Genomic DNA, 53,539 nt, shown 5'->3' on the forward strand with positions numbered 1-53,539 from the left:
TGATACAACGGAATTCTTCCGTCGTATTCGTTAACTATTGTAAATGTCGGGCTTGTTACATAATCACAAACACCAAGACCTTTTGCAAGGCTCTGTGTGAATGTAGTTTTTCCTGCACCTAAATCACCCAACAAACATATTATACTCCCTTTTTTAACTATCTCACCAAGTTTGTATCCAAAACTTTTCGTTTCTTCCTCATCTTTAAGGTACACTTTATACATTTGTCCATCTCCATTATTTATATCAACTTTTAATTATTGTACTCATTTATCGCTATATTAATTATTATATAATAATATCCATGTATTATAAAGTTCTTATACTGTTATTATAATGTTGTTATAAATTCAAATCTTTTTAAGGTACATATTATTGTTAAATATTAAACTATCTTTTTTATAAAATTCGTTATATAAAATTATTAGTTATTTTTTTAACCTTCTTGTTAATCATTTTCATTATTTAATTATTGCTTTATTCTACACTTCAGTCTGCCCTTATAATAATTTTTAATCTTTTAAAAATACTATACAAATAAAATAATAATAACCTACTGCCCCTAAACGTATACATATATTAGGAAAGGTGGAGATAATAATATGTTTGACCCTAGTGTAGTTGATCCAAGGATTTCATTGCTATTAAATGTCTCAACAAATCATGCAGTTGTAGGACATATAATACAGTACAATCTAACAGTATACAATAAAAGCAAAACAACCATAGATAACGCAGTTGTAATTGATGAACTCAATCCATGTTTTAGGTTTGTAGATGGAAGTGTAAAAATTGATTCTATTGAATATAAAGATGCAAATATAGTTTCAGGTATTAAAACTGGACCTATAGATCCTAAAGCTAAAAAACTAATAACTTTTAATGTCGAGGTTGTAAGTTCTGATGAGAATTGCAATGCCATGACTACAAATATTACAGTTTTCTATAATTATAACTCCAACGATCAGAAAAATGCTTTTAATGGAAAGGTAATAGCTAGCCCACTAACTATAATGATCCATGATAATAATATCCAAGTAAGTAAAAGTTCTAGTTCAAACAGCGCTTCATTAAACGATATTATAAAATATACTATACTTTTAGAAAATAATAGTCATTTAGAAGCATATGATGTTCTACTTGAAGATAACAACCCCAATTCTACTAGTTTAATAAACGGTACATTTACTGTAAATGGAACAGTTATAGAAAATGTAAATTTAAATTATGGTGTGAACTTGGGTAATATAGCCGTTGGTCAGAGCATACTAGTCGAATATCAAGTACGAATTTTAACCTCTGATTGCAATGGTATTATCCAAAGTAGCTCAAGTACAACATACAATTACTTTTTACCGAACGGATATGTAGGAGCGCATATATGTTATTCAAATATAATAGAAATAAGTTTAAATCTAAGCTACACAAAAAAATTTATCTTAGATAATTCTATTTGTCTACCAAAACATTTTCCAAATATTGATCATGTAAATTGGATGACTGGAGATTTGATTATATCAGATTGGAAACCGATAAACTCTACAAGATGTAATTCAATATCTCCAAATATTATAAATGGAGTTAGACTACTAGTAACTGGTAAAATACTATATGACTTTGGCTATTCTACAACAAATTCAAATGAGGAAATAAAAGTTGTAGGAATAGAGACACCCTTTGAAGGAACAATTGTATTACTTTGTGAATACACGAGTGAAAATGCAATACAAGTAAATGGATGTATAACAGATATTAAATACCAGTCCTCTGATGACAGATGTGTAGTATCTAAAACTTACATCGAGCTAACCGCTGATATATCACACTAAGCAAAGTTATAAAAAGCAATATTAATAATTATTATTAGGACTCTAATCGGTCTCTGCTTCACTATCCAAAGCCACTTATCAACTTGCAGAAATATATTGATATATCTCTATTATTAATACTTTTAATTATACAATAAATTTTATTATTCATCTGCAAGTTGACTTTTTATGGTTTTGTTAGATCCATCTATAGGCTTTAAGCCTCCATACTCTGTAATCAATTTATTACAAATTAATCCATTCGATAGACTAGTAGCCTTATTGTTGTTATAATAACAACAAAGATAAATATAATATAACAAAGGGGATGTTTATAATGAAAAGCAATAACTTAGATCCAACAAGTTCTAAAGTTAATTGGAAAGGTGTTTTTGGTGTTGCTTCAGTTTGGTTTGGTGCTCATGTCGGTGGGGGGTTTGCTACTGGTAATCAGACAATGAATTTCTTTGTTAAATCAGGCTGGTATACGCTTTGGATGCCAATCTTAATTATTGGAATCATAGCTTTAGTTTATAGAGAAACAATGTTGATGGCTAGAAATTATAAGGCATACGACTATAGAACACTATCTAAAAAACTATATGAGCCTCACGATAAAGTTCTCTCTATTGTTTTCGAAGTCTGCTATATAATTATCGTACTACTTGCAACAGGTGGATCGATTGCAGGTGCTGCTGCTCTATTTAGCGACTTTGGCTTAAGTTATAATTTAGGTGTTGTAATAACTGGAACTATACTATTCATACTAACAATCTTTGGAGCTAATCTTATAAGAAAAGCTTCCACTCTTATGACAGTTATAATTGTTATCTGTCTAACTCTAATCTGCTATATAGGAATAACTGTAAACTCTGGTAATTTCATAAATTTAACTACAACAGGATACGCAACTGAATCAATTTGGAACGCACTTTGGCTAGGTCTAAAATACGCTGGATTCCAAGCTATCGTTTGGTCTATCATTATAAGCGTATGCCAACCTCTTAAAACAGATAAAGATATTAACAATACAACTATTGTAGGTTTTATTCTAAACAGTGTAATGATCATTTTAAGCTGTATGATGCTATTTGCATGGCTTCCAGGAACTTCTGGAGAAACTCTTCCAATTCTTTATATCTGTAAACAGTTAGGTCAAGATTGGCTAGTTCTAGTATATACATTTGTACTTTTACTGGCGTTTATTTCTACAGGTATAAGTTGTGTATTTGGCGCTATTACAAGATTTGAAAACCTTATAAAGGTTCCAGAAAACATAACTGTAAAAAGAGGTCTACTATCTTTATGTTGTATGGTATTATCAATGGCTATATCACTTTTTGGACTTACAGCTATAGTTCAAATAGGTTATGGATATACTGGAGTACTAGGAATATTTGTAGTAATCATACCAGTACTGACTGTTGGGCATATGAAAAATAAAAAGTTTAAAAAGGAACATCAAAACGTTGTAGAAGAGGAAATATAATAAAATTAAATAGAAATGAGTTTTTCAACAAATCACACAATATATTTATCTTTGAAAATATTAAATATAAATAAATAGATACATTTTTTAATTAAATTAATTTTGCTAAATGAGCTTATCTTACAATCGAATTAAGATAAGCTCATTTATTTTATCTAGTAATATTTAATTCATCGAGATATTTACAAATTTAACTATCCTCTAATTTTTACAACAATATATAAATAAAGGGGATATGTAAATATATATCGCTTTTTCAGCATATATTTCTAGCATATTAATACAAAACTGTATTATATACATTCTTTCTTTCCTTTTCCTAAACTATATAACTTTTGGTAAACATTTTTTTAGATATTTTTAAATTATAATTTTACACATATAAAAAAGCCTCTCTCAAAAGCAAGTTTTCAATACTTTTGAGATAAGCTCTTTATATTCTTTATATTATATTTACATACTCTTATATACTAATATTTGTTGTTGATTATATGTCCCATTTTCTTAAATAAAACCACACTGCATATTGACAACAATGTCCCTTTTAATATGTTGAATGGAACTATCATCCACATTACAAAGCTAAATAAGTCTGTTATTCTGTGGTTTATAACTGATCCTAAATTTATTATAGCATCAAGTCCCATAAGTTGACCGTAAAATGGAAGAGTTATAAAATAGTTAACTACAGCCCCAACAACAGTCATTGCCAATGTTCCTAAAATGATTCCTGCTATTACGCCCTTGATGTCTGTACTTTTCTTGTAAATATAGCAAATCACAAACACGTAAACCCCGCCAATTAAAGCATTTGCTATCTCTCCTACTCCACCAGTTGTAGTCGCTGTTATTGCGTGTACTATATTTTTGACAACTACTATCCCTACACCCACTATAGGGCTAAAACTCATGCCCCCCAATATTGCGGGTATATCAGATATATCTATTTTTAGAAAATCTGGAAAAATACCTGGTATTGGCATCTCTATATACATAAGAATAAATGATATAGTAGATAAAATTGCCATCATAACTAGTGTTCTAGTTTTTAATGAAGTTTGTCTATTGACTGTGTTTTGATTATGCATCGTAATTCCCCCTAATTTAAATTTATTAGGAAAAATAAAAAACTCGAAGGTCTTTATCTTCGAGTATATGAATCCGCTTAAAACAAAATAACTTGTTTTTAAGCTTTTCCAATCTCTTCTCTCATCCAGACTTTACTGTCGGCTTTGGAATTTCACCAAATCAACTACTCCATGGTAGGTCGCGGGCTATCACCGCCGGTAGGGAATTTCACCCTGCCCCGAAGATCTTCTATATTTAATATTTTCCTTACATATACTATGATAGTTACTTTTTTATTTAAAGTCAAGTAGTTTTAGCTTTATATTCGTATATATAGAATATAACAAAATAACAAAATATTGGTAAATATAAAAGACACATTAAAATGTATCTTCCGTAATTATTTATTTTAATCTTTTTTCCTCTGTTGTTTTATATTTCTGTAAATATCTGGTATGTATAGCATTACATATAATATAGCAAATAAAGTTGTAAGTATAGGACCAAAACCTAAAAATACTCTTTATATTCTTAGATATCTATTTTAAATTGACAATAGATATTAGAATTCATATAATGTGTAGTATAGGAGGTGTCAAAATGAAAGAATGTTTATATGCTAGTTATTTAAAATTCAATAAATATTCCATTTCTGTTTTTGATAAATAGATTTCTATCAATGGATAACAATATATTATTAAGAATATATTGAGGTAGAAATTATTATATCCCAATACAGAAAGGAATTAATAGTATGAATAATAATGTAGTTAACAGATTAAATTCTTCAAAGGTAAGTAAAGCAGTAGGCAACTATACACATATTACAAAGATAGAACCTAATGCAACGTTCTATACGTTCTCTGGACAAGTTGGAGCTGACTTAGATGGCAATTTTCCTGAAGAATTTAATCAACAAGTGAATAATACATTTTTAAATATATCAAATTTATTAAAGAGTATCGATTTGACACCGGATAATATAATAAAAGTAAATATATGGGCTATAGAAGAAATTGACTGGGATTACTTTTATCAAGTGTATGAAAGATTTTTTAAAGAACCTTATCCCTCGATGACAGTTGCGTATGTTAGTGCTTTAGGGTTAAAAGAGATAAAATTAGAAATTGAAATCTGGGCAGCGAAATAATTTTATCTTGTATACCCAATTTAAATATTCTATTTAATAAAATGTCCTCATAGATAAAAACGTTCCTTTAACTTATACTATTATCTATATAACATTTTTCGAATCAACATTATTAAGTCAACATAAGGCAGATACTTTAGATAAAGTATCTGCTTTTTTATATTTAAAATTAATAGTTATATATATTTTTTAAAGTATACTATTTAATATTTAGATATTTTTTAAAGACATACCTTTTTTACTTTTGGAACACCTTTTTAGGTTTTTTCAAGTCCTTTAACTGAGATTGCGAGGTTACTTATTTTATTTCCCTCCCAATTTTTTCATGATGCTTTCATTAAGATTTTTACGCAAATTAGCAGTGTAAGTTTTGGCATTTTCCAACAGTCCATCACAGAAGGAGGCCACATCTTCACCGGTGATTTCCAAAACTTTTTTGCCATCTGATGCACCCGCTTCGAATAAATCAATTAATTCATATTGAACTTGCAACATATCATATCCATCACCTGCAGTAAATTTCCACATATAATCTTGGATTTTTCCATATACAAATTGGTAATCTTTCGGAAATTTTTCCACCCTTGCCATCATTGCTTTATACTCTCTTTTATCTCCGATCATTTTTTTCAATAAATCTAACATTTTATTTCTCCTCCTTTAAAGAGTTAATTTTTGATGATACAAAATCCCATTTTTTCCAAAATTGCTCTAGTTCTTTTTGTCCTGCATCGTTAAGAGAATAAAATTTACGAGGCGGACCCATTTCTGAAGGTTTTTTCTCAATATTTACCATCTTTTTCTTTTCCAGCCGTATCATAATGGTGTAGACTGTACCTTCAACAACTTCTGTAAACCCTAAGTCATATAGGCGGCGAGTAATTTCATAGCCGTAAGTGTCACCTCGGCTAATAATCTCCAAAACACAACCTTCCAACGAACCTTTTAACATTTCTGTTAAGTTTTCCATTTAACCACCTCCCAAAAATATACCGTTATTAAGTTAGTATAAATATATATTAACAAAATAGCCTTGCTCAAAATTATTTGAATGAAATGTTATTAAGCTACTAAGTGATACATATATTCTGTATCACTTAGTACTGGTATATTGTAACACTAGGTAGTGGATATATCAACTATTTTATAAATATTTTTGACTAATTTGTATTACTGATATATAGCGCTACTTAGTATACATTGTAAAACTTAGTATTGAAGGAATAATTGTTATGATTTCGTGTTATGAATATGTTTTCATTATTAATATTAATTTCTATATGTTTTTGACCTAATTGTTATCTGTTATTTATCTTTGTTTCCTTACCTAAACAACCACAACTTTTTATATTTTTACCATAGATAGCAGTTAACATTATGTCACTAAATAAGTAGTATCTAGTCAAGAGATTTATTGTAACGTGTTCTACTTTCGCCTTCTGGTTTATTTCTTAACTCTTAGATCCAATTTAAAATATATCTCTAACTTTTAAGAAATCTTCTCCTAGCTCTTTCTGCATCGCCTCTTTAAAAATACCAGCATTTTTATAAAAGTACATATCATGTCTAACACACTCTGTAGCTAATACTATCATAGGTCTGCTCTGTGTCCATATGACTTCTACTGTTAAGTCGCTTATAATTTGCCCAAATACTACTTCTTTCATATCTGATACAAGTGTAATCCATCTTCCACCCATCTCTTTTAATTTTTCTTCTACTAACCCATGTCTACAGTATTTTTTTAATGGAACCTCTGATTTTTCATCATTGCTAAAATATACGATACCCATTCTTATCCCTTTGTCTTCTAGTCTTTTGATCTCTGGTAAAAGTTTTGGTAGATCTTCTTCCCATATCTGTAGTAAGAGTTCACTCTCAGTTCTTTGAAGAATTTCTTTACATTTTGCAAATACATTTGAGTTCTGGCGAATATGCCATAGGTAATCTAAATCAGTATTTGATGGAAAATCTTTTAAAGTTGTTGTAAGTTCATCTAGTATATCGTTAGTTTCATTTTTCACTTTCTTCTCTATTTCATCTATAGGTACCGCAGCATATCTATTGTTGTTTTCTTCTTCTGCAAATAATATATAGCCTTTCATAGTCAAAGACTCAAGTATATTATATATTTTTGAACGCGGAACTGCAGAAATTTTGCTTGCTTCATATCCAGATGCACTACCATTTCTGAGCAGAGCTAAGTAAACTTTGGCCTCTGAATCTGTCAAACCAAGCTTATTTAATAAGGAAATCTCTTTATCAAACATATAATTTTAACCATCCTTTACTTTATTACTTCTATTTTAACATATTTAAATTTTTTCTAAAATAAAAGGCCTGACTACAAATACATTTATGTCAGACCTCAATATAATCTCTAATTATATATTTCTCAAATTATGACTACAATTATACTTTACCAAGGCTGCATAGCCCCGCCTTCTTCTGCCGGTCTACAATTCTTAGCAAATAAAGCAAGTAGACCCTTTGTTACTTTCGGCTCTGGTCGAACCCAATTTTCTCTTCTCTTTGCAAGTTCTTCATTAGTTACTTCCAAAGCTACTTCTGCTTTTGCAAGATCTACTACTACTACATCTCCATCTTCAACTAAGGCTATCACCCCTCCGTCAAAAGCTTCAGGAGAAACGTGACCAACTATGGCACCATAGTTAAATCCAGAGAATCTAGCATCTGTTACTAAACCTACGCTCGTATGTAATCCTTTGGCAACTAGAGCATCTGTAGAAAGCATTACTTCCTTCATTCCTGGTGCTCCTTTACATCCTTCATATCTTATAACTATTACATCTCCCGGTACTATATAACCTGATTCTATAGCCTCTAACGCATGGAAGTCATTATCAAATGTCTTAGCTTTTCCTCTAAAGTACTTCATCTCTTTTGGTACTCCAGTAGGTCTGACAATTGCACCATTAGGAGATAAATTACCTCTAAGAACTTTAAGTCCAGGTTCATCAAATAGAGGATTTTCTAAACTTCTTATAATTTCAGTGCTATCTGCTTTTACATCTTTCAAAACATCTTTCCATGTATTTCCTAACATTGTAGGTACATCTGTGTAAAGTTTTTCTTCAAGCATCTTCATTACAACTGGAATTCCACCTGCATAGTGAAAATCGACAACCGTATAATCTCCACTTGGAATAACTCCACATATACATGGTATATCCTCAGCCAATTTATCGAAATCTTTCATAGTTATATCTATATCTAATTCTATCGCTATACTTAAAATATGAAGAACTGCATTTGTAGATCCTGCAACTGCCATGTCAACCATAATCGAATTTAACAGAGTCTCTCTTGTTATAAGGTCTGATGGTTTAATTCCCTTTCTAACAAGTTCAACTACATAGCTTCCAGCTTCTCTAGATTTTCTAATTTTTTGATTATCCGATGCCGGAATAGTACCCGTACCTGGAATCACTAAGTTAAATACTTCTCCTAACATCTGCATCGTATTTGCAGTTCCCATTGAAGGACATGCTCCATAAGATGGGCAAACATGCTCTTCCATATCTGCAAGTGATTCTTCACTGTCGCCTCTTAATACTGCAACATCAAGTTCAGCCTCTACTACCTTTTTACCACGATAGTTACCCGGTTGCATCGATCCACCTGTAACTATCATACTAGGTATATCAAGTCTAGCTGCTGCTATATACGTTCCTGCAATTATGTTATCGCAAGAAGCTACCATAACTAGCCCATCAAAATGATGAACTTTAGTTACAAACTCAATCGACATAGCTACTATATCACGACCAGCTTGTTCGTACTTTAATTCTTCTGCACCGTTGGCAACATTTCCACATGTCGCTGGAATTCCAAACTCAACAGGTATACCTCCAGCCGCCCAAATGCCTTGCTTTACAGCTTCTGTAATTTGTCTCAAGTGAGCGCTCCCCGGTGATCCTTCCATAAATGAATTTGCAACTCCAATATGAGGCTTATTTTTAATCTCGTTGTCTGTATACCCTGAAGCTTTTAACATTACTCTTCTGTGTGCAGCCTTAGGTCCATTCCAATATTCGCGATTACTTTTCATCCTAATACCTCCCCAACATACAAATTAATTTAAATTAATTCCACTCTGTTCCAACGCCATCAGCTACCGCTTTGTCGTAAATATGTTTTGCAGTTATTAAATCCTGCGTTCCTATTCCTACAGTTTTAAATACTATTATTTCGTCGTCATTTTCTCTTCCTGTTATTTTTCCTAGTATTAAATCTCCCAGATCCCCTGTAAAATCGTCTTTTGTAATTGTTCCATTATCTAGTGGTATAAGTATATCTCCTGCCTCTGAAAGAACTGCATCTACTGAGTCAAAATATATTTTAGTCGCTCTTGTTAATATAATTGGATCCATTTCCTGCATTTGAGGTTGGTAAGATCCTACACAGCTAACAGTAGCTCCTTTTTTTACAATACTTCCGTCAAATACAGGTTTTTCTGAAGGTGTAACAGTAATTATCAAATCTGCATCAGTTACAGCTTCATCAGAAGTTTTTACCGCTGTTATTTTTGTGTTGTATGATTTTAATTCTTCTTGCATTATTTCGGCGAATGCTTTTGTTCTATCGAAATTTATATCATATACCATCACTTCCTCTAGGTCCCTTACTTCAATCATAGCTTCTAACTGCTTAGCTGCTTGTCCACCTGTTCCAATTAATGCGCCCTTTTTGCAGTCTTTTTTAGCTAATAAATCAAATGCCGCTCCTGAAGCCGCCCCTGTTCTAAGCTGTGTTACATATGTGCCGTCCATAATAGACTTAAATTCTCCCGTTGTTCCATCCATTAGTACAACAGTTGCCGGAGCTGAAGGTTTACCCATATCAATATTCTTAGGGAATATATTAACTAGTTTTAATGATGCAATATCGAGATCTTCAACGTATGCTGGCATAGATAAAAATGTTCCGCTGTGCTTTGGCACTGAAATCTGACCTCTTAGTGGAACCTCACTTTTTCCCTCCGAATATAATTTAAACGCTTCTTTTACCCCTTCAATAGAGTCTCTCATGGTAAACACCTTATCGATATCTTTTTTTGATAATAATAGCATAAATCTTATTCCTCCTTTATAATTTTTATAGATTTAAATCAACTAATAATCGACAATCATTTAAATTATATCTTTAATTATTAGTTGTTTTTTAACATATAATTTTATTGCTATAAAAAATTTCATTTTTATCAAGCTTTTAAAGATTATAAATCTTTGCTTAATTTCTTTCAGGATATCGTTTTCTTGTGTTTCTATTTTCTTCAAAACAGTATACCCCTTTAGTAACTATTATATATTTTGTTTATATTTTGTCAATATAAAAATCACGTTTTATCAATTTCATTCTATTTTCAGCCTTTTATAGAATCTATATTTTGAGTTAATTTTCAAAACCTACTCTTATTGCTAGATTGGCTTTTGTTTTGCTTCACTAATGAATAATTGTGTTAACTCTGAAGTACTACAGTAACTTTAGTAGAAATAAAATAAATCATCGAAAAACTACTTCGATAAATATACAGTAGCTTTTGATGATTTATTTTTTATTAACTATTTTTCATTGTTATAAACAACTTTTCCGTCTATAATTGTGCAAACAACATCGCTGTTTATCTCAAGTGGATACCCATCCCAAATTACAAGATCTGCATCTTTTCCAACTTCAATTGATCCGACCCTATCATCTATTCCAATTGCCTTTGCAGGATTTATAGTTATAGCTTCTAAAGCTCTTTTATTAGTCATTCCATGTTTGACCGCTATTCCTGCACATATTGGCAGATAATGAACTGGTATAACAGGATGGTCTGTCATAATACATACATTAAGTCCTGCATTTGAAAGCTTTCCTGCAGTATCAAAAGTTAAATTTCTAAGCTCTATTTTAGACCTCTCAGAAAGCGATGGACCTACTATAACAGGGTAGTTTTCTTCAACAAGGTCTTCTACTATTAAATGACCTTCTGTACAGTGATCTAATGTTAGATCTACATCAAATTCTTTTCCTATTCTTATAGCAGTAAAAATATCATCAGCTCTATGTGCATGTACTTTAAAAGGAATTTCTTTTTTTAACACAGGAAGCAGACCTTCTAATTTTATATCGTACTCTGGTCTATCTCTCTCATCATCTTCATCTTTTTCATAGAGCTCAATCTCTTCTAAATACTCCTGAGCCTTTTTTAAATTTTCTCTTAGCATAGCTGCGATAGCCATTCTAGTCTGAGGCGCTTTTTCATCAGCCCCATAACAAGACTTTGGATTTTCTCCAAATGCTATTTTTGATGCAACTGGATTTTTTATAATCATTTTGTCTATTCTTTTACCATAAGTCTTTATAGCTATACACTGTCCACCCATTACATTTGCACTTCCTGGAGTTACACATACTGATGTAATTCCTCCAGAATATGCCTCCTCGAAAGTTCTGTCCATTGGATTTATACCATCAATAGGGTTTAATTGTGGTGTTATTGGATCAGTCTCTTCATTTCCATCAGCACCTTCTGCTCCCATACCATCTTCCCATAGTCCAAGATGAGTGTGTGCGTCGATAAACCCTGGGTATATAAATTTCCCTTTTGCATCTATGACTTCAGCATCCAATGGAACTACTATCCCGTCGGATATCTCAACTATTTTCCCCTCGTCTACTAGTATATCTCCAACTATAACTCCATTAGTTATAGTATTGATGTTACCATTTTTTATATAAATCATTATATCCCTCCAAACTTCTTTAAATAAAAACTTTAAAATAACTACTTATTTATTAGATACAATTATTCTTATCTTACATAAATTTTTTATAGATAATTTATTTTTCCATAGAAAGAGATACTCTTCCTTTATCCATATCAATGCCTATTACCTCAACTTCTACTATATCTCCAACAGTAACAATAGACATAGGATCTTTTACAAATGAATTACTCATCTTAGACTTGTGAACTAGTCCATCATTTTTTATCCCTATATCTACAAATGCTCCGAAATCTACTACGTTTCTAACCGTACCAGTCAGTGTCATACCTTCTTTGATATCTTCAATCTTAAGCACATCTACTCTAAGTATTGGTTTTATTCCTTCTTCTCTAGGATCTCTACCAGGCTTTTTAATTTCTAAAATAATATCTTTTAATGTAACTTCACCAACGCCTAATTCTTCACTTAAATTTTTTATCCCGATTTTTTCAACTCTATCGTCTATATCATCTATATTTTTAGATTTCAAATTGTTTAATGTATATCCTATTTTTTCTAACATGCCTTTACATATGTCATAACTCTCCGGATGGACACCTGTGTTGTCTAGAGGATTCTTAGCATCTAGTACCCTCATAAATCCTGCACATTGAACAAAAGCTTGAGGCCCAAGGCGTTTTACTTTTTTAAGCTGTGCTCTAGATGTAAATTCTCCGTTTTCTTCTCTGTAAGCAACTATATTTTTAGCTATTGTTTTGCTTATTCCTGCTATATGCTCAAGTAGAGAATATGAAGCTGTGTTTAAATCTACCCCCACACTATTTACTGAGTCCTCGATAACTCCATCAAGTACTTCTTCTAGACGCTTTTTATTTAAATCATGTTGGTACTGACCTACCCCTATACTCTTTGGATCTATCTTAACTAATTCCGCAAGAGGATCTTGAAGTCTTCTAGCTATAGAAATCGCTCCTCTTATAGATACATTTATATCTGGATGTTCTTCATTTGCAAGTTCTGATGCTGAGTAAACTGAAGCACCTGCTTCATTTACAATAACATACTGAACGTCTCTGTTTACTTCTTTAAGAAGCTCTGACACAAATAGCTCTGATTCCCTAGATGCTGTACCATTTCCAATTGAAATAATATCTATACTATGCTTTTCAATAAGATCTTTTAAAGTCTTTTTAGCACCTTCAACATTGTTCTGCGGTGCTGTTGGGTATACAGTAGTGTAATCTAAAAGTTTACCATTTTTATCAACTACTGCAATTTTACAACCAGTCCTAAAAGCTGGGTCAAACCCCATCACTACTTTCTCCTTTATTGGAGGTTGTAGAAGCAAGCTCTTAAGATTCTTTGCAAATACACTTATCGCTCTCTCTTGAGCCATTTCAGTAAGATGATTTCTTATTTCCCTTTCTATTGAAGGGAATATAAGTCTCTTATATGAATCCTCAATCGCTGCAACTATGACTTCTCTATTTTTTCTATTATTGTTATTTATATATTTATCTTCTATAAATTTCTGTATTTTATCAGTATTTATATCTAGTTTTACCTTTAAAAACTCTTCTTTTTCACCTCTATTTACTGCTAAAACTCTATGAGGTGCTATAGTTTTAACCGACTCGTTGTAGTCGTAGTACATTTCGTATACAGACTTCTCATCAGTAGTATTTTTTACAATCAATACTCCATCTCTAAGGGCTAAAGTTCTAATAAACTTTCTTATTTCAGCATCATCTGAAACCATTTCAGCTATTATATCCATAGATCCTTTTAAAGCATCCTCTACTGTTACGACTTGTTTTTCTTCGTCTATATAATTGCTTGCTTCGTCTTCAATATTTCCAATACTGTGTTCTATGATCGATAGAGCTAAATTTTCTAAGCCTTTTTCTTTAGCCATTGTCGCTCTAGTTCTCTTTTTTTGTTTATAAGGTGCATAAACATCTTCTACCTCCTGAAGAGTATTTGCTTTTTCTATGTTTTTAACTAGCTCATCAGTTAGTTTACCTTGTTCATCTATAAGTCTTTTTACATCTTCTTTTCTAGACTCTAGATTTCTCAAATACATAAGTTTCTCATGTAACTCTCTTAAAGTCACATCACTCATTTCACCAGTCATTTCTTTTCTGTATCTAGCTATAAACGGGATAGTATTTCCCTCGTCTATTAGTTTTATAGTGTTGTTGATTTGCTCATCTCTAAGCCTAAATTCTTTTTTTAATATTTCATTGATATTCACTATATTACCTCTTTTCTATCTTTATCTAAACAATCCCAAAGGGGTGTCTTTAAAACTTTACAGCTTCATTTGCTGTTAGTCAGTTTTAGAGACACCCCCTATAGTTTTATTTGCTTATCGACTTATTCATCTTTAGATATTCATTTATAAATAAATCTATCTCCCCATCCATAACTGCGTCTACATTTCCAGACTCTGCATTTGTTCTAGAGTCTTTGACCAATTTGTACGGTTGGAATACATAAGATCTAATTTGACTTCCCCAGGTGATTTGCGAGTACTTGCCTTGGAGATCTTCAATTTTTTCTTTATGTTCAGATTCCTTCAACTCTATAAGCTTTGCCATAAGCATCCTCATAGCTCTCTCTCTGTTTAAATGTTGAGATCTCTCATTTTGACACTGTACTACAATTCCAGTAGGAATGTGTGTGATTCTTACCGCGGAGTCAGTAGTATTTACATGCTGCCCGCCAGCGCCTGATGCTCTATACGTATCTATTTTAAGGTCTGATGGATTTATATCCACTTCTATACTGTCATCTAACTCTGGTACTACATCTACAGATGCAAAAGATGTCTGTCTTTTTCCTGATGAATTGTATGGAGATATTCTTACAAGGCGATGTACTCCTTTTTCTCCTTTAAGATATCCATAGGCATTACTTCCCTCCACAGATATTGTAGCTGTCTTAATTCCAGCTTCAGGATCAGATATTATGTCTAAAAGCTTAACTTTAAAAGCTCTATCCTCAGCCCATCTTATATACATTCTAAGAAGCATCTGAGTCCAATCCTGAGCATCGAGCCCACCTGTACCTGCATTTAGTGAAAGTATTGCGTTGCCTCCATCGTATTCACCATCTAAAAGAGTCTTTATTTTGAAATCATCTAGTTCTTTTTCAATAGTATTTATAGAATCTTTGACTTCCTCGTAAACTAAGTCATCATTTTCTTCTACAGCAAGCTCAATAAGTATCTCTATATCATCTATAGATTCCTTCATCCCTTCATAGTTACCTATACTCTCTTTTAGATATTTTACTTCTTTTAAAACTTTTTGGGCATGATCATTGTCATTCCAAAAATCTTGTTTATTTATCTGTTTCTCATAGTTAATGAGCTTAGATTTTAGGACATCTAAGTCAAAGAGAAACCCTCAATTCTTCTAAATTTGTCTGCATATTTTCTATGCTATGTCTAACTTCCTGTGTATTTAACATTTAACCCTCCACTTACATTCTAGAGTTTACTTTCCACAACAGTTTTTATATTTTTTGCCACTACCACATGGGCATGTGTCATTTCTTCCTACTTTATCACCTTTTACAACTGTGTGAGTTTCTTCGTCGTCGTCTGATGTACTAGCTGTTAAATTTTCTACATCGACTACTTGTTTTCTTTCAACTGGTTCTTCAACAGTTATATTGAAAAGATATCTAACTGTATCTTCTTTGATATTCTTATTCATCTCTTCAAACATATCGAAACCTTCCATCTTATATGCAACAACTGGGTCCTGTTGACCTATTGCGCGAAGTCCGATACCTTGACGTAATTGATCCATAGCATCTATATGATCTATCCAGTGATTATCAACTGCTTGAAGTAGTATAACTCTCTCTACTTCTCTCATTCTCTCGCTTCCAATTTGATCTTCTTTTAATGTATATATTTTTTCTGCTATCTCATTTACTTTTTCTATAAGCTCGACAGAGTTTAATTTATTCATTTCAGGAATCTCTAAGCTACCTTTTGGCATAAATAAGCCATATATATGATCTTTAAATGCTTCTTCTTCAAACCCTTGCTCTGTTGTATAAGTATTCACAGATTCCTCTATTACAGAGTGTACCATACTGTATATTTGATCTTGTAGATTTTCACCTTCAAGTACTCTACTTCTTTCTGCATACATTACTTCTCTTTGCTTATTCATAACATCATCGTATTGAAGTACGTGCTTTCTTATTCCAAAGTTTTTACCTTCTACTTTCTTTTGTGCACCTTCTATAGATTTCGTAAGTATTTTATGCTCTATTGGCATGTCTTCTTCTAGACCTATTTTATCTACTATTCCAGATATTCTATCGCTGCCAAACAGTCTCATAAGATCGTCTTCTAGACCAATATAGAATCTCGAGCTACCTGGGTCACCTTGACGACCAGCACGCCCTCTTAACTGATTATCTATCCTTCTAGATTCATGCCTTTCAGTACCTATTATAGCAAGACCGCCAGCTTCTATAACTTTTTGTTGCTCTTCTTCTGTTTGTTTTCTAAACTGCTCAAATAGTCTTTCATATTCTTTTCTAGCTTCAAATAGTTCTTCATTTCCCTCCAAATCTAAACCATCGATCGGAGTATCTACTATACTTATAGTTTCGTCATCGAAACCTGCTCTCTTCATTTCTTTTTTAGTAAGTACCTCAGGGTTACCTCCTAAAACTATATCAGTACCACGACCAGCCATATTTGTAGCTATTGTAACTGAACCTAATCTACCTGCTTGAGCTATTATCTCAGCCTCTTTATCGTGGTGCTTAGCGTTTAAAACTTCATGTTTTACGCCTTTTTTCTTAAGTATATGAGAAAGAAGCTCTGATTTTTCTATAGAAACCGTACCAACTAGAACTGGTTGTTTCTTTTCATGTCTTTCTATTATATCTAGAGAAACTGCATTAAATTTACCCATTTCACTTTTGTATACAGCATCTGCTAAATCTTCTCTTATCATCGCCATATTTGTAGGTACTTGGAAAACATCCATTTTGTATATTGCCTTAAACTCTTCTTCCTCTGTCTTAGCAGTACCAGTCATACCTGCAAGTTTGTTGTACATTCTAAAGTAATTTTGGAATGTAATTGTAGCTAAAGTCTTAGACTCTCTTTGTATTTGTAGTCCTTCCTTAGCTTCTATCGCTTGGTGAAGACCTTCTGAATATCTTCTACCAAACATAAGTCTACCAGTAAACTCATCGACAATTACAATCTCGCCGTCTTTATCTACATAGTCTACATCTCGCTTCATAATAGTGTGCGCTTTTAAGGCTTGATTTATATGGTGGTAAAGCTCTGTATGTGATATTTCAGTTATATTATCAACATTGAAGTAAACTTCTGCTTTGTGAATTCCAGATTCAGTTAGAGAAACAGCTTTGTCTTTCTCTTCTTTTGCATAGTCATCACTTTTTAATGTTAAAACAAAAGTATTCGCATCTGAATATAGGTGTGTTGATTTGTCTCCAGGTCCAGAAATTATAAGCGGAGTTCTAGCCTCATCTATAAGTATAGAGTCAACCTCATCCACGATTGCATAGTTAAGCCCTCTTTGAACTCTCTCTTCTTTATGAATTACCATGTTATCTTTTAAATAGTCAAAACCGTACTCATTGTTTGTACCGTAAGTTATATCGCAATTGTACTGAGCTCTTCTAACTGTCGTGTCTTGTCCATGCACTATAACCCCAACAGTCATACCCAAGAATTCATATACCTTAGCCATTTGATCCCTATCACGCTTTGCCAGGTAGTCATTCACTGTTACGACATGAACTCCTTCTCCTGAAAGCGCATTCAAATAAACCGGTGCAGTTGCAACTAAAGTCTTACCTTCACCCGTCTTCATCTCTGCTATTCTTCCTTGGTGAAGAACTATTCCTCCTACTAACTGTACCCTGTAGTGTCTAAGCCCAAGTACTCTTTTAGAAGCCTCTCTAACAACTGCAAAAGCCTCTGGTAATATAGAATCTATACTTTCGCCATTTGCCAATCTTTCTTTAAATTCATTAGTCATATTTTTTAATTCTTTATCATCCATAGCCTCAAACTTAGGTTCAAGTGATTCTATTATATCCACTGTCTTATTAAATTTTTTAAGTTCCTTTTTATCGGCCATATTAAACAAACTATCTATAAAATTCATTATCTATCTCCTCGTTCCTGTATATATTTAAACTAATCTACATTTTAATACAGAACTTGTAACCGAATTTCAAAACATTCATATCTCAAAGTTACAAGCAATATCAAAACAGTTATCCACAAATTATAAAACAATTATACTAGAGTTAAGTTGATTTTTCCAGTAAGAAACCCTAATATGTAATATTATTTAAAAAGACAGCTCAAAAAAAGCTGCCTAGTATTTATTATAGCATTATTTGGGGCTATTAATAGCTCCTTTTTTGTTTTTTTACTATCTGAGTAAAAAAGTTTACTTTTTATCTGTAAAAGGGAAATAATGCCATATCCAATAAGGTATAAATTTATCCAAAATTCTATGTAGAGATATGTCCAAAACTAACCCGCTAAATACGTTAAATGGTGAATTAGATGAAAATATGAAAGTTTTTACACCAAAAAAGGTTGTCTCTATAATTTGAGACAACCTTTAAATAAAATTTTTATATCCAATTTGGGCTTACCCCAAAGCACAACTTAACAAAATTTGCTAATATTTGGACGAGCGACAATCAAAATTATACCGAATAATTTTGCCCTGAAGCGAACTCATATATTAGCCGCTTTTGTGGCAACTTCGTTTTAATAAGACTTAGTCATGTTCAATGATTCCATATCCACCGTTATTACGCTTATAAACAACCGCGATCTCATCAGTATCAGTATTTCTAAACATATAGAAATCATGTCCAACCAAATCCATTTGAAGAACTGCTTCCTCCTCAGTCATAGGTTTTAGACTAAACTTCTTACGTCTTTCGATAACTAATACTTCGTTTAAGTCAGCGTCATCCTCAACGTTATCTTCTGTTACATCTAAGAATCTAATACTCTTATTATCTTGTTTTTTATCTTGTAATCTCTTTTTATACTTTCGAATTTGATTTTTAAGCTTATCATAAACCAAATCTATAGCAGAATATAAATCTTCTTGTGTATCCTCTGCCCTTATAACTGGTCCATTTATTGTGCGAATTGTAACCTCTATAGTTTGTCTATCTTTTCTAGCACTTACAGTTACTTTCACATCTGTGTTAGAATCAATGTAATTGTCTAACTTTTCTAATTTACTTTCAATCTTTTCTTTAATTGCGTCAGTTAATTCTATTTGTCTCCCAGATATTATTATATTCATAAAAACATCCCCTTTCATTTATGACAGTATATAAATAATTCTATTCGTATATAAATTCTATACAAAATAGATAGATACCTTTATTTTTACAAATTAATATAATTATTTTAATTTACAGATATCTTTATGTAATTAAAAGTGTATAAGTCTGTATATAATGTGGACTATATTCCACATCAACCTGTGGACAATGTGGATTAAATTGTGAATAAGTTCAAATCTGTTAGTAAATAGCTTTTTTATAATCATAATATATCCACAAAGAAAGTCATTATTTGTTATTAATTTGTGTATTAATTAAAAATAAGTAAGTTTTGATATAAATATATATATATTTGAACTTTGCTGTTCTATCATGTTCGTTAAATATCATTTAATTAATTTCTCATATTATATTTATACCCGCTTTCTCTATCTATACACATAAATTAATTTAATTGTGAAATTTTACTATTATTTATATAAAAATAAGAAGGGGATATTTCAAAACATAAAATAAATTTATCTTATATCTTAAAATATCCCCTTCTTGAATAATATCTAGTTGACCTGGTCTTTGACCCCACACTCGCCTACTGGAGGGTTCGCTTGGGTTCGCCGCACTACTACACTCTCTCGATTTTATTATCGGTAGGACTTACTTCTAAGCCGCACCATGCTCATTAGCAACATTTTTATCGCTAACTTACGTGGATCCTTTTGCCTGCGACTGGCTTGGACTTGCAACCACAAACCTAAATATTACTTGTTTAGTTTAATATCAAAATCCTTTTTTGTCAACATGTAGTTATAATGTATATAGAGTTTAACAAAATGGATTTCTTGCTTCTTATAGCTCATCATCTTTTACATACTTCTCGCTACTTTTCGTAAGAAGAGTTATTACATATACTTTTCCCACTCCTGCAAGTTTAAGTACTTTTGATATCTCATTTACTGTCGACCCTGTTGTATATACATCATCTAAGAGCAGTACAATTTTATCCTCTACATCTTCAATATCTATCTCTTCATTTATTTGAAATGCATTTTTTAACTCTTTACTTCTTTCGTCTCTTTTTAGCTTGTACAGCATTTCTGTGTGTTTATGCCTTATTACCAAATCGATCAACGGCACATCTATTAATTTTACTAAGTATTTTGCAATTTTTTCCGCTTGATTGAATCCTCTTTTTTTAAGTCTTTTTTTATGAAGAGGTACATAGGTTAAATAATCAAATTTGATATTCTCTATATCTAACTTCTCCTTCATAATTTGAGCTATATATTTGCACATGTACGTTTTTGAGCTATACTTAAGCCCTAATATCAATCTCTTACTTATATCATTGTACTCAATGCAAGATATAGCTCTTTCAAAGTAAAATGTATTACTGTGGCAAAAATTACATTCATCTATAAACTCCTTTTCTAGCGAATAGTTTATTTTGAATTTTCCACATTTCCCACAACCATTTAATATAAAGTTTAATTCATCGAAACACAATTTACACATTGAATAAGAATTTGACTTTTTTATCGGTCTGTTGCACAAAATACAATTTATATTTTGAGGATATAAAATTTCTAAGAACTCTTCGTAAATATTGTAAAGTTTGTCTCTATAACTATCGCTATTAGCACCTTTATTGCTACCCTTGCTATTAGCGTTATTATACATACTAGATCTAATAACTTTACTAATCTTCATCCTTAGCCAATCAACAACCCTTCTTTTTTAAATTTATTTAGTTTATAACCAAGATTTGAGTATCTCTCATTGACCCTGTTATTTCTGATCATATGCTCTAAGTATTTGACTTCTCCTACTAAAATTACTAATTTTTTTGCCCTTGTTACCGCTGTGTATAGTAGGTTTCTGCTAAGCAACATTGGAGGTGCCCAAGTTACTGGTATAACTACTACTGGGAATTCACTCCCTTGGCTTTTGTGTATTGTAGTGCAAAAACTGTGCTCTAATTCATCTAATTCATCATATGTGTACTCAACTATTCGCTCTTGATCAAATAGTGCATACAAAATCTTTTTTTGTTTGTCTATATGGTATACATAGCCTATATCGCCATTGTATACTCCTTCCCCACTATCGCTTTGATCTTCATTTTCCCATTTTTTAGTGTAGTTGTTCTTAATCTGCATAATTTTATCACCAACTCTAAAAAGTCGCTTTGAAAAAGATTCTTCTATTTTATACTTTTCTTTTGTATTTAGGTACTTTTGAAGTAATATATTTAAGTTGGTAACTCCCAAGTCACCTTTTCTCATAGGAGATAGAACTTGTATATCTTTGAGCTTGTCCACCCCATAAAACTTTGGAAGTCTCTCGTTTATAAGTCCTATGATTTCACCTACAATGTCCTCAGGCGTTTCTTTTTTTATAAAGAAGAAATCTTTTCCCTTTGAATTTAAAAATAGCGGCTGTCCGTTATTAATTCTATGGGCATTTACAACTATCATACTCTCCTGAGCTTGCCTGAAAATTTCAGTAAGTCTTACTACATTTATTACCTCTGAATCAATCATATCTTTTAATACATTACCTGCGCCAACTGAAGGAAGTTGATCACTGTCTCCAACTAAAATTACTCTGGTTCCAACATTTATTGCCTTAAGCAAATTATACATAAGAATTATATCTACCATAGATACCTCATCTACAATTACTACATCTGCCTTTATTGGATCGTCTTCATTTTTAAAAAACATTAGATCATCATCCGTAGAAAACCCCATCTCAAGAAGCCTATGGATAGTCTTAGCTTCTTTATTTGATGTTTCACTCATTCTCTTTGCTGCTCTTCCGGTAGGAGCTGTTAAAACTACTTCTTTCTTATTCTTCTCAAATACCTTAATAATAGAATTAATAGTTGTAGTTTTACCTGTACCTGGACCTCCTGTTATGATTACCAGACCATTGTCTATACACTCTTTTACTGCAGCTATTTGATTATTTGCAAGCTCTATTTCTTCTTCATCTTCTACTTCTCTAATTTGTTCATCGATATCTACATTTAAATCGTCAAACTTATGCTCCGATAGTTTTACAATTTGAGAACACACTCCATTTTCAGATAGATAGTATGACATTAAATACACTAGTTCTCGTCCTTCTATTTTCTCTATGTGAATTTTCTTGCTGTACACAAGCTCATAAACACATTCTTCGATTATTTTGACATCTATCTCAAGCAACTTTATCGCATCTTGTATAAGTGTATTTTTAGGTAAATAAGTATGACCGTTGTTTAAAGATAGATTCAAGGTATATATGATCCCTTGAGCTACTCTATTTTTAGAATCCTTCTCTATTCCAATTTTATCAGCAATATTATCGGCGATTTTAAACCCTATACCTCTTATATCTTCTGCAAGTTGATATGGATTGTTGTTAATCACTTCAATCGATTTTTCTTTATATCTTTTAAATATTTTTAAGCAGTAACTAGGAGTAATTCCATAAGGAGATAACTCTATAATTACATTTCTAAGTTCTCTATCCTCTTCATAACTCTTTACAATTTGCTTTACTTTTTTACTTCCTATACCTTCAACTTCTTGAAGTCTTTCAGGCTCATTTTGAATTATATTTAATGTATCTACTCCAAACTTATCTATTATCCTCTTCGCCATCTTTTGTCCGATTCCATTTATCATGCCAGAAGACAGATAGACATGAATCCCCTCTAGTGAAGACGGCGTAATAGGCATAAAAGCATTTACCTCAAATTGCGACCCATAAACCTTATGGTTAACCCACTTACCTGAAACTTCTACGCTTTCTCCAACTGCTAAGGTCGGCATACAACCTACAATTACAACATCATCTTTTTCATTTGATAAATGTGCTATAGTATATCCGTTATCATCATTTTTAAATACTATATCACTGACCATTCCCTCTAATCTTTCCATATATATTCTCCTAAAACGAATAGTATTTCTATACTCGACTTTGATTCCAATTATTATTCATTTTAGCAGAAAAAAATTAAAAAGGCTATTGCTAGAAATTTTAGTAACTTTTTTGATTAGATTGGTAATTATTCAACATGTGTTATACTCTTAATTTAAAATATATGTGAAATTTACTAAACTTTTAGAGGATATGGAGTACGATAAGTTATACTTATTCTAAATCAAGACAGTATTTGAGATCCATTTTTTTCTATAGGTGTTAATACACATACTATGATTAATATATAAAGCGCTATTTATTTAGGCAAAAAATAAGCATTGATACTCGTATCAATGCTTATTTTCTATTTATGTTCTCTTTATATACTTTTTCTATATTCACTTGTATCTTTCCATCTTTCCAATGATTCCAACATAAATGCCCGTATATCAATGTCGTAAATATCTTTTAAAGTCTCCCCATCTAAAACACTCTTTGGCTTTCCATAGGATATAAGTTCTCCATTGTGCATTATTGCTACATTATCGCCGAAATACTGGACTAAATTCAGATCGTGAAGCACTCCTATAACAGTTTTATTGTTATCCTTTGCCCACTGAGTCAGATAGTTAAGTAGCTCAATTTGATGTTTTAAATCCAGATGGTTTGTCGGTTCATCCAGCAAAATAATATCCGGATTCTGAGCTAATGTTCTAGCTAAAAATACTCTCTGAAGCTGACCACCAGATAATTCATCTATCATCTTGTTCTTCATATTATACAAACCGACTCTATTTAACACATCTGATATTACCGACTTGTCCTCTTTAGTCAGACTTTTAAGTATTCCCGTAGAATGTGCATATCTTCCTAATGAAACTGCATCGTATACACTGTATGGAAAATAAATCTGTGACATTTGACCCATTAATGCAATTTTTTTAGCTAATTCTTTTCTAGATAATGTTGAAACCTCTTTTAAATCTAACTTTATACTTCCTCTGTAATCTATAACATTTCCTATTGCTTTTAATAGTGTACTCTTTCCACTTCCATTAGGCCCAACTATACATAAGTTGTCACCCTTATTTACTTTTATATTAATGTTTTTTACTATATCTACTCCGTCATATCCACAGTAAAGATCGTTTATTTCTAACAAATTATCACCTATCTCTTTTTAAAATATACCCATGCAAAGAAAGGAGCTCCTATTATTGCGGTTATTGCTCCAACTGGAAGTTCTGATGGAGATACAATAGTTCTCGCGATAAGATCAGTTACTACCATTAAACTTCCCCCAACGATAAAAGACATGGGTATAACATATCTGTGGCTTGATCCGACTATTTTTCGCGCCACATGCGGTGCTATCAAATCGACAAACCCAATTGTACCACTAAGTGATACTGCCCCACCCGTAAGTATAGAAGAAAATATAAAGAGCTTCTTTTTTACACTTTGAGTATCCACTCCGACCGATTTTGCCTGTTCTTCTCCAAATGTCAGTATATCCATTTCTTTTGTATATCTTAGTACCCCAAGTGTTCCTATTATAAAGAATGGAAGAATAAGCCTTACATAAAGCCATCCTTTCATAGCAAAACTTCCCATTTGCCAAAGTGATACAGCTTTTAACTCATTTGAAAAAAGTGCAGTTAATGTTGTAAGTAAAGCATTTACAAATAATGAAAAAACCATCCCGCAAAGTATTATCGTATTGTTAGACATAGTTTTGTCTATTTTATTTGAAAAAACTATCACCGAATATACGGTAATAAGGCCGAATATAAATCCAACAATCGGTAGAGTAAATCCACTTATTATAGGGATAGACAGTCCAGTTATTATAACAATTCCCGCTCCTAAAGATGCCCCTGATGATACACCTAATGTATACGGCGAAGCTAGTTGATTTTTTAGTATAGATTGAACTACCGCTCCGCTTATTGATAAGCAACCCCCGACTATAAAAGCAAGTAATACCCTAGGAAGCCTTAATTTCCACACTATAGAAATATTTTTAGCATCTATATGATTCTGAACTGGTAAGTTAAATATTTTATCTATAATTATCACAGTGGTGTCGTATATACTAATGTTGGAACTCCCTAAAGAAGTTCCAACACAAATTATAAAAAATGCAAACGCAATACTAACTAAAATCTTATTTCTATTTGTCATACTTATCTGGATATACAGCTTTTGCCATTTGCTTTAATGCAAGTATTATATGATTTGATGGGCGTGAAGATGAATCTGTATCAATTTGATGAATATCATTATTTTTAACTGCTGTGATATTTTCAAATCCTTCTCTATTTTTTAATTCATCAACAGGATTGTCTGTATAGTTTACGTTTGTAAGTATTACATCAGGATTTTTATTTATAACTGCTTCTCCACTTGGAGATATCCAGCTTTTTTCGTCTGCAAAAACATTTTTAGCCCCAATTATATTAATCATTTCATTCAAGAAAGTTTCATCTCCAAAAGAGTATATACTAGGAGCAGGTGATAACTCAAAATAAACCGATTTTTTATCTTTTATCGTAGCTCCTACCTTAGATATTTCGGCTACTTCTGACTTCATATCTTTTACTAGTTTATCGCCCTTATCTTTCACATTTAAAGTATTTGATATGAACTCAATATCTTTGTATATGCCATCAATACTATCGCTACTAGGTATATAAACCACTGGAATTCCAGATTCACTAACTAATTTAAACGGATCTTCTCCAGTTCCAGTTTTATTGTGACCAGAAGCTATAATTAAATCTGGCTCTAATCCTATGATTGCTTCAGCATCAGGGTTAGAAAAATCAATCTTAGTTATATCTTTACTAACGCCCTTTATTGGCCCCGAGAAGCTGTCTACTGCAACCAACTTATCTGCAAGTCCTAAATCAGCTATAATCTCGGTATTTGATGGAGCTGTTGATATTATTTTTTCTATCTTATTTGGTACTTCAACTTTATTCCCCGATCTATCTGTTATTTCTCTTTCTGTATTTTGACTACATCCGACTAATGCTATCATTAGCACTGTCATTATAATTGCTATCAATCTCTTTTTCATATTATTTTCTCCTTAATTTTTTGTATTAATAAACTCTGCTTGCAAATTCAGTTTCCTCAAGACCTTTTTCTTTGTTTAGTTTTAATGCCAAAACAAAAAAATATCCCGAGTATAAATTTACAAAATCAAATAAAATATCTTCTACATCATTTCCCTGCTGTTTGTATCTGCTCAAAAGTCTAACTAAAGACTTGCATTTACTTCTTATGACATGACAATACGAAGCTTGTGTACACCCTTGTGGTAAAACAAACTTAGTAAAAGTATCTTTTATTTCTTCTTGAATATTTGACACTTTTATTTCAAGCCAAGACAGCTCTTCCTCTGTAACAGCAACTTTAGTTCTCAGAGATGGATTGATATGATACATTATTTCATTGATTTTGCTTAAATCTTCTCCTAGATCTTCATTATCTACCATTGATCTAAGTAACCCAATCATGCTTGATATTTCGTCTGTTAAAATTTCAAAATCACATCTTAGGTCTGAAGATTCATCATACAAAAAAGGATATGCTAAATATTTATTCATTTGTTTCCTCCTAACATAGTATTGTTAGGTAAAATGCTTAAATTTAAGACTAAAATTATCTTATTTAAGTCTAACATCCTACCCTCAGAAGATATTAGCTATATATTGGGCAGTTCTCCCGGCTTAACTTCATCCTCGATCTTACCTTCCCGAATTTGATCAGTGGTATTTTAAGATCTCGTCCATATCACGGTTACTGGGTTAGCTTGGAATTTCAATCCAATTCCCTATTAAGTCATCTTGACACCAAATATATTTTTAACTCTATTCCAATTAAAATATACCCTATTTTTAGATTTTAATCAATAAAAAAAGAGATAGTCTCTATTTTTTTGAGTCTATCTCTTTTTACTTTATTGTCTATTAAATTAATTCTTAAAGCGCTTCTTTTCTAAGTAACTCTGCTTTATCTGTTCTCTCCCATGGTACATCTATATCCGTTCTACCAAAGTGTCCATACGCAGCTACTTGTCTATATATTGGTTTTTTAAGATCTAGGTCCCTTATTATCGCACCCGGTCTTAAATCGAAATGCTTTTCTACTAATTCCACTAATTTTGCTTCTGCTACTTTTCCTGTTCCAAAAGTATCTATAAATATTGATAATGGTCTTGCTACACCAATCGCATAAGCAAGCTCTATTTCACATTTATCCGCAAGTCCAGCAGCAACTATATTTTTAGCTACATATCTAGCTGCATAAGCTGCTGATCTATCGACTTTTGTAGGATCTTTACCTGAGAATGCTCCCCCGCCGTGTCTTGAGTATCCTCCGTAAGTATCTATGATGATCTTTCTTCCTGTAAGACCTGTGTCTCCTTGAGGTCCACCTATAACGAATCTTCCAGTTGGATTGATGTATATTTTAGTTTCATCGTCAAGTAATTCTGCTGGTATAACAGCCTTTATTACATGTTCAATTAGATCTTTTCTTATAGTCTCTGTTTCTACAGTTTCACAGTGTTGTGCTGATATAAGTATAGTGTGAACTCTAACAGCTTTGTCTCCCTCGTACTCTACTGTAACTTGTGTTTTTCCATCCGGTCTTAAATAATCTAAAGTTCTATCTTTTCTAACTTCTGTAAGTCTTCTAGATAATTTGTGAGCTAGTGATATAGGTAAAGGCATTAGTTCAGGAGTTTCATTGCAAGCAAATCCAAACATTATCCCTTGATCACCTGCTCCTACCTTTTCTATTTCTTCATTTGTCAACTCACCGGATTTACTTTCAAGACCCTCGTCAACGCCCATTGCTATATCCACTGATTGCTCATCTATAGATGTAATTACCGCACATGTATCGCAATCAAATCCGTATTTAGCTCTTGTATACCCTATATCTTGAACCGTTTTTCTAACTAATTTTGGGATATCAACATAAGCCGATGTGCTTATCTCTCCCGCTACTAAAACTAACCCTGTTGTAACTGTAGTTTCACAAGCTACTCTTGAATTAACATCTTTTCTTAATAATTCATCAAGAATCGCATCTGATATCTGATCACAGATTTTATCTGGATGCCCTTCAGTTACAGACTCTGATGTAAATAAATGTCTCGCCATTTTCTAATCCTCCTATTTTACTATTTATTTTATCCATTTTACCTTATTCAAATGAACTATTTCTCACAAATGACAATCAAAAAACCTCTTCTATATTCCACAGAAGAGGTTAATTAACGTAATAATGCATTAACTAACTGACCTCATCTCTCAAGACAATTGTCTTGTAGGAATTAGCACCTTCTCCCATATGGGTGGTTGCTGGGCTTCAAAGGGCCTATCCCTCAGCCGCTCTTGATAAGGTAATCAAGAATTTAATTTTTTATACAATATAATACTACTATTTTTGCTTTAAACTGTCAATATTTATGGGGATATAATGTGCAAATTCTTTAGTAATTTTTTATAAATCGGTCTCTTTTATTATTTGAAAAGTATTAAAATCTTATTCGTTATACAGCACAGTTAATAAAAAATTATAGTTTATATGTATTATTTATAAAAGTAGTCGAATAAGATTTTTATATACGATAACTATTATGGAAGGTATATTGATACATAAATAATGTCATATTTAAATATATTTCAACAAAATACTATCTTACATTGTAAATATCATATAAATAAAAGTTGATTAGCAAAAAATAAACAGCATAATAATCATATCTATCGTTGATAAACAACTATAAAAAATAATAGACGACCCTTCTTATGTATATTTCGTGAATATATTCAAATAATGGTATTTTCCACTTCAGATATTCATATATATCTTTTGAAGGGGGTGTTCCTATTGTATTTGACCAAAGTAAACTACAGTGAGGAAAACGCAGTTGATCTCCTTAGTTCATCCCTCAAAGGCATAATAGATGACGACACCATTGTAGTTTGTATAGGAACAGATAGGGCTATTGGCGATACTCTTGGCCCTTTAGTTGGAACAATCTTAAAAAAAAGCAGTTACAAATATCCTGTCTACGGAACACTAGATAACCCTATTCACGCACTAAATATATATGAATCTTTAGATGAGATTAAAAACAAACATCTAAATGGCAATTTTTTAGCCATAGACGCTTGTCTAGGATCGCAAAGCACTATAGGAAATATACAAATAAGAGAAGGACCTATTCTCCCTGGAAAAGGTGTCGGAAAGAAACTCCCCCAGATAGGGAACTATTCTATTGTGGGAATCGTGGATAAAATAGATGAAAACAACAGATTTTCGTTTAATAACATACGTTTAAGCTTTATCTTTGATTTAGCTGAGGCCATTGCTCTTTCAATATTAGTATCTACCTGATCATTATACATAACAGCAAGGGTAGGTGATATTATGAGAAAGATATGTAAATTTTTTGTTTAATTTGCACTAATAAGCATTGTTTTTAAAGTATTCTTATTTCCAGTATTATTAAATCTAACAAATGATAAAATTTAACTAAAGAAAGGTGTATTTTGGAGTAAAGTTATATAAAACTCTTATCTCTTAAATACACCTTTTTTTATTTAATATATTAATGAAGAGAGGCCGATCCTAAAGTGATGGCAACCACTCTAAAATCAGCCTCTATAGATTCTTTTGGATTTTTTCAGAAGACTATTTCGAACACTCAATCTAAAAGCCGTGTCACCTAAAACTCTTCTATCAACTATTTAATTTTTTGTAGCATCAACTTTACAAACCGAACTTTGTATATTTATAGGATTATTAATTAATTCGTGGAGTTTTTCATCCACTAATATACTATATTACAAAAATGTCTTTTTGGTTCGTAATTTGTCAAAATTTGTTTCTTATTCCTTTTCAACTAATGCAAACATAAGGTCTCCCTTACATGCAAGTTCTTCTCCTACATGTGCCTTAGCAGTTGCTTTTGCTATATTTCTTCTCATGGAAATAACCTCTACTTCCAATGTAAGAGTATCTCCTGGTCTTACTTCTTTTTTGAATCTAACATTATCAATACCTGCAAACACGCCTAGTTTGCCTTTATTTTCATCAATAGACATCATTGCAACAGCTGCGACCTGTGCTAGAGCCTCAATTATAAGAACTCCTGGCATTAGAGGGTATTCTGGAAAATGACCTTGAAAAAATGGCTCATTAACAGTTACGTTTTTGATGCCGACTGCTCTTTTACCTATTTCCAATTCAGTTATCTTATCCACTAAAAGAAATGGATATCTATGTGGTATTATCTCTTTTATTTGATCTATATTTAGCATATTTTTCTCCTTAATTTCTATCTTCTAAATGATCCACCTGTCTCTAACATATCTATAGAGCCAAGAGCTATCCCTGTCCCTTTTGCTACACATGAAAGTGGTTCTTCAGCTATCACTACATTTATTCCTGTACTTTGCTCTATACGCTTGTCCAATCCGTAAAGTAAAGCTCCACCACCAGTCATTATAATTCCTGTATCACCGATGTCAGCTGCAATCTCTGGAGGAGTTTTTTCTAGTACAGAATGTGTTGCAATAACTATTTGCTCTATACATTCATTTAATGCTACAAGAGTTTCTGATGAATTTATTTCTACAGATATCGGAAGTCCTGTCACTAGGTTTCTACCTGTAACCTTCATAGATACAACCTCTTCCCTTTCAAATGCACTACCGACTTCCATCTTGATCTTCTCTGCAGTTCTCTCTCCAATAAGAATATTGTGCTGTTTTTTCATATATCTAACGATTGCTTCGTCAAATCTATCTCCGCCCACTTTTATAGATTCGCTTACTACTATACCACCTAAAGAGATAACTGCCATATCAACAGTTCCTCCACCGATATCTATGATCATACTTCCATTTGGTTCAGAAATATCTATACCAGCCCCTATAGCCGCTGCTATAGGCTCTTCAATAATATATACCTCTCTGGCTCCAGCTTCTCTTGTAGCCTCTTCTACGGCTCTTTTTTCTACATCTGTAACACCCGTTGGTACACATACCATTATTCTAGGCATAAAAAACTTACCAAATCCTTTTTTTTCAGCGATCTGGTCTATAAAATATTTAAGCATTTTTTCTGTTACATCGTAATTAGATATAACTCCATCCTTAAGTGGTCTAATAGCTACTATATTCCCTGGTGTTCTACCTATCATTCTTCTGGCCTCTTCACCTACTGCTAAAACCTCTTTAGATTTCTTCTCAATCGCTACAACTGAAGGTTCCTCTAGTAATATTCCCTTCCCACTAACATAAACTAGCACATTTGCAGTACCTAAGTCTATGCCTATATCAGCTCCAGCCATGTCTTCAACTCCTTTTATGATTATTGATTATATTCTATTAAATTAAAGTTTATACTATTTATTATCCTTAAATTACCTTGTATATAGTATTTACAAATTAGTATCCTTATAATACAACATATACAAAAAATTTATTTTAGTCAAGACGAAATCCTATATTTACCATTATATTTAAATAATTATAAAAATGTAGGCATAATTACCTACATTTTTTATAATCATTTAAGTATTTTAATTTTGTCGCCATTCCCCCTCTGATATGTCTTTCAGATTTGTTTTTATCTAGGACGTTTTTCACTTCCTTAGCTAAGTATGGATTTATCTCTTTTAATCGCTCTGTTACATCCTTGTGAATAGTACTCTTACTGACTCCAAATGTCTTTGCAGTCTGTCTGACTGTCGTATTTTTCTCGAGGATATATTTTGCTACTACCACTGCTCTTTCTTCTATATGCGATTTCAATGATTCCCCCCCTTACATAATAGCTTTAATGATATATATGTGAAAATGAGGAAAAATATAACAAAGCATGTTCAAAATAAAAAAAGAGGATGCTTATTTAGTGATAGTTATCACTTTTAGCATCCTTTAGTAATTCTATTATTTTAAATTTAGTTTGCTTCATAGCTTTATTACTATTTAATCTGAATTGCTTTATTGCTTTGTCACTTTCTTTTCTACCTTACTATATTTAATCGTCGTTTCAGTTTCCCATGGTCTAAAATCTTATTTTAATAATTCTGATGGATCTACTAATTTATCATTTTTATATACTTCTAAATGTATATGAGATCCGTCTTCGCTCTCTGCTTTAGATGATTCTCCAGCTTTTCCTAAAACTTGACCTTCTGCTATCTTCTGATCTTTTTCAACTTTTGTATTTTTATCTAGATTTGAATAAACTACTACAATACCTTTTTCTTCATTCTTCACTTTTACAGAATATCCGTATTTATCGCTGCTAAATATATCTGTAACTACTCCACTAGTAAGTGACTTTACATCTGATCCCTTAGTCGAGCTTATATCTAATGCTTTGTGTATCTCCCACACATCTAAAGTTTTAGAATATGAAGGCTTTTTTTCCGAATATTCTCTTAGGACTTCGGTTCCTAAATAACTCAATTTTGAAGTTTTGTTCTCTGCTTTACTTACATCTTTATCTTCAGTTTGTTTTGCCTTCTCAAGATTTTGCTTTGAATCCGTAGCAGTAGGTACCTTATCGTTTTTATTGTTCTCAATTAGGTGTATTTCGTTATCTTTATTAGAATTCTCTAATTTTTCATTATTAGAGGCTAATTTATCTACATTACTGTTTGTAAACCAAACCCCGCCTACTGCTATTAGGCAAACACATACAAATAAAGATAAATAAAAACCATCTTTCTCTAATAGCCTTTTTTTCATATTGCACCTCCAAATATATTTGTACATTTGGATTATTGACGTCATTTTATGGTTTTATACATCTAATATATATCTTTTATACTAGTATTTGAGTAATAGTGGGATAATATTTCATAATATTTAGAGCCATCCTTTGCCATACCTTCTGCTCCCCATTGGCTCATTCCAACGCCGTGACCATATCCCTTTACATTAAATTCTAAATTTTCTCCATTAAAAACTATTTCAAAATTCGCTGAATTAAGTCCAAAAATTGTTCTTATGTCAGTTCCTGCAAATGTCTTATTTCCTATTTTTATTTTATCTACTGCTCCACCTTTACTTTTTTCAACTACACTTATTTGATTATCTAAATTTTGCTCACTCAACGATATAGAGCTATTTGTTCTCTTCATAGAGCTTACAAATTCTTTGTTGCTCATTTTAATATTTGATACAAATTTAGGGGATATTTTATCGTAAGGACTGTCTACTGACTTTAAATATGGGTAACTTGCTGAAAATACTTCCTCACTGTTTTCTGTTTTTCCAGATGATGTCGAGAAGTACAGAGGCAGAATTGCTTTGTCATCGTACGCTATGATTTGACCTTTTGTAGATTTTACAGCTTCTTGTATTTTAGAATATCTGTTTTTCATCCACTCTTTACCGTTTATTTTTTGAAGCTCACTGTAGCTTTTATATTCTTGGCAGTGTTTAAAATCTGTACAAACTACTGCTTTTTTGTGTCTAGATGGATATGGTCTATCCATTTTATACATTACATAAGTCCTCGCTGCTATAGCCTGCGCTCTTAGAGCTTCAATATCAAAATCTGGAGACATCTCCCCAGCAAGAACTCCAGATAAATATTCTTCCAAATCTATTTTCTGATATTTGCCTAGTTTATGATTGTATATATCAATCTTAGGAGATTCTTTATCAACTGTTTCTAAGTTCAATACCTTTTCACTTTTTACATCCGTTTTATTTTCCTCTTTATCCGCTTTTGCAACAGTTACTTTATTGCTGCTACTAGACAACTCTGTCTCGCTGTACGACACCGCTGTTATCAAAATAGGTGCTGCAACAGAACATACAACTAAACAAAGTATAATCAAAATAGGGTTCTTCATACACTCTCCTCCTAGCATTTAGCTTTTACCTTAAAGTATATGAACAACCCATTTATTTTATGATTAAGTTTTTAGTATTATTCTAATTTTTATTAGTCCTCAATTATTTCTATATTTCCGCCTAAAGACCTGATTTTCTTGTCTATATCAACGTAACCTCTTTGAATATGATAAATTTCTCCAATTTTAGTTTCGCCTTCCGCTATAAGTCCACATAGTATTAGCGCAGCCCCTGCTCTAAGATCTGTGGCATTTACATTTGCTCCATGAAGTTCATCAACTCCATTTACAACAGCGCTTCTACCATCTATTTTTATATCTGCACCCATTCTGTTGAATTCTGCTACGTGCATAAATCTATTTTCAAATACAGTCTCTATAACTACACCAGTTCCATTAGCTACTGTAAGCATAGCCATAAATTGAGCTTGAACATCCGTAGGGAAACCTGGGTGTGGTAGAGTCTTTATATCTATTGGCTTTAGTACTTCAGGACCAATAACTCTAACTGAGTTTTCCATTTCAGTTATCTTACAACCGGCTTCTCTTAATTTTGCTATTACAGGCTTTAAGTGCTCAAGTAGTACATTTTCAACTACTATATCACCTTTTGTCATAGCCGCTGCACACATATAAGTTGCCGCTTCTATTCTATCAGGTATTACATTATGCTCAGCACCTTTTAGTTCTTTAACACCTTTAATTCTTATAGTGTTAGTTCCTGCACCTTTTACATTTGCGCCCATTTCATTTAAGAAATTGGCTAAATCTACTATTTCTGGCTCTTCTGCGGCATTTTCTATTATTGTAGTTCCATCTGCAAGAGTTGCTGCCATCATTATATTTTCAGTAGCACCAACAGATGGGAAGTCTAAGTATAGTTTGCTTCCTTTTAAATCATCAGTTTTAGCCTCTATAAATCCATGATCCATTTCTATCTCTGCACCTAATGCTTTAAACCCTTTTAAATGTAAATCAATAGGTCTTGTACCTATAGCACATCCTCCTGGCATAGAAATTTTTGTACTGTTAAATCTAGCTAATAGTGGTCCCATTACTAAGAATGACGCTCTCATCTTTCTAACTAGCTCATAAGGAGCCTCACAAGTATTTATTTTGCTTGCATCTACTGTCAATGTGTTGTCTTTGTACTCTACTTCAGCACCTAAGTGTCTAAGTAAGTTTGATATAACTTGAACATCTTGTAGATTTGGAACCCCGTGTAGTGTTGATTTTCCGTTCGCTAATAAAGTTGCTGCTATTATTGGTAATACTGCATTTTTTGCCCCATCTATTTTAACACTACCTTTAAGTGGATTACTCTTCTTCACTATTATTTTTGCCATTTTGCTTTTCTCCTCATTAATTAATAATCTATTTTTATAATTGGACTTGCGATATAGACGTACGTTTCCCCAATATCTTCTTTGTATCTAATCGCTATATTTAAATTTATCTTTTTTCCTAAATAATTTAACTCGCTGTATCTTAATACTTTACCATATGCTACAGCTGATAAAAAGTGTTCATTTTTTATTTTATGTATTTCTTCAGCACTCATATTATATAATATTTCATCCAAAATATCATCATATTTGTCATTTTGTAACTTTTTTGTGTATTTCCCTACAATGCAGGCGTATATTTCCGTGTTACTTGAATAATTTTTTAACAGCTTTTCAAGCTCGTTATAATCATCCTCTATATGTTTATATACCTTGTGTTCTGATATGTCAACCGTAATATACGCTTCATTTGAATTTTTTTTGATCCCATTTATACTTATTTTTATATTTTCTAATTCGACATTTATAAAAATTTCTTTCTTTTTATTATTCCAATTTTCGTCATACACTATTTCATTTTGACTGACTCCAAAAATCTTTACTATATTAAACAATACTTTTTTTAGCTTTTCTTTTGATATATTGTATTCTATTTCCGAATTATACTTTACATTATAAAATTCATATTCAGCATTTATACACTCTAATGAAGATTTTAGAGTACTATATTTAGTATTCATATTTGAATCTGCGTAAGAAATAGCTGCACCTAAAATCATCAATAATATTATACTTATAAATATTTTTACCTTATTCATTCAAATCCCCCTAAATAAAAATAATTTTATTTCATTATATATATATTAATTATTGACATATTTTACCTATATATACTCAAGATAATTTTTAATTTTATACTTAGACTCTTTAAATAAAAAATAGACATACTCTATCGATTATCATTTGATAGAATATGTCTATTTGTTTGCATCTATTTATATTAACTTCTCTTTATTTATACTTTTATTTTACTAATTTAAATTCGTACTCATCTACGCCATCAATTGAATTTGTAACTTTAGTGAAGCCTTTATCAGAAAGAATCTTTGCAGCTTGTCCACTTCTGTTTCCTGTTCTGCAGTATAAATAGATATCTTTGTCTTTATCAAGAGTATCTAATTTTGATTCTATATCTTCAAGTGGTATATTTTCTGCTTTTTCTATATGACCTTTAGCAAACTCATCTGCTTTTCTAACATCAATTAACACAGCATCTTTATTATCCGCTATTGCCTTTTCTAGTTCAGCCCCAGTTATATCGTCATATTTAACTAAATCATATTTGAAGTCTTTTACTCCTTGTGCATTGTAAACTTTCGTAAATCCATTATTAACTAGTATATCAGCAGCTTCTGCACTTTTCTTACCTGAGTTGCAGTACAGGATTACAGTTTTATCTTTGTATCCATCTAAATCACTCAATTTTCCTTCTATCTCATCCACATATATGTTTATAGCATTCGCAATATGTCCTGAAGAATAATCTTTATCGTCTCTAACATCAATCACGATTCCATCTTTCTCTTTTTCCATTAATTTTAATGCTTTTTCTCCCTCAATATCTTCATAAGCAACTTTGCTCTCATCATTTTTTTCTACTTGTTTCGCTGGTTCAGATGCTTGTTTATCATCTTTTGGACTACATCCCACCAAGCTTCCAAAAGTAAGTGCCATAATCATCCCTAAAGCTAAGACTCTAAACTTCTTACTAATCTTCATAAATATACCCTCCATAAACTTATAATTTATTAATACATCTTAGGACAAACGTTTTTCTATTCTTTCCCTTTAATTATAACAAAATATATGCTTATTCTTCATTTCCATTTTCTATAACATACTTTATTCTATAGTTTTTTCTATTCAGCTAGATTACAATTTTTTTATCTTCTTAATTCCCTTGCGTCTTGTCATCCATTTTCCTACTGTGGAGCTATTTTCCTGATTAAAAATCTTTTTATTTTTTACATCTTCATTAAATATAAAATCCAGTACATGAAGAGTCGACTTCCCAGCTAACATCATTGATTCACAACATGACTCACAGTACGAAATAACCGTATCATTTTCAGTTTCTTCAGCTCTCTTTTTAGTTTGTTCTATAGAGATCTCATTGCTTGTCACTCTAGTCATTCCGCCAGACCCGCAACACTCTGTATTCTCTCTATTATTTTTAAATTCATCTATTTTTAAACCCAACGAATTTAGGATTTCTCTAACATCATCGTGAATGTCACAATTGTATCTAGTAGGGCAAGGATCGTGTAGTGTAAATCTCTGCTCCAAATTGGCGTAATAACCCTCTAACTCTATTGGAAGACCACTCTCATTAATTATACTCCAAATATATCTAACATTAACATCTGGACTGTTCTCTTTAACTACTTTATAACAATTTGGACAAGCAACTATAACCTCGTCTATGTCATTAGAGCTTAACACCTCTTCTAATTTTGAATAATACTTTTTAAACTTCTCTGTATCTCCCATAATCATCGTAGCTTCGCACAACATTCATATATTATCGAGATATCTTCTATTTGGGTTTTAAATATTTAAAAGTATCTACAACGATTTTGTCACTGTAACTTGCCAAACTACATCCCGGCATAAAAACAGTCTTGTGATCCTTTTTTATTGAATTATATGAAAAAACTGACGAAAAACTATTTTGCTGATGAAACTTTACAGACTTATATCCCAAATCTTTTAAATTATTTTCTCCAGCAGAGAATATATCTTTTCTAGATTTGTAAAATACATCCCCTAGATCTATATCTTTAGGGCATACTTTTTTACATAGACCACAAAGCATACACGAGTATGCCATAGCTTTATCTATTTTTTTATCAGTAGTTATTCCTTCCATAATAGCTTTTGGTGATTCTCCATACTTATCCATCATAGGGCAAGCTTTATAACATTTTTTACAATCTATACATCTTTTATTTTCTTCTTTTATATATTTTATTGTCTCTTTACTTAGAGATATTTTTTGCATTTATCACACCGCCAATTCGCAAGTATTGAAATTGATATAGTCGCTAAACAATATATTCAATACCTTCATTTATAAAGTACCTTTGTGTATTTTGTACTGCATTTTGTTCGCATAACAAATACATTATACCAAATAAACGAAGTATTTTCTAAATTACATATACTTAACTCTCTAAATAAAATCGCTATTACTAGCTGCCCGCCTTGATTTTAATTATCAAAATGTTTTTATTTACCACATTAAACCTTTTTTAATCTATTCCTAACATAAAAATAATGCAAAATAAAGAAATATATATTATAATAATATTAGTTGAACTTTCAACTAATATCTGGAGGTGATATTATCGCAGAATTAAAAAATAAAATACTCAGAGCAGTCGGAGCCCTTTCAAGAACTATCAATACTCTAAACGATAATAAATACAAAAAATTTAATATCCAAAAAGGTCAATACATATTTTTAACACGTATATGCGAAAATCCAGGAATAAATCTTATACAACTCACATCGACACTAAAAATTGACAAAACCACAACTACAAAGGCAACACAAAAACTGATAAAAGAAAATTACATTACTAAAAAAATAGATACTGATGATAAGAGGATTTCTAGGCTATACCCTACAGAAAAAGCATTAAAAATATATAATGTTATAATAGCAGAAGAAAATAGAAGCATCGATATTTGCTTTAAAGATTTTTCAGAAAACGAAAAAATCCTAGTATACCAACTTGTTAAAAGGATGCAAGAAAATATAGAATCAGATTGGTACGAACTAAAAAATTACAAGGAGTGATGATATGATAAGAAAAGCATACCTAAAAGACCTAGATCAAATTATGAATATAATATCGGATACTGTAAAAGAAATGAAAACTTACAATAATACACAATGGGACGAAAACTACCCACAAGCAAAAGACTTTAAAAACGATATTAAAAATGAAGACCTTTATATAGACGAATTAGACGGTCAAGTCGTTGGCCTTATCTGTGTAAACTATATAGAGCCCAATGAGTATTTGAATATAAAATGGGCCTCTGATAAAAAAGCTATGATTATTCATAGAATGGCTGTAAACTCAAACTTTAGAAATCAGAAAATAGGTACTAGATTAATTGAGTTTGCCGAAGAGTACGCCAAAAATAACGATGTCGATTATTTAAAGACAGATACCTATTCGGTTAATATTAAAATGAATTCGTTGTTTAAAAAATTTGGATATCAACTGGCAGGTCAAATGGAGTTTTTAGGTAAAGAGGAGCCATTTAACTGCTACGACAAAGTTCTAGACTTCCCTAGTTAATAATCCAAAATACCACAATTTTTTAATTTCGAGGAAGAACTATAGGTTTCATATCATATAAAAATGGCATTCCAAAATATTCTGATATCCAAAAATGCCATTTTTATTATTTAATGTAAATTCTATGTGTAGTTCTACTTTATGGTAAAAAAAGTACCTATTTTAAGATCTTTTTATCTTATATTTATATAAAAAAACCCTTTTAAATAATATCCAAAAGGGTCTTTATCAACTTTATTAAAAGTAATTTTTATATATTTATACCTACTCAACAGTAACAGATTTAGCTAAGTTTCTTGGTTTATCTACATCGCATCCTCTAAGAACAGATACATAATAAGCAAGAATTTGCATTGGTACAACTGATAAAATTGGAGCAAGTATATCATCAGCATCTGGGATATAAATAACATCGTCAGCTGCTTTTTCAACATCTTTATTGTGTGATTGAGCTATTCCTATTATATAAGCGCCTCTAGCTCTAACCTCTTCCATATTTGAAACCATTTTTTCAAATAACTTTTCTTGAGTTGCAACAGCTATTACTGGTATATCTTTCTCTATTAAAGCTATAGTACCGTGCTTTAATTCTCCTGCCGCAAATGCTTCAGCATGTATATAAGATATCTCTTTAAGCTTAAGAGCTCCTTCCATAGCTAAACTACAGTCTATTCCTCTACCTAAGTAGAATGCGCTAGTTGTATCTGAAAACTTTTTAGCTATTTTTTTTATAGAGTCTTCACCTTTTAATACTTCCTCAATTTGAGCAGGTATTGCTCTCATCTTTGCAATCATTTCGTCGTAGTACTCTCTTGTTATACTACCTTTTTTAAGAGCAAAGTCTAATGCTATCATATATAATGAAACTATTTGAGTTGTATAAGCTTTTGTCGATGCAACTGATATCTCAGGCCCTGCCCAAGTGTAGAATACATCGTGTGCTTCCCTTGCTATTGAAGATGCAACTACATTAGTTACTGCTAATACTCTAGCACCTTTTTCTTTAGCGTCTCTTAACACTGCAAGTGTATCCGCTGTTTCTCCTGATTGACTTACTAGCACTAATAGAGTATTTTCATCAAGTATAGGATCAGCATATCTGAATTCAGAGGCTATATCGGCTATAACTTGAACTTTCATAAATTTCTCCATAGCGTATTTTCCAAGTAATCCAGCATGGTAAGCAGTACCACAAGCCACAACGTATATTCTCTGGATTTTATCTAAATCTTCTTTGGACATATTGATAGTGTCCAGAGTTATAGTTCCGTTGTCGTCTAATCTTCTCTCTAGTGTCTCTTTTATTGCTGTAGGCTGTTCATGTATCTCTTTAGCCATATAATGGTCGTAACCACCTTTTGAAGCTGCTTCTATATCTAAATCTATATGAACTGAATCTTTTTCTACTAAATTTCTATCGAAGTCGTATACTTTTAAATCGCTTCCCTGCATATGAACTACTTCACCATTGTCTAAGAAATATACATCTCTAGTATATGCTAATAGAGCAGTTATATCTGAAGCTATTATATTTTCTTCTTTACCTAATCCAACTACTAGCGGACTATCTTTTCTAACAGCTACAAGTTCTTTGTCATCATCTTGAGAAATTATACCTAGGGCAAATGCTCCTCTCAATCTTGATATTGTTTTGTAAGCTGCATCAAGTAAATTTCCAACGTAATATTTGTCTAATAAGTGAGCTATTACTTCAGAGTCCGTTTGAGTTAAAAACTCTACTCCGTCTTTACTTAATTCTTCTTTTAATTCCATGTAGTTTTCAATTATTCCATTGTGAACTACAGCTAAGCTTTTGTCTTTATTGAAATGAGGATGGCTATTTGCATCCGATGGTTCGCCATGAGTTGCCCATCTTGTATGGCCAATTCCCAATGATCCCTCCATTCCATTAGACTCAACATCTTCACCTAATATTGCAAGTCTACCATTATGCTTTCTGATGTCTAGTTTATTGTTGTTGTTTACTGCTATTCCTGCTGAATCATAACCTCTGTACTCCAGCTTTGAAAGCCCATTCATAATTACCTCAGCAGCATTTCCTTTTCCTAAATATCCAACTATTCCACACATATTTGTGTCCTCCTAAAATTTTATTAATATATTTTAAGAGTTAGGTCTACATTTTACTTGAACTTCCCTTTGTCCACACGATTACTCATATGTTTTGAAAAAGTTCTTCGATGGTAAACACACCGCAGAGCATCCGCCGATAATTCGATTAACTCTGACCTCGTCAACTCACATATAGTGAGTTCTGGCGCTTTAGCGGATCCTTAGTTTTAATCTAAAGACCCATTCTATCTACGACAATTTTTTTGTAATAAGATTAGCTAAATTTGTCGCCAATTCTTTTAGTTGACCTTCCTCTTTACCCTCTAACATTACTCTTACTAATGGCTCTGTCCTGATGGTCTTATTAAGACTCTTCCTTCACCATGTAGTAAATTCTCTATCTTTTCTATTTCTTCTTTTATTTCTGTTATTTCCATGTATTTATTTTTATTTTCATTTTTAATTGTTGCATTGACTAACACTTGTGGATACTGTGTCATTACAGAAGCTAGATCAGATAATTTTTTATTTTCTTCTTTTACTATACTTGCAAGAAATAACGAGCTTAAAACTCCATCTCCTGTAGTATTGTAATCTAGGAAAATCATGTGACCTGACTGCTCTCCACCGAGGTTGTAACCGCTTTTAACCATTTCTTCAAGTACATATCTATCACCAACGCCTGTAGTGGCTAGTTCTATTCCATGCTCCTTAGCAGCTATAGTAAGACCTATATTGCTCATTACTGTTACAACAAGTGTATCTTTTGCAAGTTTCTTTTTCTTCTTTAGATAAATAGCACTCAAAATCATTATATGATCCCCATCCACTATTTGTCCCTGTTCATTCACAGCTATAAGTCTATCTGCGTCTCCATCATATGCAAGACCTAAGTCTGCACCGCTTTTTAAGACAGCCTCACATAATAGTTCAGGATGAGTAGATCCACATTTATCATTTATATTTATCCCATCTGGATCATTGTGAATTGCAATAACATCTGCTCCCAGTTCTTTGAATACCTCTGGAGCAACCTTATACGCAGCGCCATTAGCACAATCAAGAACAACTTTTAAACCACTTAAATCTTCTTTTATTATCGATTTTAAGTATTCTACATAGTCCTTCTGTGCATTATGTAAGAAAATCTTTTTACCTAATTTTTCACCAGTTGGGTAATACTCAATTTTATCTATATCATCTATGTATTCTTCTATTTTAAATTCTAATTCATCGTCAAGTTTGTATCCCTTATCATTAAAGAACTTGATTCCGTTGTATTCAAAAGGATTGTGGGAAGCAGAAATAACAACACCACAATCAGCATCATATTTTTTAATTAAATACGCTACTGCAGGTGTAGGCACAACTCCTACTGTTATTACATCACAACCTACAGACATAAGCCCTGCTATTAATGATGCCTCTAACATATCTCCCGATACTCTAGTATCTTTTCCTACAACAACTTTTACATTATCTTTATGCTCATTTTGAGCTAAAACAAATCCTCCAGCTCTTCCAAGCTTATATGCTAGATCGCATGTTAGTCCGGTATTGGCTACCCCTCTAACACCATCTGTTCCAAAATATTTCCTCACTAAAAAATCTCCTTTCAAAATCGAAAGCATAAAATGCACTATCTTATATATTATACCACATTATCATAAAATCAAAAAATAATCTATCTTTACAATAAAGATAACAATATTGTTATAAATATATAAAATACTACATTATATTACAATAAAGGGGATATCCCTGATAGTAAGCAGTAACTTACATACGGGATATCCCCTATTTTATACTAATTATTATTAGTTTTTAGTTGCATCCATACCTTTTTGAAGAGCATCTCTATTTAATGGAACAAATTTCTCTTTTGAAGGTCCGAAAACTTTCTTAAATGCATCTAGTACTGATTCTATATTAACAGTATCAGATACTTCTAAGTAAGCACCTAACATTATCATGTTGGCTACTTTTGGATTTCCTAATTCAACAGCTAAATCATTAGCTGGTATATAGTAAACATCAACATCATCTCTATCAACTTTTGCATCTATTAATGAACTGTTAACTAATATTTTTCCTCCAGGAACAACGTCTTTTTGGAATTTTTCAAATGCTGGTGCATTCATTAGTATAGCAGCAGTTGCATCATCTGTTATAAGTGGAGAACCTACTGGCTCACTAGAAACTGTTACTGCACAGTTTGCAGTACCTCCACGCATCTCTGGTCCGTATGATGGTAACCAAGATACTTCTTTGTTCTCTAACATTCCTGCATAAGTAAGTAATTGTCCCATTGACATAACACCTTGGCCTCCGAAGCCTGCACATATTACTCTAGCTGTAGACATTTACTTCACCTCCCCATCAATTTCAACATCTTTAAAGTTTCCTAATGGATAATGTGGCATCATATTATCTCTTAACCATTGTAATGCATCAACTGGTGATAATCCCCAGTTAGTTGGGCATGTAGAAAGTACTTCAACTATACCAAATCCTAATCCTGCTTTTTGAACTTGGAAAGCTTTCTTTATTGCTTTTTTAGCTTTTCTTGCGTTAGCTGGAGTATCAACAGTAACTCTCTCAACGAATACTGCTCCATCTAATGTAGATAACATTTCACTTACTCTTATTGGGAAACCTTGAGTTTCTGGGTTTCTTCCTGATTGAGCAGTTGTAGCTTTTTGACCTACTAGAGTAGTAGGAGCCATTTGCCCACCAGTCATACCGTAAGTAGTATTGTTAACGAATATAGTAGTTATTTTTTCACCTCTAGCAGCAGCGTGAATTATTTCAGCTGTACCTATAGAAGCTAAGTCTCCATCTCCTTGGTAAGTAAACACTGTTTTGTCAGGGTGTACTCTTTTTACTCCTGTAGCCGCAGCTGGAGCTCTACCATGAGATGCTTCTTGTGTATCCATATTAAAATATTTATATCCTAAAACAGAACATCCAACAGGTACTATACCTATTGTTTCTCCCAATAATCCTAATTCTTCTAGAGATTCCGCTACTATTCTGTGGATTATACCGTGAGTACATCCTGGACAGTAGTGAGTATGGGCTTGAGTTAAACCTTCAGTTCTTTTAAATACAACAGCCATTATCTAACACCTCCTGAAACTTCTTTACCATCTAATATGTCTTTAGCCATTTGAACAATATATGCTGGATCTGGAGTCATTCCTCCTGGTCTTCCGTGGAAGTATATTGGTAATCTTCCTCTTACAGCTAAGTCAACGTCTTCGATCATTTGACCCATACTCATCTCTACTGTAAATATAGCTTTTGCATTAGGTATATTTTCAGCTTTGAATGCGTCAAATGGGAAAGGCCATATTGTTTTAGGTCTAACAAGTCCTGCTTTTATTCCTTGTTCTCTTAAAGTAGTAATAGCAGTCTTAACTATTCTTGAAACAGTTCCATAAGCAGCGAAGACAATTTCTGCATCTTCTGTTTTGTACATTTCAACATCTACTTCATTTTTTTCTATTTCTTTGTATTTAGCATCTAAACGTAAGTTGTGTTCTTCTAACTCAACTGACTCTAAGTATAGAGAGTTTATGATATTAGGTTTTCTGTTCATTCCTGTTCCTACAGTAGCCCAATCTTTTGGAGGCAACTCTCTTTTCTTTCCTGAACCACTAAAATCAACTGGCTCCATCATTTGTCCTATCATACCATCAGCAACAACCATTACTGGTGTTCTGTAGTAATCAGCTACATCGAAAGCTCCCATGATCATATCAACAGCTTCTTGAACAGTTGCTGGTGCGTAAACTGGAGTTCTGTAGTCTCCGTTTCCTCCACCTCTTGTTGACATGTAGTAGTCAGCTTGAGAAGGTTGTATACTTCCTAGACCTGGTCCACCTCTCATGATGTTAAGTATAACACATGGAACTTCAGCTCCTGCACAGTATGTTATACCTTCTTGTTTTAATGCAACACCTGGTGAAGATGAAGAAGTCATTACTCTTGCTCCTGCTCCTCCTGCTCCGTATACCATGTTTATTGCTGCAACTTCTGATTCAGCTTGAACAAATGCTCCGCCTATTTTTGGTAATTCTCTTGATAAATACTCTGGTAATTCACTTTGTGGAGTTATTGGGTAACCGAAGAAATGCTTACAACCAGCTTCTATAGCTGCTTTTCCGAAAGCTTCGTTACCTTTCATAAGTATTTTAGCCATTAAACTTCCCCCTTTATTAATTGATTAAATTAGTCTCTTTCTACTGTAATTACTTGATCTGGACACATAGTTGCACAGCTTGCACACCCTATACATTTGTCCATATCAACTACTGTTGATGGATTATAACCTTTTTTATTGATTACATTTGTATCAATTTTCATAATCTTTACTGGACATGCGTTAACACATAGTCCACAACCTTTACAACGGTCTTGATTAAAAGTAACTGTTCCTTTTGCTTTAGCCATTTGTCTTTGCCTCCTTAAACTTTCTATATATTTGAGCCCAAACTACATCCAATCTTGTCTCATATACATCTTTATTGGGAATATTTCCCCTTCCAAACCATCTGGCAACTGATCAACTAAAGTCTCTATACATGTGTTGTACTTAACTGGTATATTAAGCGTTTTAGAAACTTCTTTGACTACTTCCTGACCTTTTAAAATATCCTCAACTGTTGTATCCCAGATCATATGAGTATTATTTACTAGGCCGCTTACCTTAAGCTTCGAAGCATTCTCTATAATAGATATATATTCGATTACTTCTTGTGCCGTTTGAGTTTTCTCCCTATTTGCATTCACTACGAAAAACAAATCGTAGTCTCCATCTTTAATAAGATCTTTATATCCTGCAATTACCTTAGCTCCTACATTATCTCCACCAAGGTCGATAACATAGTTGTATGAACTATCGTTCATAGGCGTCTTTACTTGAGCTGATATTGCTGGTACATCTAAACTGGATGCTTCGATTGAGCTACCCATAGGAATTATATCAAGAGACTCCATGAGCTCTTTCTTTTCCCTTGTTCTGAAATAAACATTTACAACGTCCATATCAGCTATAGCTACTTTACCAGATACCATCTCTCTTAACTTTATAACATAGTTCATTGAGAATTCACTTTTTCCACTACCATAGTGGCCAGTCATGATTCTAATTCGTTTGTCATTAGTTACCATATACTTTGGCCTCTTCTTCAGCATTTAAGACTCTAAGTCCTCCTTGTGCTAAAGCTATCATCTCATCTTCACCAGGATAAACAGTAACATCAGTTATATACTTAACTCTGTCTATTATCATTTGAGTGAATGATTTTGAGTATGCTATACCACCAGTAAGTAGTATTCCATCAACATTCCCTTTAAGAACTGATGCACATGCTCCTATTTCTTTAGCTATTTGGTAAGCCATAGCTTCGTATAATAGTTCAGCTTTTTTGTCGCCTTTTTCTATCATCTCTTCTACTTCTCTAGCGTCGTTAGTTCCTAAATAGGCCACTAAGCCACCATTTCCTTTAATTTTTTTCTTTATATCTTCTAAAGTGAATTCACCACTGAAACACATCTTTGCTAGTTGTCCAACTGGTAAACCACCACTTCTCTCTGGCGAGAATGGTCCTTCACCATCTAATGCATTGGCAACATCTACAACTTTACCTTTTTCATGAGCCCCAACAGATACTCCTCCACCCATATGGGCTACTACTAAGTTTATTTCATCATACTTTTTATTATTTTCACTTGCAAATCTTCTAGCTATAGCTTTTTGATTTAACGCATGGAAAATACTTTTTCTGTCTATTTCAGGCATTCCTGATATTCTAGCTAAATCATTTAATTCGTCAACAACAACTGGGTCAACTATATATGATGGAGCGTTTACTTCATCACCTATTTGCTTGGCTATTATACCACCTAGGTTAGAAGCATGTTCTCCTGAAACTCCTACTTTTAAATCTTCTAACATTGGAGCGTTTACTTCATAAGTACCGCCTTCTATAGGCTTAAGAAGTCCTCCTCTACCTACAACACAGTCTAAATTTGATAAATTTATTCCACCTTCTGCTAAAGAATCTACTATTACTTGTTTTCTGAATTCAAATTGATCAGAAACTCTTTCGTATTTTCCTATTTCATCTGAAGAGTGTCTTAATGTTTTTTCAAACACTTCTACCTCATTATCGTATACTGCTATTTTAGTCGAAGTAGAACCTGGATTAATCGTTAGTATTTTGAAAACCTTATTCATTTGTTTGTTTACCTCCTGAATATTATGCTTTAGCCGCCATTAAGACACCTAATGCTATTGAATTAAGTTTAGTTTCTTCATTGTCTGCTCTTGAAGTTAATATAACTGGTGCTTTTGCCCCAACTATAACTCCTGCACTCTTTGACTTAGCAAAGTATGACATTGATTTATAAAGTATGTTACCTGCTTCTATATCAGGAGCTAATAGTATATCAGCTTTTCCAGCAACTGGATGATCCATACCTTTGTGTTTAGCTGCTTCTTCTGAGACAGCATTATCTAGCGCAAAAGGTCCACCAACTATACATCCTTTGATTTCGCCCCTCTTACACATATCTTCAAGTTCTTTCGCGTCTACTGTGTCTGGCATTTTTGGATTTACTTTTTCTTTAGCACATAAACAAGCTACTTTTGGCTCTTTTATATCTAATGCGTGTGCCACTGTACATGAATTTTCTATGATTTGTTTTTTTGTTTGTAAATCAGGAGCTAAGTTCATAGCTGCATCTGTTATAAAGAACAGCTTGTCATAACCCTCAACATCGAAAACCGCAACATGGCTTAAAACGTTACCAGTTCTCAGACCTACTTCTTTATTTAAAACTGCTTTTAAGATTATTGATGTGTCTACTAAGCCTTTCATTACCATATCGGCTTTTCCTTGTGAAACTAATTCAACAGATTTTAATGAAGCTTCTGCTAAATCCTTTATATCGATAAGTTCGTAATTGTCTAGATCCATGTCTATACTTTTTGCAATCTCTTTAGTCTTTTCAATATCCCCTACTAATATAGCTTTTGCTATTTTTTCTTTTCTTGCCATCTCAACAGCTAGTAAAACTTCTTTGTCTTGACAACAAGCAACAGATATAGTCTTAGGACCTCTTTCTTCCGCAAATCTTATTACTTCTTCAAAGTTTCTCATGCGATTACACCTCATTTAGAATTTTTGAAATCGTTTTTAACATTTCAAATTAAATTATACATCTAGTTACAGGCTTTTCATAGTTTAAATTGATAATTTTTTTCAGAAAACTATATTCAATTAAAACAATTCGGTTAATATTATTATTTATTTAGATCAATATATTATTTATTAAATTGTTCAATGTTTATATTACTCTATAATCCTCATAATATAATAATATCGCTAAAATAAACAAGATGCAACAGAAATATAAAATTAACAATGTCAATATTTGTCGAATTCTGTCGCATCTTGTTTTTTAATATCATTTAATTTTTAGACTATTTCACTTCAACAACGTTAGGAGTTATCTTAACATTTTTAAAATTGAAACTAGATTCATATTTTATTACATATTTATAATTTGTTGTACTTTGCTGAGTCAAATCTATATATAGCTTAATATCTGATTTTTTAGCAGATTCCAAAGCACTGTCATATTCAACATCTACCTTAATTTCAGTAGTGTTTATTATAGCTCTCTCTGCATCTTCTTCGGTATTATTTCTAATTTCAATTTCCGATGAATTGAAGCTAAATGAATCCTTTGTTAAATCTTTTTTCTTTTTACTTACAGTTATCGTATCTAATTCAGTATTAATTCCTTCTGGTACTGTTAAGGTTACATTAATCTCATTAGCGTTTTCTAATTGCTTTAAGTCTATTATATCTGTTTCTATTACATCAACCGCTTCTACAGCTTCTTTTTTACCTTTTATAACTACTTCTTTGCTGCTTACATTGTAGCTCTTTATATCTTCTGTAGTGCCTTCTTTTAAATTAAATTTTATCGGAACTGTCTTTTGTTTGAACATTTCAACGTCTGCGTTCACATAATAATTTGAAAGAACAACGTCCTCAACTTTTTCACCTGACTCATCTACAGGAGTTAGCTTTAAATTTCTAGTAAAATTATCTTTACCATTTTCTACATTTAAGTCTGCTTCAATGCTTTTAACTTTGTTAACCATACTTCGAGGCCCCGTCACTTTAACTTTATTTTTCTCTAGTTTAATTTCGCTTATATCGTCTTTCTTCTCACCATTTACATTTACTTTTATAACTTTATCCATCTTTACAACCCTTTCAAGGTTCACTATAATCATATTGTTTTTAAGAGAGCTATTTACACCCTCAGAAACATTTGATCTTAGGTACATATCATTACTACCTTCAAGAGGTTCCTTTATTTCACCATATACATAGATTTTACTCTTTGTTGTATTTTTTACCTTAGATAGTTCACCCGAAATGTATACATCTGCTGTAAGATCATTTTTTGGATAAACTATAAAGCCCTTGTCTTCCAATTCGGTTGTATTAGTAATAGATACTGGGACATCTTCGATTAAATTTTTACTTTGTGGATCTATAGCAAGCATCACATACATCCACAAAACCATAGCACTAATCAGCGCTATAACTTTAATTCTAGTATTATGTTTAAACTTATTTATCATCTAAATAAACCACCTTTTAAGAAGCTTTTTTCATCAGTATTTACCTTTAAATTGCTGCGTAGTATGTTAGTCATTCTCTCCTTAGATATATCTCTATAAAGCTTGCCCGATTTGGCTATAGAGACACCTCCAGTTTCCTCTGAAACAATTAAAGTTATACAGTCTGACACTTCACTGATTCCTATACCAGCTCTATGTCTAGTTCCTAAATCCTTACTCAAATCTTTAGTTTCAGTAAGAGGTAGAAAGCATGCAGCTGCCTTTATCCTAGATTCCCTTATCACTACCGCACCATCGTGTAGCGGAGTATTTGGTATAAATATATTTATTAATAACTGTCTAGATATCTCGGAATCTATAACAGTACCTGTATTTATTATCTCATTTATTTTAGTATCTCTCTCCATTACTATCAACGCCCCTATCTTTTGTCTAGACAATGAGTACAGAGATTCAACTATCTCTTCAATCGTTCTATTTAGAATTTCTTCCGATGAATTAATATTCTTACCGAAAAATGACAATCTAGTTCTTCCTATACGTTCAAGACCTGCTCTTAGCTCGGGTTGAAATATTATCGCTGCTATAATACCTATCTCAAGAGTATTATTTAGTAGCCAATTTAATGTGTGAAGTTTTAAAATTCCACTGACTTGCACAATTACCATAAATAGTATTATACCTTTAAAAACTTGTTCTGCTCTTGTATCTTTTATGAACATGAAAATCTTGTAAAAAATGTATGCAACTATTATTATATCAAGTATATCAGGTATACTAATTTTTGTTATAATATTGAAAATTTCATTTAAAAATAAATTAAGATCTAACAAAATTTTATCCTCCTATTTATTTTTGCTTTCACTGCTTTACACTATGTATTATACACTATATCAATCGAAGTATATACAAACTATTCAATTTTTCATCAAATATTCGTTTTCGGCTTTTTAAAAATTTTTTTCTAGTTTTAATCTGCTTTTTTATCATATAAGGCTCTTTTAATACATAAAATTTGTTATTTAAATACATCAAATTATATTCATTTATAAAAATATAGCTATTTTAGTGATATAAATGAGATAAAAAGAAAATTACATTGTTAAAAAAAGAACGAAAATAACGTTTTTCCACTTTTCTTGAAAGGCTTTAATGCTTAATTTCTATTTATATTATAATTAAAATTCTAATATCAGAAAGTTCAATACAATCTAATTATTTCAAGAGTATATATACTATCAATTTTATTATAAGTAGCTATATATCAGATCAAAGGACAATGATAATTGTAAGCCAAAGTAAATCTTATATTCACTCCTATGCAAGGTTAATCGAATATAAGACTTTAATATAAAGATATTATCTAATCTATACTTAGTTCATTGTGTTTAATTTCTATTTGAATTATTCTCTTTAATTTATGATCCTAACATATTTGCTTTTTTACCTTCTATCTGTAGAAATCTTACAGTCTATCGAATTCTATTTCAAAAAAACAACTTAAAAGAGAATCTAGTTTTGCAAATTCTACAACTTTTTGTACTTCAAAAATATTTTGTGCTCACAAATAGTTTTGTAAAACAAAAAAGTTCCACATTCGTGAAACTTTTTTATTAATTAATGGTGAGCGCACAGGGATTCGAACCCCGGACACATGCCTTAGAAGGGCATTGCTCTATCCAGCTGAGCTATGCACCCATTATTATATGGAGCGGGAAACGAGATTCGAACTCGCGACATCGACCTTGGCAAGGTCGCGCTCTACCACTGAACTATTCCCGCATATTTTCAAGAATTACCTTTGGATATTACTTATCAAAGGTCAATCATTATTATTTTAGTTTGGCGACCTGGAAGGGTTCGAACCCTCGACCTCCAGCGTGACAGGCTGGCATTCTAACCAACTGAACTACCAGGCCGCAAATGGTGGGATTAACAGGGCTCGAACCTGTGACCCCCTGCTTGTAAGGCAGGTGCTCTCCCAGCTGAGCTATAATCCCACGATTTTCTGGAGCGGGTGAAGGGGATCGAACCCTCACAGCTGGCTTGGAAGGCAGAACTCTACATTGAGCTACACCCGCATATGTAATTGGTGACCCGTAGGGGAATCGAACCCCTGTTACCGCCGTGAAAGGGCGGTGTCTTGACCGCTTGACCAACGGGCCAGTTTGTTTTAATGGTTGCGGGGGCAGGACTCGAACCTACGACCTTTGGGTTATGAGCCAACGAGCTGCCAACTGCTCCACCCCGCGATATTAGTTTGACCGCTTGACCAACGGGACAGTTTGTTTTAATGGTTGCGGGGGCAGGACTCGAACCTACGACCTTTGGGTTATGAGCCCAACGAGCTGCCAACTGCTCCACCCCGCGATATTAGTTTGTTTGGTATTAAATGCCGAAGACCGGAATCGAACCGGTACGAGAGGTAARTCCCGCAGGATTTTAAGTCCTGTGCGTCTGCCAATTCCGCCACTTCGGCTTTKTAATGGCTCCAAGGGAGGGACTCGAACCCTCAGCCTATCGGTTAACAGCCGAGTGCTCCACCGTTGAGCTACCTTGGAACAATACGTGGCTACGTCTTACTCTCCCAGGCAGTTTCCCACCAAGTACCATCAGCGCAAGAGAGCTTAACTTCTGTGTTCGGAATGGGAACAGGTGTATCCTCTCTGCTATAGTAACCACATAATCTTTAAATTAGAGTTAGTACTCTAAAAACTACATATATAATTTAGTA

General features: G+C 32.4%; 46 protein-coding genes, 10 tRNA genes, 1 rRNA gene, 1 pseudogene and 3 riboswitches (1 of these 61 running past the window's edge). Of the genes and pseudogenes, 6 read left to right on the plus strand and 52 right to left on the minus strand.

Features of this window, described 5'->3' with window-relative positions; all coding sequences use genetic code 11:
- Window positions 1-224 carry the beginning of a tRNA (adenosine(37)-N6)-threonylcarbamoyltransferase complex ATPase subunit type 1 TsaE gene (tsaE, locus tag T473_RS0105040; RefSeq protein WP_024620927.1) on the minus strand. The gene continues 229 nt to the left of window position 1, outside the view, so 224 of the gene's 453 nt are visible here — the first part of the coding sequence; the start codon lies at window positions 222-224; its stop codon lies beyond the left edge, outside the window.
- A gap of 378 nt (window positions 225-602) precedes the next feature.
- Between tsaE and T473_RS0105045 the strand changes: the two genes are divergently transcribed.
- Together T473_RS0105045 and T473_RS0105050 are read left to right on the plus strand one after the other, a co-directional pair.
- Window positions 603-1,829, plus strand: coding sequence for a DUF11 domain-containing protein (locus T473_RS0105045; protein WP_024620928.1), 1,227 nt, complete (start codon window positions 603-605; stop codon window positions 1,827-1,829).
- 316 nt (window positions 1,830-2,145) lie between these two features.
- Window positions 2,146-3,297 (plus strand): YkvI family membrane protein, encoded by a 1,152-nt coding sequence (locus T473_RS0105050; RefSeq protein ID WP_024620929.1) that lies wholly within the window; start codon window positions 2,146-2,148, stop codon window positions 3,295-3,297.
- Between the two features lie 470 nt (window positions 3,298-3,767).
- Here the strand turns inward: T473_RS0105050 and T473_RS0105055 are convergent, their stop codons facing one another.
- Window positions 3,768-4,385 (minus strand): ECF transporter S component, encoded by a 618-nt coding sequence (locus tag T473_RS0105055; protein WP_024620930.1) that lies wholly within the window; start codon window positions 4,383-4,385, stop codon window positions 3,768-3,770.
- A 109-nt stretch (window positions 4,386-4,494) separates the two neighbouring features.
- Window positions 4,495-4,615, minus strand: a riboswitch (FMN riboswitch).
- A 504-nt stretch (window positions 4,616-5,119) separates the two neighbouring features.
- Here T473_RS0105055 and T473_RS0105060 point away from each other — a divergent pair.
- Window positions 5,120-5,515, plus strand: coding sequence for a RidA family protein (locus T473_RS0105060; protein WP_024620931.1), 396 nt, complete (start codon window positions 5,120-5,122; stop codon window positions 5,513-5,515).
- 303 nt (window positions 5,516-5,818) lie between these two features.
- Here the strand turns inward: T473_RS0105060 and T473_RS0105065 are convergent, their stop codons facing one another.
- The 18 genes from T473_RS0105065 to metK all read right to left on the minus strand — a co-directional run bounded on the left by T473_RS0105065 (window position 5,819) and on the right by metK (window position 28,676).
- Window positions 5,819-6,160: a DUF1048 domain-containing protein gene (locus tag T473_RS0105065; RefSeq protein ID WP_024620932.1), complete on the minus strand. Its 342-nt coding sequence runs from the start codon at window positions 6,158-6,160 to the stop codon at window positions 5,819-5,821.
- Window position 6,161: 1 nt separating this feature from the next.
- Entirely contained in the window at window positions 6,162-6,485 is a 324-nt protein-coding gene (locus T473_RS0105070; protein ID WP_024620933.1) for a PadR family transcriptional regulator, read from the minus strand.
- Between the two features lie 499 nt (window positions 6,486-6,984).
- Window positions 6,985-7,785: a TrmB family transcriptional regulator gene (locus tag T473_RS0105075; RefSeq protein ID WP_024620934.1), complete on the minus strand. Its 801-nt coding sequence runs from the start codon at window positions 7,783-7,785 to the stop codon at window positions 6,985-6,987.
- 149 nt (window positions 7,786-7,934) lie between these two features.
- Window positions 7,935-9,587 (minus strand): dihydroxy-acid dehydratase, encoded by a 1,653-nt coding sequence (gene ilvD / locus T473_RS0105080; RefSeq protein ID WP_024620935.1) that lies wholly within the window; start codon window positions 9,585-9,587, stop codon window positions 7,935-7,937.
- Between the two features lie 34 nt (window positions 9,588-9,621).
- Window positions 9,622-10,608, minus strand: coding sequence for an ornithine cyclodeaminase family protein (locus T473_RS0105085; protein WP_024620936.1), 987 nt, complete (start codon window positions 10,606-10,608; stop codon window positions 9,622-9,624).
- Window positions 10,609-10,668: 60 nt separating this feature from the next.
- Window positions 10,669-10,815, minus strand: a complete 147-nt coding sequence (locus tag T473_RS18445) for a hypothetical protein (RefSeq protein WP_161627537.1) — start codon at window positions 10,813-10,815, stop codon at window positions 10,669-10,671.
- Between the two features lie 285 nt (window positions 10,816-11,100).
- Complete coding sequence (locus tag T473_RS0105095) at window positions 11,101-12,270, minus strand: amidohydrolase (protein ID WP_024620937.1); 1,170 nt, start codon at window positions 12,268-12,270, stop codon at window positions 11,101-11,103.
- Window positions 12,271-12,367: 97 nt separating this feature from the next.
- Complete coding sequence (locus tag T473_RS0105100) at window positions 12,368-14,509, minus strand: Tex family protein (protein WP_024620938.1); 2,142 nt, start codon at window positions 14,507-14,509, stop codon at window positions 12,368-12,370.
- Window positions 14,510-14,615: 106 nt separating this feature from the next.
- A protein-coding gene (prfB, locus tag T473_RS0105105) for a peptide chain release factor 2 (RefSeq protein ID WP_152522267.1) occupies window positions 14,616-15,729 on the minus strand; the annotation gives its coding sequence in 2 pieces (ribosomal slippage) (window positions 14,616-15,653 and window positions 15,655-15,729; 1,113 coding nt in all).
- A 26-nt stretch (window positions 15,730-15,755) separates the two neighbouring features.
- Window positions 15,756-18,431 carry a preprotein translocase subunit SecA gene (gene secA / locus T473_RS0105110; RefSeq protein ID WP_024620940.1) on the minus strand — a complete coding sequence of 892 codons (2,676 nt, stop codon included), beginning with the start codon at window positions 18,429-18,431 and terminating at the stop codon, window positions 15,756-15,758.
- Window positions 18,432-19,061: 630 nt separating this feature from the next.
- Window positions 19,062-19,604: a ribosome hibernation-promoting factor, HPF/YfiA family gene (gene hpf, locus T473_RS0105115; RefSeq protein ID WP_024620941.1), complete on the minus strand. Its 543-nt coding sequence runs from the start codon at window positions 19,602-19,604 to the stop codon at window positions 19,062-19,064.
- An 829-nt stretch (window positions 19,605-20,433) separates the two neighbouring features.
- The gene (locus T473_RS0105120) at window positions 20,434-21,294 is read right to left on the minus strand and encodes a ComF family protein (protein ID WP_024620942.1); all 861 of its coding nucleotides are present in this window, start codon (window positions 21,292-21,294) and stop codon (window positions 20,434-20,436) included.
- 2 nt (window positions 21,295-21,296) lie between these two features.
- A complete protein-coding gene (recD2, locus tag T473_RS0105125) occupies window positions 21,297-23,516 on the minus strand; it encodes an SF1B family DNA helicase RecD2 (RefSeq protein ID WP_024620943.1) in 2,220 nt (739 codons plus the stop codon).
- A 362-nt stretch (window positions 23,517-23,878) separates the two neighbouring features.
- Window positions 23,879-24,661: an ABC transporter ATP-binding protein gene (locus tag T473_RS0105130; RefSeq protein WP_024620944.1), complete on the minus strand. Its 783-nt coding sequence runs from the start codon at window positions 24,659-24,661 to the stop codon at window positions 23,879-23,881.
- A gap of 8 nt (window positions 24,662-24,669) precedes the next feature.
- Complete coding sequence (locus tag T473_RS0105135; protein WP_024620945.1) at window positions 24,670-25,683, minus strand: FecCD family ABC transporter permease; 1,014 nt, start codon at window positions 25,681-25,683, stop codon at window positions 24,670-24,672.
- The gene (locus T473_RS0105140) at window positions 25,673-26,581 is read right to left on the minus strand and encodes an ABC transporter substrate-binding protein (RefSeq protein WP_024620946.1); all 909 of its coding nucleotides are present in this window, start codon (window positions 26,579-26,581) and stop codon (window positions 25,673-25,675) included. Before T473_RS0105140 ends, T473_RS0105135 begins: the two co-directional genes overlap by 11 nt.
- A gap of 25 nt (window positions 26,582-26,606) precedes the next feature.
- Window positions 26,607-27,113: an ATP:cob(I)alamin adenosyltransferase gene (locus T473_RS0105145; protein ID WP_024620947.1), complete on the minus strand. Its 507-nt coding sequence runs from the start codon at window positions 27,111-27,113 to the stop codon at window positions 26,607-26,609.
- Window positions 27,114-27,204: 91 nt separating this feature from the next.
- Window positions 27,205-27,379: riboswitch (cobalamin riboswitch) on the minus strand.
- Between the two features lie 109 nt (window positions 27,380-27,488).
- On the minus strand, window positions 27,489-28,676 hold the full coding sequence (metK, locus tag T473_RS0105150; RefSeq protein ID WP_024620948.1) for a methionine adenosyltransferase: 1,188 nt from the start codon (window positions 28,674-28,676) through the stop codon (window positions 27,489-27,491).
- A gap of 140 nt (window positions 28,677-28,816) precedes the next feature.
- Window positions 28,817-28,920: riboswitch (SAM riboswitch) on the minus strand.
- 489 nt (window positions 28,921-29,409) lie between these two features.
- Here metK and yyaC point away from each other — a divergent pair.
- Window positions 29,410-29,919 carry a spore protease YyaC gene (gene yyaC / locus T473_RS0105155; protein ID WP_024620949.1) on the plus strand — a complete coding sequence of 170 codons (510 nt, stop codon included), beginning with the start codon at window positions 29,410-29,412 and terminating at the stop codon, window positions 29,917-29,919.
- 494 nt (window positions 29,920-30,413) lie between these two features.
- On the opposite strand, the gene fabZ is transcribed toward yyaC, so the two are convergent.
- From fabZ to T473_RS18025, 10 genes are all read right to left on the minus strand, one after another.
- The gene (gene fabZ, locus T473_RS0105160; protein ID WP_024620950.1) at window positions 30,414-30,845 is read right to left on the minus strand and encodes a 3-hydroxyacyl-ACP dehydratase FabZ; all 432 of its coding nucleotides are present in this window, start codon (window positions 30,843-30,845) and stop codon (window positions 30,414-30,416) included.
- Between the two features lie 17 nt (window positions 30,846-30,862).
- Entirely contained in the window at window positions 30,863-31,879 is a 1,017-nt protein-coding gene (gene mreB / locus T473_RS0105165; protein WP_024620951.1) for a rod shape-determining protein, read from the minus strand.
- Window positions 31,880-32,078: 199 nt separating this feature from the next.
- Window positions 32,079-32,342, minus strand: a complete 264-nt coding sequence (gene spoIIID, locus T473_RS0105170; RefSeq protein WP_024620952.1) for a sporulation transcriptional regulator SpoIIID — start codon at window positions 32,340-32,342, stop codon at window positions 32,079-32,081.
- 264 nt (window positions 32,343-32,606) lie between these two features.
- Window positions 32,607-33,287, minus strand: coding sequence for a M23 family metallopeptidase (locus tag T473_RS0105175; protein WP_024620953.1), 681 nt, complete (start codon window positions 33,285-33,287; stop codon window positions 32,607-32,609).
- Between the two features lie 62 nt (window positions 33,288-33,349).
- Complete coding sequence (gene spoIID, locus T473_RS0105180; RefSeq protein WP_024620954.1) at window positions 33,350-34,402, minus strand: stage II sporulation protein D; 1,053 nt, start codon at window positions 34,400-34,402, stop codon at window positions 33,350-33,352.
- A 92-nt stretch (window positions 34,403-34,494) separates the two neighbouring features.
- Window positions 34,495-35,748 carry a UDP-N-acetylglucosamine 1-carboxyvinyltransferase gene (gene murA, locus T473_RS0105185; protein ID WP_024620955.1) on the minus strand — a complete coding sequence of 418 codons (1,254 nt, stop codon included), beginning with the start codon at window positions 35,746-35,748 and terminating at the stop codon, window positions 34,495-34,497.
- Between the two features lie 20 nt (window positions 35,749-35,768).
- Window positions 35,769-36,506 carry a YwmB family TATA-box binding protein gene (locus T473_RS0105190; RefSeq protein WP_024620956.1) on the minus strand — a complete coding sequence of 246 codons (738 nt, stop codon included), beginning with the start codon at window positions 36,504-36,506 and terminating at the stop codon, window positions 35,769-35,771.
- Window positions 36,507-36,711: 205 nt separating this feature from the next.
- Window positions 36,712-37,467, minus strand: coding sequence for a rhodanese-like domain-containing protein (locus T473_RS0105195; protein ID WP_024620957.1), 756 nt, complete (start codon window positions 37,465-37,467; stop codon window positions 36,712-36,714).
- Window positions 37,468-37,620: 153 nt separating this feature from the next.
- Window positions 37,621-38,262 (minus strand): heterodisulfide reductase-related iron-sulfur binding cluster, encoded by a 642-nt coding sequence (locus T473_RS18020; protein ID WP_051365873.1) that lies wholly within the window; start codon window positions 38,260-38,262, stop codon window positions 37,621-37,623.
- Window positions 38,263-38,284: 22 nt separating this feature from the next.
- Complete coding sequence (locus T473_RS18025) at window positions 38,285-38,749, minus strand: 4Fe-4S dicluster domain-containing protein (RefSeq protein WP_051365874.1); 465 nt, start codon at window positions 38,747-38,749, stop codon at window positions 38,285-38,287.
- A gap of 312 nt (window positions 38,750-39,061) precedes the next feature.
- Between T473_RS18025 and T473_RS0105205 the strand changes: the two genes are divergently transcribed.
- Together T473_RS0105205 and T473_RS0105210 are read left to right on the plus strand one after the other, a co-directional pair.
- A complete protein-coding gene (locus T473_RS0105205) occupies window positions 39,062-39,550 on the plus strand; it encodes a MarR family winged helix-turn-helix transcriptional regulator (protein ID WP_242825863.1) in 489 nt (162 codons plus the stop codon).
- Between the two features lie 4 nt (window positions 39,551-39,554).
- On the plus strand, window positions 39,555-40,061 hold the full coding sequence (locus T473_RS0105210) for a GNAT family N-acetyltransferase (protein WP_024620959.1): 507 nt from the start codon (window positions 39,555-39,557) through the stop codon (window positions 40,059-40,061).
- Window positions 40,062-40,325: 264 nt separating this feature from the next.
- On the opposite strand, the gene glmS is transcribed toward T473_RS0105210, so the two are convergent.
- The 22 genes and pseudogenes from glmS to rrf all read right to left on the minus strand — a co-directional run bounded on the left by glmS (window position 40,326) and on the right by rrf (window position 53,488).
- Entirely contained in the window at window positions 40,326-42,152 is a 1,827-nt protein-coding gene (glmS, locus tag T473_RS0105215; RefSeq protein ID WP_024620960.1) for a glutamine--fructose-6-phosphate transaminase (isomerizing), read from the minus strand.
- Between the two features lie 231 nt (window positions 42,153-42,383).
- Window positions 42,384-43,735, minus strand: a pseudogene (glmM, locus tag T473_RS16270) (phosphoglucosamine mutase).
- Window positions 43,736-43,951: 216 nt separating this feature from the next.
- A complete protein-coding gene (locus T473_RS0105225; protein WP_024620961.1) occupies window positions 43,952-44,497 on the minus strand; it encodes a 2-oxoacid:acceptor oxidoreductase family protein in 546 nt (181 codons plus the stop codon).
- Window positions 44,498-45,253 (minus strand): thiamine pyrophosphate-dependent enzyme, encoded by a 756-nt coding sequence (locus T473_RS0105230; protein WP_024620962.1) that lies wholly within the window; start codon window positions 45,251-45,253, stop codon window positions 44,498-44,500.
- On the minus strand, window positions 45,253-46,338 hold the full coding sequence (locus T473_RS0105235) for a 3-methyl-2-oxobutanoate dehydrogenase subunit VorB (protein WP_024620963.1): 1,086 nt from the start codon (window positions 46,336-46,338) through the stop codon (window positions 45,253-45,255). The genes T473_RS0105230 and T473_RS0105235 overlap by 1 nt, the downstream gene beginning before the upstream one ends.
- Before the next feature lie 29 nt (window positions 46,339-46,367).
- On the minus strand, window positions 46,368-46,589 hold the full coding sequence (locus T473_RS0105240) for a 4Fe-4S dicluster domain-containing protein (RefSeq protein ID WP_024620964.1): 222 nt from the start codon (window positions 46,587-46,589) through the stop codon (window positions 46,368-46,370).
- A gap of 42 nt (window positions 46,590-46,631) precedes the next feature.
- Window positions 46,632-47,309, minus strand: a complete 678-nt coding sequence (locus tag T473_RS0105245; protein ID WP_024620965.1) for a hypothetical protein — start codon at window positions 47,307-47,309, stop codon at window positions 46,632-46,634.
- Window positions 47,299-48,378 (minus strand): butyrate kinase, encoded by a 1,080-nt coding sequence (gene buk / locus T473_RS0105250; RefSeq protein WP_024620966.1) that lies wholly within the window; start codon window positions 48,376-48,378, stop codon window positions 47,299-47,301. Before buk ends, T473_RS0105245 begins: the two co-directional genes overlap by 11 nt.
- Before the next feature lie 22 nt (window positions 48,379-48,400).
- The gene (gene ptb / locus T473_RS0105255) at window positions 48,401-49,303 is read right to left on the minus strand and encodes a phosphate butyryltransferase (RefSeq protein WP_024620967.1); all 903 of its coding nucleotides are present in this window, start codon (window positions 49,301-49,303) and stop codon (window positions 48,401-48,403) included.
- A gap of 323 nt (window positions 49,304-49,626) precedes the next feature.
- On the minus strand, window positions 49,627-50,805 hold the full coding sequence (locus T473_RS0105260) for a CdaR family protein (RefSeq protein ID WP_024620968.1): 1,179 nt from the start codon (window positions 50,803-50,805) through the stop codon (window positions 49,627-49,629).
- Entirely contained in the window at window positions 50,802-51,638 is an 837-nt protein-coding gene (cdaA, locus tag T473_RS0105265) for a diadenylate cyclase CdaA (protein WP_024620969.1), read from the minus strand. The genes T473_RS0105260 and cdaA overlap by 4 nt, the downstream gene beginning before the upstream one ends.
- A 788-nt stretch (window positions 51,639-52,426) precedes the next feature.
- Window positions 52,427-52,503, minus strand: a tRNA-Arg gene (locus T473_RS0105270).
- A gap of 9 nt (window positions 52,504-52,512) precedes the next feature.
- Window positions 52,513-52,587, minus strand: a tRNA-Gly gene (locus T473_RS0105275).
- A 61-nt stretch (window positions 52,588-52,648) separates the two neighbouring features.
- Window positions 52,649-52,724 (minus strand) — tRNA-Asp (locus T473_RS0105280).
- Between the two features lie 5 nt (window positions 52,725-52,729).
- A tRNA-Val gene (locus T473_RS0105285) sits at window positions 52,730-52,805 on the minus strand.
- Window positions 52,806-52,814: 9 nt separating this feature from the next.
- Window positions 52,815-52,886, minus strand: a tRNA-Gly gene (locus T473_RS0105290).
- Window positions 52,887-52,895: 9 nt separating this feature from the next.
- Window positions 52,896-52,970 (minus strand) — tRNA-Glu (locus T473_RS0105295).
- Between the two features lie 12 nt (window positions 52,971-52,982).
- Window positions 52,983-53,057, minus strand: a tRNA-Met gene (locus T473_RS0105300).
- 42 nt (window positions 53,058-53,099) lie between these two features.
- Window positions 53,100-53,175, minus strand: a tRNA-Met gene (locus tag T473_RS0105305).
- Between the two features lie 23 nt (window positions 53,176-53,198).
- Window positions 53,199-53,284: transfer RNA gene (locus tag T473_RS0105310), tRNA-Leu, on the minus strand.
- A 7-nt stretch (window positions 53,285-53,291) separates the two neighbouring features.
- Window positions 53,292-53,366, minus strand: a tRNA-Asn gene (locus T473_RS0105315).
- 5 nt (window positions 53,367-53,371) lie between these two features.
- Window positions 53,372-53,488 (minus strand): 5S ribosomal RNA (gene rrf / locus T473_RS0105320).
- Between the last annotated feature and the right edge of the window lie 51 nt (window positions 53,489-53,539).

This window comes from Clostridioides mangenotii TR (assembly GCF_000498755.1).
GTDB lineage: Bacteria > Bacillota > Clostridia > Peptostreptococcales > Peptostreptococcaceae > Metaclostridioides > Metaclostridioides mangenotii_A.

Excerpts from the sequence above, each read along its gene's own strand:
- mreB (WP_024620951.1), bottom strand. The coding sequence starts at position 31,879 with ATGGCTGGAGCTGATATAGGCATAGACTTAGGTACTGCAAATGTGCTA.
- T473_RS18025 (WP_051365874.1), bottom strand. The coding sequence starts at position 38,749 with ATGCAAAAAATATCTCTAAGTAAAGAGACAATAAAATATATAAAAGAA.
- T473_RS0105260 (WP_024620968.1), bottom strand. The coding sequence starts at position 50,805 with ATGATAAATAAGTTTAAACATAATACTAGAATTAAAGTTATAGCGCTG.
- T473_RS0105210 (WP_024620959.1), top strand. The coding sequence starts at position 39,555 with ATGATAAGAAAAGCATACCTAAAAGACCTAGATCAAATTATGAATATA.
- recD2 (WP_024620943.1), bottom strand. The coding sequence starts at position 23,516 with ATGGAAAGATTAGAGGGAATGGTCAGTGATATAGTATTTAAAAATGAT.
- T473_RS0105230 (WP_024620962.1), bottom strand. The coding sequence starts at position 45,253 with ATGGCTGTTGTATTTAAAAGAACTGAAGGTTTAACTCAAGCCCATACT.
- T473_RS0105070 (WP_024620933.1), bottom strand. The coding sequence starts at position 6,485 with ATGGAAAACTTAACAGAAATGTTAAAAGGTTCGTTGGAAGGTTGTGTT.
- T473_RS0105195 (WP_024620957.1), bottom strand. The coding sequence starts at position 37,467 with ATGAAGATTAGTAAGAAGTTTAGAGTCTTAGCTTTAGGGATGATTATG.
- T473_RS0105135 (WP_024620945.1), bottom strand. The coding sequence starts at position 25,683 with ATGACAAATAGAAATAAGATTTTAGTTAGTATTGCGTTTGCATTTTTT.
- T473_RS0105050 (WP_024620929.1), top strand. The coding sequence starts at position 2,146 with ATGAAAAGCAATAACTTAGATCCAACAAGTTCTAAAGTTAATTGGAAA.
- T473_RS0105095 (WP_024620937.1), bottom strand. The coding sequence starts at position 12,270 with ATGATTTATATAAAAAATGGTAACATCAATACTATAACTAATGGAGTT.
- fabZ (WP_024620950.1), bottom strand. The coding sequence starts at position 30,845 with ATGCTAAATATAGATCAAATAAAAGAGATAATACCACATAGATATCCA.
- T473_RS0105225 (WP_024620961.1), bottom strand. The coding sequence starts at position 44,497 with ATGTCTACAGCTAGAGTAATATGTGCAGGCTTCGGAGGCCAAGGTGTT.
- T473_RS18020 (WP_051365873.1), bottom strand. The coding sequence starts at position 38,262 with ATGTTGTGCGAAGCTACGATGATTATGGGAGATACAGAGAAGTTTAAA.
- murA (WP_024620955.1), bottom strand. The coding sequence starts at position 35,748 with ATGGCAAAAATAATAGTGAAGAAGAGTAATCCACTTAAAGGTAGTGTT.
- T473_RS0105140 (WP_024620946.1), bottom strand. The coding sequence starts at position 26,581 with ATGAAAAAGAGATTGATAGCAATTATAATGACAGTGCTAATGATAGCA.
- T473_RS0105065 (WP_024620932.1), bottom strand. The coding sequence starts at position 6,160 with ATGTTAGATTTATTGAAAAAAATGATCGGAGATAAAAGAGAGTATAAA.
- ptb (WP_024620967.1), bottom strand. The coding sequence starts at position 49,303 with ATGAGAAACTTTGAAGAAGTAATAAGATTTGCGGAAGAAAGAGGTCCT.
- metK (WP_024620948.1), bottom strand. The coding sequence starts at position 28,676 with ATGGCGAGACATTTATTTACATCAGAGTCTGTAACTGAAGGGCATCCA.
- glmS (WP_024620960.1), bottom strand. The coding sequence starts at position 42,152 with ATGTGTGGAATAGTTGGATATTTAGGAAAAGGAAATGCTGCTGAGGTA.
- T473_RS0105175 (WP_024620953.1), bottom strand. The coding sequence starts at position 33,287 with ATGAAAAAAAGGCTATTAGAGAAAGATGGTTTTTATTTATCTTTATTT.
- T473_RS0105120 (WP_024620942.1), bottom strand. The coding sequence starts at position 21,294 with ATGAAGATTAGTAAAGTTATTAGATCTAGTATGTATAATAACGCTAAT.
- T473_RS0105055 (WP_024620930.1), bottom strand. The coding sequence starts at position 4,385 with ATGCATAATCAAAACACAGTCAATAGACAAACTTCATTAAAAACTAGA.
- T473_RS0105235 (WP_024620963.1), bottom strand. The coding sequence starts at position 46,338 with ATGGCTAAAATACTTATGAAAGGTAACGAAGCTTTCGGAAAAGCAGCT.
- T473_RS0105060 (WP_024620931.1), top strand. The coding sequence starts at position 5,120 with ATGAATAATAATGTAGTTAACAGATTAAATTCTTCAAAGGTAAGTAAA.
- hpf (WP_024620941.1), bottom strand. The coding sequence starts at position 19,604 with ATGAATATAATAATATCTGGGAGACAAATAGAATTAACTGACGCAATT.
- T473_RS0105190 (WP_024620956.1), bottom strand. The coding sequence starts at position 36,506 with ATGAATAAGGTAAAAATATTTATAAGTATAATATTATTGATGATTTTA.
- ilvD (WP_024620935.1), bottom strand. The coding sequence starts at position 9,587 with ATGAAAAGTAATCGCGAATATTGGAATGGACCTAAGGCTGCACACAGA.
- T473_RS0105245 (WP_024620965.1), bottom strand. The coding sequence starts at position 47,309 with ATGGTAACTAATGACAAACGAATTAGAATCATGACTGGCCACTATGGT.
- T473_RS0105240 (WP_024620964.1), bottom strand. The coding sequence starts at position 46,589 with ATGGCTAAAGCAAAAGGAACAGTTACTTTTAATCAAGACCGTTGTAAA.
- spoIID (WP_024620954.1), bottom strand. The coding sequence starts at position 34,402 with ATGAAGAACCCTATTTTGATTATACTTTGTTTAGTTGTATGTTCTGTT.
- T473_RS0105085 (WP_024620936.1), bottom strand. The coding sequence starts at position 10,608 with ATGCTATTATTATCAAAAAAAGATATCGATAAGGTGTTTACCATGAGA.
- T473_RS0105145 (WP_024620947.1), bottom strand. The coding sequence starts at position 27,113 with ATGAATAAATATTTAGCATATCCTTTTTTGTATGATGAATCTTCAGAC.
- secA (WP_024620940.1), bottom strand. The coding sequence starts at position 18,431 with ATGAATTTTATAGATAGTTTGTTTAATATGGCCGATAAAAAGGAACTT.
- buk (WP_024620966.1), bottom strand. The coding sequence starts at position 48,378 with ATGAATAAGGTTTTCAAAATACTAACGATTAATCCAGGTTCTACTTCG.
- T473_RS0105045 (WP_024620928.1), top strand. The coding sequence starts at position 603 with ATGTTTGACCCTAGTGTAGTTGATCCAAGGATTTCATTGCTATTAAAT.
- T473_RS0105075 (WP_024620934.1), bottom strand. The coding sequence starts at position 7,785 with ATGTTTGATAAAGAGATTTCCTTATTAAATAAGCTTGGTTTGACAGAT.